Source organism: Dietzia sp. PP-33, from assembly GCF_033790845.1.
Lineage (GTDB): Bacteria > Actinomycetota > Actinomycetes > Mycobacteriales > Mycobacteriaceae > Dietzia.
On the sequence record NZ_JAMYEI010000007.1, the window covers coordinates 173015 to 230685 of the forward strand.

The 57671-nt window shown below is 70.5% G+C and carries 49 protein-coding genes and 2 riboswitches (1 of these 51 cut by a window edge); of the genes, 19 read left to right on the top strand and 30 right to left on the bottom strand.

All coding sequences use genetic code 11. The features are described from left to right. Positions 1–154: 154 nt before the first annotated feature. Entirely contained in the window at positions 155–1435 is a 1281-nt protein-coding gene (locus tag NJE57_RS13445; protein WP_319029065.1) for a DUF4921 family protein, read from the top strand. Positions 1436–1496: 61 nt separating this feature from the next. On the opposite strand, the gene NJE57_RS13450 is transcribed toward NJE57_RS13445, so the two are convergent. Then, positions 1497–2015: a hypothetical protein gene (locus NJE57_RS13450; RefSeq protein ID WP_319028959.1), complete on the bottom strand. Its 519-nt coding sequence runs from the start codon at positions 2013–2015 to the stop codon at positions 1497–1499. A gap of 108 nt (positions 2016–2123) precedes the next feature. Here NJE57_RS13450 and NJE57_RS13455 point away from each other — a divergent pair, with 108 nt between their 5' ends. Then, a complete protein-coding gene (locus NJE57_RS13455; RefSeq protein WP_319028960.1) occupies positions 2124–3287 on the top strand; it encodes a DUF4185 domain-containing protein in 1164 nt (387 codons plus the stop codon). Positions 3288–3294: 7 nt separating this feature from the next. On the opposite strand, the gene NJE57_RS13460 is transcribed toward NJE57_RS13455, so the two are convergent. After that, positions 3295–4794 carry an AAA family ATPase gene (locus tag NJE57_RS13460; RefSeq protein WP_319028961.1) on the bottom strand — a complete coding sequence of 500 codons (1500 nt, stop codon included), beginning with the start codon at positions 4792–4794 and terminating at the stop codon, positions 3295–3297. A gap of 226 nt (positions 4795–5020) precedes the next feature. On the opposite strand from NJE57_RS13460, the gene NJE57_RS13465 reads away from it, so the two are divergent. Continuing rightward, the gene (locus tag NJE57_RS13465; RefSeq protein ID WP_319028962.1) at positions 5021–5716 is read left to right on the top strand and encodes a hypothetical protein; all 696 of its coding nucleotides are present in this window, start codon (positions 5021–5023) and stop codon (positions 5714–5716) included. Positions 5717–5823: 107 nt separating this feature from the next. Beyond that, the gene (locus NJE57_RS13470; protein WP_319028963.1) at positions 5824–6945 is read left to right on the top strand and encodes a glycerate kinase; all 1122 of its coding nucleotides are present in this window, start codon (positions 5824–5826) and stop codon (positions 6943–6945) included. A gap of 31 nt (positions 6946–6976) precedes the next feature. Here NJE57_RS13470 and NJE57_RS13475 read toward each other — a convergent pair whose 3' ends face one another. Then, a complete protein-coding gene (locus NJE57_RS13475) occupies positions 6977–7807 on the bottom strand; it encodes an acyl-[acyl-carrier-protein] thioesterase (RefSeq protein WP_319028965.1) in 831 nt (276 codons plus the stop codon). A gap of 263 nt (positions 7808–8070) precedes the next feature. Between NJE57_RS13475 and NJE57_RS13480 the strand changes: the two genes are divergently transcribed. Beyond that, positions 8071–9636: an FMN-binding glutamate synthase family protein gene (locus NJE57_RS13480; RefSeq protein WP_319028967.1), complete on the top strand. Its 1566-nt coding sequence runs from the start codon at positions 8071–8073 to the stop codon at positions 9634–9636. Between the two features lie 55 nt (positions 9637–9691). Here the strand turns inward: NJE57_RS13480 and NJE57_RS13485 are convergent, their stop codons facing one another. The 3 genes from NJE57_RS13485 to NJE57_RS13495 form a co-directional block, all read right to left on the bottom strand. Further along, positions 9692–10321 carry a hypothetical protein gene (locus tag NJE57_RS13485; RefSeq protein ID WP_319028969.1) on the bottom strand — a complete coding sequence of 210 codons (630 nt, stop codon included), beginning with the start codon at positions 10319–10321 and terminating at the stop codon, positions 9692–9694. A gap of 78 nt (positions 10322–10399) precedes the next feature. After that, positions 10400–10963, bottom strand: coding sequence for a DUF779 domain-containing protein (locus NJE57_RS13490; RefSeq protein WP_319028971.1), 564 nt, complete (start codon positions 10961–10963; stop codon positions 10400–10402). A 32-nt stretch (positions 10964–10995) separates the two neighbouring features. After that, a complete protein-coding gene (locus tag NJE57_RS13495) occupies positions 10996–12519 on the bottom strand; it encodes an aldehyde dehydrogenase family protein (RefSeq protein WP_319028972.1) in 1524 nt (507 codons plus the stop codon). A 214-nt stretch (positions 12520–12733) separates the two neighbouring features. Here NJE57_RS13495 and mftM point away from each other — a divergent pair, with 214 nt between their 5' ends. Continuing rightward, positions 12734–13567, top strand: a complete 834-nt coding sequence (gene mftM, locus NJE57_RS13500) for a mycofactocin oligosaccharide methyltransferase MftM (RefSeq protein WP_319028973.1) — start codon at positions 12734–12736, stop codon at positions 13565–13567. 17 nt (positions 13568–13584) lie between these two features. Here mftM and NJE57_RS13505 read toward each other — a convergent pair whose 3' ends face one another. The 7 genes from NJE57_RS13505 to NJE57_RS13535 all read right to left on the bottom strand — a co-directional run bounded on the left by NJE57_RS13505 (position 13585) and on the right by NJE57_RS13535 (position 22251). Then, positions 13585–14256 (bottom strand): MadR family response regulator transcription factor, encoded by a 672-nt coding sequence (locus tag NJE57_RS13505; protein ID WP_319028975.1) that lies wholly within the window; start codon positions 14254–14256, stop codon positions 13585–13587. Continuing rightward, positions 14253–15620: a GAF domain-containing sensor histidine kinase gene (locus NJE57_RS13510; protein WP_319028976.1), complete on the bottom strand. Its 1368-nt coding sequence runs from the start codon at positions 15618–15620 to the stop codon at positions 14253–14255. The genes NJE57_RS13505 and NJE57_RS13510 overlap by 4 nt, the downstream gene beginning before the upstream one ends. Continuing rightward, positions 15617–16780 carry an iron-containing alcohol dehydrogenase gene (locus NJE57_RS13515; RefSeq protein WP_319028977.1) on the bottom strand — a complete coding sequence of 388 codons (1164 nt, stop codon included), beginning with the start codon at positions 16778–16780 and terminating at the stop codon, positions 15617–15619. Before NJE57_RS13515 ends, NJE57_RS13510 begins: the two co-directional genes overlap by 4 nt. Before the next feature lie 25 nt (positions 16781–16805). Continuing rightward, on the bottom strand, positions 16806–18338 hold the full coding sequence (locus NJE57_RS13520) for a VWA domain-containing protein (protein ID WP_319028978.1): 1533 nt from the start codon (positions 18336–18338) through the stop codon (positions 16806–16808). Continuing rightward, positions 18335–19411 carry a MadB family AAA-type ATPase gene (locus NJE57_RS13525; protein ID WP_319028979.1) on the bottom strand — a complete coding sequence of 359 codons (1077 nt, stop codon included), beginning with the start codon at positions 19409–19411 and terminating at the stop codon, positions 18335–18337. The genes NJE57_RS13520 and NJE57_RS13525 overlap by 4 nt, the downstream gene beginning before the upstream one ends. 119 nt (positions 19412–19530) lie before the next feature. After that, positions 19531–20802 carry an NDMA-dependent methanol dehydrogenase gene (mdo, locus tag NJE57_RS13530; RefSeq protein ID WP_319028980.1) on the bottom strand — a complete coding sequence of 424 codons (1272 nt, stop codon included), beginning with the start codon at positions 20800–20802 and terminating at the stop codon, positions 19531–19533. Positions 20803–21039: 237 nt separating this feature from the next. Beyond that, positions 21040–22251 (bottom strand): GAF domain-containing protein, encoded by a 1212-nt coding sequence (locus NJE57_RS13535; RefSeq protein WP_319028981.1) that lies wholly within the window; start codon positions 22249–22251, stop codon positions 21040–21042. A gap of 150 nt (positions 22252–22401) precedes the next feature. On the opposite strand from NJE57_RS13535, the gene NJE57_RS13540 reads away from it, so the two are divergent. The 6 genes from NJE57_RS13540 (at position 22402) to NJE57_RS13565 (ending at position 30688) form a co-directional block, all read left to right on the top strand. Continuing rightward, positions 22402–24192: a long-chain fatty acid--CoA ligase gene (locus NJE57_RS13540; RefSeq protein ID WP_319028982.1), complete on the top strand. Its 1791-nt coding sequence runs from the start codon at positions 22402–22404 to the stop codon at positions 24190–24192. 154 nt (positions 24193–24346) lie between these two features. Further along, positions 24347–25282 (top strand): cysteine synthase A, encoded by a 936-nt coding sequence (gene cysK / locus NJE57_RS13545; protein ID WP_319028983.1) that lies wholly within the window; start codon positions 24347–24349, stop codon positions 25280–25282. Next, positions 25282–25890 (top strand): serine O-acetyltransferase EpsC, encoded by a 609-nt coding sequence (gene epsC / locus NJE57_RS13550; protein ID WP_319028984.1) that lies wholly within the window; start codon positions 25282–25284, stop codon positions 25888–25890. The genes cysK and epsC overlap by 1 nt, the downstream gene beginning before the upstream one ends. Positions 25891–26060: 170 nt before the next feature. Continuing rightward, entirely contained in the window at positions 26061–27368 is a 1308-nt protein-coding gene (locus tag NJE57_RS13555; RefSeq protein WP_319028985.1) for a glycosyltransferase 87 family protein, read from the top strand. Positions 27369–27430: 62 nt separating this feature from the next. Then, complete coding sequence (gene fdhD / locus NJE57_RS13560) at positions 27431–28252, top strand: formate dehydrogenase accessory sulfurtransferase FdhD (RefSeq protein WP_319028986.1); 822 nt, start codon at positions 27431–27433, stop codon at positions 28250–28252. Between the two features lie 87 nt (positions 28253–28339). Next, positions 28340–30688 (top strand): FdhF/YdeP family oxidoreductase, encoded by a 2349-nt coding sequence (locus tag NJE57_RS13565; RefSeq protein WP_319028987.1) that lies wholly within the window; start codon positions 28340–28342, stop codon positions 30686–30688. 307 nt (positions 30689–30995) lie between these two features. On the opposite strand, the gene NJE57_RS13570 is transcribed toward NJE57_RS13565, so the two are convergent. Then, the gene (locus NJE57_RS13570) at positions 30996–32663 is read right to left on the bottom strand and encodes an MFS transporter (protein WP_319029067.1); all 1668 of its coding nucleotides are present in this window, start codon (positions 32661–32663) and stop codon (positions 30996–30998) included. A gap of 204 nt (positions 32664–32867) precedes the next feature. Here NJE57_RS13570 and NJE57_RS13575 point away from each other — a divergent pair, with 204 nt between their 5' ends. Further along, positions 32868–33530, top strand: coding sequence for a TetR/AcrR family transcriptional regulator (locus NJE57_RS13575; protein WP_319028989.1), 663 nt, complete (start codon positions 32868–32870; stop codon positions 33528–33530). After that, the gene (locus tag NJE57_RS13580; RefSeq protein WP_319028990.1) at positions 33527–35308 is read left to right on the top strand and encodes an NTP transferase domain-containing protein; all 1782 of its coding nucleotides are present in this window, start codon (positions 33527–33529) and stop codon (positions 35306–35308) included. Before NJE57_RS13575 ends, NJE57_RS13580 begins: the two co-directional genes overlap by 4 nt. Positions 35309–35334: 26 nt before the next feature. On the opposite strand, the gene NJE57_RS13585 is transcribed toward NJE57_RS13580, so the two are convergent. The 4 genes from NJE57_RS13585 to NJE57_RS13600 all read right to left on the bottom strand — a co-directional run bounded on the left by NJE57_RS13585 (position 35335) and on the right by NJE57_RS13600 (position 41840). Continuing rightward, positions 35335–35472, bottom strand: coding sequence for a hypothetical protein (locus NJE57_RS13585; protein WP_319028991.1), 138 nt, complete (start codon positions 35470–35472; stop codon positions 35335–35337). 79 nt (positions 35473–35551) lie between these two features. Then, positions 35552–36328, bottom strand: coding sequence for a precorrin-6A synthase (deacetylating) (gene cobF / locus NJE57_RS13590; RefSeq protein ID WP_319028992.1), 777 nt, complete (start codon positions 36326–36328; stop codon positions 35552–35554). Between the two features lie 91 nt (positions 36329–36419). Next, positions 36420–40253 (bottom strand): cobaltochelatase subunit CobN, encoded by a 3834-nt coding sequence (gene cobN / locus NJE57_RS13595; RefSeq protein WP_319028993.1) that lies wholly within the window; start codon positions 40251–40253, stop codon positions 36420–36422. Beyond that, positions 40244–40441, bottom strand: a riboswitch (cobalamin riboswitch). Its footprint overlaps the gene before it by 10 nt. A 64-nt stretch (positions 40442–40505) precedes the next feature. Then, a complete protein-coding gene (locus NJE57_RS13600) occupies positions 40506–41840 on the bottom strand; it encodes a M23 family metallopeptidase (protein ID WP_319028995.1) in 1335 nt (444 codons plus the stop codon). A gap of 81 nt (positions 41841–41921) precedes the next feature. Here NJE57_RS13600 and NJE57_RS13605 point away from each other — a divergent pair, with 81 nt between their 5' ends. The 4 genes from NJE57_RS13605 (at position 41922) to bluB (ending at position 45858) form a co-directional block, all read left to right on the top strand. Then, complete coding sequence (locus NJE57_RS13605; RefSeq protein ID WP_319028996.1) at positions 41922–42791, top strand: nitrite reductase; 870 nt, start codon at positions 41922–41924, stop codon at positions 42789–42791. Then, positions 42780–42906, top strand: a riboswitch (cobalamin riboswitch). (Overlaps the previous gene by 12 nt.) A gap of 53 nt (positions 42907–42959) precedes the next feature. Next, positions 42960–43625 carry a precorrin-8X methylmutase gene (locus NJE57_RS13610; protein ID WP_319028997.1) on the top strand — a complete coding sequence of 222 codons (666 nt, stop codon included), beginning with the start codon at positions 42960–42962 and terminating at the stop codon, positions 43623–43625. Beyond that, positions 43622–45169: a precorrin-2 C(20)-methyltransferase gene (locus NJE57_RS13615; protein ID WP_319028998.1), complete on the top strand. Its 1548-nt coding sequence runs from the start codon at positions 43622–43624 to the stop codon at positions 45167–45169. The genes NJE57_RS13610 and NJE57_RS13615 overlap by 4 nt, the downstream gene beginning before the upstream one ends. Beyond that, the gene (gene bluB / locus NJE57_RS13620) at positions 45166–45858 is read left to right on the top strand and encodes a 5,6-dimethylbenzimidazole synthase (protein WP_319028999.1); all 693 of its coding nucleotides are present in this window, start codon (positions 45166–45168) and stop codon (positions 45856–45858) included. Before NJE57_RS13615 ends, bluB begins: the two co-directional genes overlap by 4 nt. Before the next feature lie 9 nt (positions 45859–45867). Here bluB and NJE57_RS13625 read toward each other — a convergent pair whose 3' ends face one another. The 12 genes from NJE57_RS13625 to NJE57_RS13680 form a co-directional block, all read right to left on the bottom strand. Then, complete coding sequence (locus tag NJE57_RS13625; RefSeq protein WP_319029000.1) at positions 45868–46848, bottom strand: TIGR00341 family protein; 981 nt, start codon at positions 46846–46848, stop codon at positions 45868–45870. A 90-nt stretch (positions 46849–46938) separates the two neighbouring features. Continuing rightward, the gene (locus NJE57_RS13630) at positions 46939–47604 is read right to left on the bottom strand and encodes a TrkA family potassium uptake protein (RefSeq protein WP_319029001.1); all 666 of its coding nucleotides are present in this window, start codon (positions 47602–47604) and stop codon (positions 46939–46941) included. Then, positions 47597–48934 (bottom strand): TrkH family potassium uptake protein, encoded by a 1338-nt coding sequence (locus NJE57_RS13635; RefSeq protein ID WP_319029002.1) that lies wholly within the window; start codon positions 48932–48934, stop codon positions 47597–47599. Before NJE57_RS13635 ends, NJE57_RS13630 begins: the two co-directional genes overlap by 8 nt. Positions 48935–49099: 165 nt before the next feature. Then, on the bottom strand, positions 49100–49900 hold the full coding sequence (locus NJE57_RS13640) for a UbiA family prenyltransferase (protein ID WP_319029003.1): 801 nt from the start codon (positions 49898–49900) through the stop codon (positions 49100–49102). Between the two features lie 145 nt (positions 49901–50045). Next, positions 50046–50678, bottom strand: coding sequence for a Type 1 glutamine amidotransferase-like domain-containing protein (locus NJE57_RS13645; RefSeq protein ID WP_319029004.1), 633 nt, complete (start codon positions 50676–50678; stop codon positions 50046–50048). A gap of 21 nt (positions 50679–50699) precedes the next feature. After that, positions 50700–52385 carry an ABC transporter permease gene (locus NJE57_RS13650; protein ID WP_319029006.1) on the bottom strand — a complete coding sequence of 562 codons (1686 nt, stop codon included), beginning with the start codon at positions 52383–52385 and terminating at the stop codon, positions 50700–50702. Next, positions 52382–53314 carry an ABC transporter ATP-binding protein gene (locus NJE57_RS13655; protein WP_319029069.1) on the bottom strand — a complete coding sequence of 311 codons (933 nt, stop codon included), beginning with the start codon at positions 53312–53314 and terminating at the stop codon, positions 52382–52384. Before NJE57_RS13655 ends, NJE57_RS13650 begins: the two co-directional genes overlap by 4 nt. Before the next feature lie 5 nt (positions 53315–53319). Further along, positions 53320–54024: a TetR family transcriptional regulator gene (locus tag NJE57_RS13660; RefSeq protein ID WP_319029007.1), complete on the bottom strand. Its 705-nt coding sequence runs from the start codon at positions 54022–54024 to the stop codon at positions 53320–53322. Positions 54025–54126: 102 nt separating this feature from the next. Then, positions 54127–55014, bottom strand: a complete 888-nt coding sequence (locus tag NJE57_RS13665; RefSeq protein WP_319029008.1) for a DUF5996 family protein — start codon at positions 55012–55014, stop codon at positions 54127–54129. A gap of 44 nt (positions 55015–55058) precedes the next feature. After that, positions 55059–55568 carry a CGNR zinc finger domain-containing protein gene (locus NJE57_RS13670; RefSeq protein ID WP_319029010.1) on the bottom strand — a complete coding sequence of 170 codons (510 nt, stop codon included), beginning with the start codon at positions 55566–55568 and terminating at the stop codon, positions 55059–55061. A gap of 257 nt (positions 55569–55825) precedes the next feature. Further along, the gene (locus NJE57_RS13675; RefSeq protein ID WP_319029011.1) at positions 55826–56302 is read right to left on the bottom strand and encodes a BLUF domain-containing protein; all 477 of its coding nucleotides are present in this window, start codon (positions 56300–56302) and stop codon (positions 55826–55828) included. Continuing rightward, entirely contained in the window at positions 56286–56534 is a 249-nt protein-coding gene (locus tag NJE57_RS13680; protein WP_319029012.1) for a hypothetical protein, read from the bottom strand. Before NJE57_RS13680 ends, NJE57_RS13675 begins: the two co-directional genes overlap by 17 nt. 358 nt (positions 56535–56892) lie before the next feature. Here NJE57_RS13680 and NJE57_RS13685 point away from each other — a divergent pair, with 358 nt between their 5' ends. Further along, a protein-coding gene (locus NJE57_RS13685; RefSeq protein ID WP_319029013.1) for a 3' terminal RNA ribose 2'-O-methyltransferase Hen1 crosses the window boundary here: on the top strand, positions 56893–57671 show its 5' portion. It continues 646 nt past the right edge of the window; only the first 779 of its 1425 coding nucleotides appear in the window; the start codon lies at positions 56893–56895; its stop codon lies beyond the right edge, outside the window.

Sequence of the window (57671 nt, forward strand, 5' to 3'; positions counted from 1 at the left end):
GAAAACTCAGGATAGTGTTACTTCTGTCACAGTTCCACCGGTGAGGGCGAACCGCACACCTCGTCGTCGTCGTCCGTTCCCCCCGACCACCTAGTCTCGGCGGGTGACCACCACGCCCGGCGTCCCGCCGCCCCCGGCCGCGCCCCTGCGCCGGATGGCGGACGGGACCGTCAAACAGATGAACCCCTTCACCGGCACTCAGGTCTGGACGGTCCCCGGCCGCGGCAACCGACCGATCGACCATCCCCCCGGCGCGGTGGCCGCCGTGGACCCCGGCGAACCCGAGGCGCACTGTGCGTTCTGCGTGTCCCGCCTCCGTGAGACCACCCCCGAGAAGTCCCGCCTGGTGCGCGACGGCGACGCCTGGACGGTGGTGGACGAGGTGGCCCCGGACGACCTCGATCGCACGGTGCCCGAGTTCCGGCTGTTCGGGAACCTCTTCGAGATGGTCTCGCTGGACTACTGGAAGGCGGTCCACGGCTACCGGATCCCCGCCCGGGCGGCAGCGCACCAAAGCGCCTACCTGGCCGGCGAGGCCGGTGTCGAGCACGTCCGTGCGCTGGTCCGCGCCCGGATCGCCGCCGCGCAGGGCGATCCGGCGGGAGTCGACTCCATGTCCACCGACGAGCTGGCCGCCCGCTCCCAGAGTTTCTTCGGTGGATGCCACGACGTGGTGGTCGCACGCCGTCACCTCACCGACGGCGCGACCAGCACCGACCGGCACGCCTCCTCCGGCTCCCTCACCCCGGAGGAGCACGAACGGTTCATCTCCTTCACCGTGCGCGCCATGCGGGGGCTGTACGGCGACAACCCCCACGCCCGGTACGTGTCCGTGTTCCAGAACTGGCTGCGGCCCGCCGGGGCGTCGTTCGCGCACCTGCACAAGCAGCTCGTGGCGATCGACGAGATCCCGGTGAAGACCGGTCGGGAGCTGGCCGCCCTCGCCGGCGAACCGGGCCGGTACAACACTCTCGGTGTCGACCACGCGGCCGCGGAGGGGCTGGTGCTGGCGGCCAACGCCCACGCGGTGGCGGTGGTCGGGGTCGGGCACCGTTATCCCAGCCTGGTGGTCTACTCGCGCTCGGCGGCGAGCGAGCCGTGGCAGCACTCGCCGGACGAGCTCCGCGGGGTCTCCGATCTGCTGCACGCATGTCACGCGGCCACCGGTCCCCTGGTGCCGACCAACGAGGAATGGCACACCCGGCCCCCGGGGGTCGATGCGGCCATGCCGTGGCGGATCGTGCTCAAGTGGCGGATCTCGAATCCGGCCGGGTTCGAGGGCGCGACCGGCGTCTACGTCAACACGATCGACCCGTGGGCCCTGCGCGACCGGGTCGCGCCGCGGCTGGCCGAACTCCGCGCGGCGGGCCGGATCGCCGACATGGCGCTGGGGACGGAGTGCGACGACGTGCGCGGGTCACTGCGCTACAGGTGACGAAGAACGGTGACGACGACGAGGTGATCAGCCCCGTGCCGTGGGGCTGTGGGGCCGTGGGCTAGCTCGCGGGTGACGCCCGCCCCCGGGGAAGCGCTGCGGCGGTGGCCTCTCGGATACCCGGTACGGAGGCCGGGATCACGACGGGGCCGGAGAGCGACGGGTCCAGCAGCATCGCGGTGGGGGTCTCCTCCGAGCCCCTGTTGATACTGCGGCAGAGTTCGTAGGCGTCCTCGTCCCGCCAGATGTTCACCCAGTGGACCTCGAGGCCCTCGCGGGCGGCCCGCCTGCGCAGCGCAGCGGAATACGGACACCCGGGACGCCACAGCACCACCACGGCGTGCTCCAGGCAGGCCGTGCTCCGCACCGCCTGCAGTGGTTCGTGCCCGGTGAGGCGCAGCGGCGAGTTCCAGAGGGCCACGACGGTGGCCCCCACCAGGACGGCCACAGCCGACATCGCACCGTGTCCGAACCCGACGACGACCCAGGCGAGGGCGCACCCCAGCGCCATCACGGCCACGGGGCCGGTCCAGTGGCCGGGGACGATCTCTCGCCCCGCCCGGGCGAAGGGGTGAGTCACGCGGACGACCCTACGCCTCCCGGACTCCGCGCCGCCGGTGCATCAACTGAATTGTGATACGTCCACGAACAGGGTTCCCGCCTCCACCGTCGCGGTAGCGTCAGCACCATGACGGACTCGCCACCGCCGACCACGGCCCCGCCGAGAAGCACCCGCAAGATCCGCGACCTCACCGGTCCGGGGATCACCACCCGGTTCGGCATGGAGGGCACCGACCTCGGAATCGTCGCCCGCGCGCCGTCCGGGCGACTGCTCGCGGTGTTCGGGGACACCTTCGCCGGCGCGGGAATGGGCGCGCCCCACGTGGGTCGGCCGCACCCGGGTATCGCCGGGACCGCCCCCACCACGGACGAGCGCCCGGGGCCCGGCAACCCCGACTGGAGGTCCCCCGTGGGGCTGTTCTCCGACCGGGACGCCACCGGCGGAGGTCTGCGCTGGGTGGGCGCCGCCGGCCCGGGTCCGGAGGACTACGCGGGGCAACTCATCGACTACGTCCACGGCCGGGGGTGTTCCACCGTCCTCCCGAGCGACGTCCTGACCATCGACGACACGATGTACCTGCACGTCATGGTCAACGAGGGGCTCGGTACGGTCACCCGCACCGAGATCCACCGCTCGCGCGATGACGGCCGGACGTGGGAGCCGACCGGGGTCACGCTGTCCCCGCGGCTCGAGGGCGGGCACCGCCAGCTGTGGACCTGGGAGTCCGGCGGAGACGGTTTCGTGTACGCCATGTCCACCGGGTTCCAGCGGGACAAGGGGGTCATCCTCATGCGGATCCGCGAGGAGCACCTCGCCGATCCCGACCTCACCGGGTGGCAGACGTGGGGTTTCCGCGACAGCGCCTGGGACTGGGGCAACCCCACGACCATCGTGCTGCCCGGCCGCATCGGCGAGATGTACCTGCGGCGCTGCGAGGACTTCTGGACCCTGACCTACTTCAACGCCGAGCACTACCGGATCGACTGCCTCACCTTCCCGCACATCGGGGCCGACCTGGTGGACCGGTCGGTGACCGCCCACACCACGCTCCTGCCCGGGTGTGCCTGGGGCGACGAGTCCGACGGCTCCGATCCGACCTCCGGACCGGCGCGGGTCGCCCAGCTCTACTGCGGCTGTCCGATCCCGGGCTCCACGCCGGAGGAGTGGCACTTCGTGGTGAGCCAGTGGAACACCCACGATTCGGCCGCGGGACCCGCCGGCTGGCCGTACCGGTCCATGCAGTTCGTGGGTTCCATCCCCCGCCCACCCGGGGCGCCGGCACGGCGCTGACGGCGCGTCAGGCCCAGGGCAGCGGGCCGAGTTCGCGCCGCGCCCACCGCCGCACCGCGTCGTCGGACCGGGGATCAAGGTCGGTGGTGTCCACCTCGAGGGCATCCGGCCACGGCGCCAGATCGGCGAGCTGGTCGGCGAGGACCGCCGCCGTCGCCTCGGACGGGTCCGTACCGGCGCGCCCCCGCTGCTCGATCCGTCGCACCAGTTCCGCATGGAGGGCCGTGCACGAGATCTCCACCAGCTCGGCGTGCGCGTCGGCGGCCACGGTCTCCGCCTCCGCCCGGCGGCGCGGATCCAGCCAGGTGGCGTCGAGGACCACGCTCCGGCCGAGCGCGAGCAGCTCCTCGGCCCTCCCGAGCATCCGGGAGTAGACGGCGGAGACCGCCTCCGGCGAGTAGCGGTCCGGGAGCGAGCCGGACCGGAGGTCGTCCGACCGGAGCAACTCGGCCCCCGACGCCTCGGCCAACGGAACGGCGAGAGTGGACTTTCCCGACCCGGACACCCCGCCCACCAGGATCAACCGGACACGGGCGCGCAGAAGTGCGTCAACGGCCCTGTCCGCCAACTGCAGTGCGTGACGCGCGTCCGCCCCGCCCCCCGCCGACTGCGCGGCGCGGATCGCGGTGACCTTGGAGCGCACCAACGCGCGGTAGCCGATGTAGTGGTGGACCAGCGAGGGCGGGGCGTCATCTCCCGAGAAGTCCCGGTACGCCCCGAGGAAGGCCACGGCGAGGTCCCGTGCCCCGGAGCCGTCGAGATCCATTGCCAGGAAGCCGGCGTCGAGCATCGCGTCCCCGAACCGCAGTCGGTCGTCGAACTCGAGGCAGTCGATCACCCGGGGCCCGTCGTCCAGCAGGTAGACGTCGGCCGCCAACAGGTCCCCGTGGCCGTCGACCACCCGGCCGGCCGCGACGCGGGCCGCGAACAGCCGCTCCCTCCCGCGGAGGTACTCGCCGGCCAACCGTTCGAGGTCCTCGACGATCTCCGGGGCGTCCTCGCCCACGCAGAGGCGGCGCAGGTGGTCGAGGGAGACCTTCCAGAGGCCTGCGACCGACTCCGCGGTGCCCACCGAGTCGATGGCCCCGGTGCGCGGGCTGGCGGCGTGGAGGTGGTCGAGCTGCCGGGCCACCTCGCGCACGCCCACCTCGAGGTCCGGGGCATCGACCGGGTGGGTGCCCGAGCCACGCGAGAGCACCAACGACTCCAGACTCCTGGCCGAGGGCAGCCGACGCATCCGCACCACGTGATCGATCACCTCGCCGTCGGGACCACGGACCTCGAGGACGCCGTCGTACACGTCCGGCGCCAGGCGACTGTTGAGTTCGACCTCCCGCCGACTCTGTTCTGCCCTGGCCCGGACCGTGCTGTTGTCGAGGAACCCCAGATCGATGGGCTTGCGCACTTTGTGAGCTTCGTCACCACAGAGCACGATGAGAGCGCTGTGGGTCTCGACGACGGCCGGGCGTAGGTCATGCATCGGGGCGGCCCCCGAGTGGGTGTCCATATCGCCAGCCTAGGCAGGCACGACGCACTTCGCGGCCGACCCGCGGGGTTGGCGACACCAGCCCCCCTCGCGGTATGTGACCGGAGTGTTACATCAAGAAACTCCCAGGTACGGGCCCCCCTGACAGCATCTGGAATCGCTTGTAGGGTCGCCGACACACCTCGGTACGACACGAGGTTCCGCGATGAGAGACATCGGGGTCTATGTAGATCGGAGATGTTCATATATGACGAACTCGCACCGCAAGGCCACCAACAACACCACCGCCAAGATCGCCGCCGTCGGCGCGTTCGGAATCGGTGCCGCCATCGCGTTCCCCGGTCTCGCCGCCGCGCAGGAGGCTCCCACCAGCAGCCTCTCCGACCTCACGACGGAGACCGGCAGCCTCTCGGACCTCACCGCCGAGGACGGCAGCCTCTCTGACGTCACCGGCACCGACGGCAGCCTCGACGGCGCCCTCGGCACCGACCTGAACCTGGACCTGGGCAGCCTGGCCATCAACCTGAACCTCGACGCCGAGGCCTCCAACCCGGGCTCGGTCGAGTTCGGCAGCCTGGGCGTCTCGCCCAACACCGGCAGCGACATCGTCGACAGCGGCTCCGCCGGCGACACCGCCGACTCCGGCTCGCTGAGCACGGGCTCGCTGAGCGAGGGCTCCGCCGATGACGGCACCGAGACCGGTTCGGCCAGCGGTTCGCTGGGCGAGAGCGGCTCCGATGAGGGCACCGACACCGGCTCGGCCACGGGCTCCGCCGACGAGGGCACCGACACCGGCTCGGCCACCGGCTCCGCCGACGACGGCACCGCCACCGACACGGGCTCGCTCGACACCGATGCGCTGGCCGGCCTGAGCTCCGGCGCCATCGAGGGTGACGTGGACGCGGGCGTCGACGCCGGCGTGACCACCGGCTCGCTGGGCTGATACACGCCCCCCACCGGATGCGCCTTCCTTGCCCGGGGCCGTGACACTCCCCCGTCACGACCCCGGGCACGCGTGTGTCCGCGGACCCCATGGGGAATGATGCAGGGGTGACGATCGTCGTGGCCTGCGGGGCCTTCAAGGGCTCCCTCACCGCTATAGAGGCGTGCCATCACGCCGCCGAGGGTGCGCGCCGGGCGCACCCGGACACCGATGTGGTGGAACGCCCGGTGGCTGACGGGGGCGGCGGCAGCCTCGAGGTGATGGTCGCCGGTGGCGCCCGTCAGGTCCTCGTGACCGCCTCCGGCCCCACCGGGGAGACCGTCGAGACGTCCTTCGCCGCCATCGACCCCGACACCGCGTTCGTCGAGATGGCGGACGCCTGCGGGCTGCTGCGACTCCCCGACGGGCTGATGCGGCCCCTCCAGTCCTCCAGCCGAGGGGTGGGAGAGGTCATCCTGGCCGCGCTCCGCTCCGGCCGCGGGAACATCCACCTCGGCATCGGCGGCAGCGCGTCCACGGACGGCGGTACGGGGATGCTGTCCGCACTGGGCGCCCGTTTCCTGGACTCATCGGGCGCCGAGCTCCCCGACGGCGGCGGAGCACTGGTGAATCTCGACCGCGTCGATCTGGACGACCTCGACCCCGCCGTGCGCGCCTCCCGGATCCTCGTGGCCTGTGACGTCGACAACCCCCTGCTCGGCACGATGGGCGCCGCCCGCGTCTACGGACCGCAGAAGGGGGCGTCCCCCGAGCAGATCGAGGACCTCGAGGCGGGTCTGACCCGCCTGGTCGAGGTCCTGCGCGGCCAGGGGCTCGACGTGGACCCCGACGCACCGGGGTCCGGAGCGGCCGGGGGCGTCGGCTTCGCCGCACGCGAGCTGCTCGGAGCCTCTCTCGATCCGGGTTTCGAGGTGCTGGGCACCCTCACCGGCCTGGAGGACGTGGTCTCCGCCGCCGATCTGGTGGTGACCGGCGAGGGCCGGCTCGACGACCAGACCATGCACGGCAAGACCCCGATGGGCGTGGCCGCGCTGTGCCGGTCCCACGGGGTGCCCGTGGTGGCGGTGTGCGGCCGACTGGACCTGGAGGCCGACCGGGTGGCCGAGGCGGGTTTCGCGGCCGCCGCTGCGCTCACCGAGCGTGAACCGGACCTGGACAGGTCCATGGCCAACGCGGGCCCCCTGCTCGAGGACGTGGCCGCCGACGTCGTCTCGCGCATCCTGCCCTGACGGTCCCGGGCCCCCGCCTCCGCCGTCTCGACTACCCCGACCTCCGGGCGTCCGGCCACCTCGTGACGGTGGCAGCGGCCGCCACGTGGTCGTCCACGGACATCCACATCTGCAGTCGGTCTGCGGACCGCCTCCGTCGGACCGTCATCGTCGAACCCGGCGCCACGGGGCGGAAGTACTCGATCACGGCGCGGTGGCGGTGACGTAGCAGGTCGGGGTGGTGCAGGAGCTCGTCTTCCACGGCGTCGAAGTAGGCGGCGTTGTTGAGGTGCTGCAGCGGGTCGAAGTCCGTGCTGCGCAGGACGTGGGGCCGGTCTCCCGGCTGATCCAGGTCCGGGAGGTCGTCCGGCCGGGCCGTGGTCATGGCGGCCCAGCGCAGTCGGTGCGTGTCCGTGGTGGAGGCGAGGGTGGCGATACCGTCGTCACTGATGCGGGAGGGAACGCCGTGGGCGTTGACGTTGATCCAGAACGCCTCGGTCTCCACCAGCCCGTCAGGTCGCGCCTCGGAATCGGCGGGGCTTCTCCCGTGCTCCGCGGTCAACCGCACACGCATGTTGGCCCAGCGCGTGGACAACCCCGAGCACCAGCGCTGTTGGTGCACGGTGGCCGGCCAGGAGATCGGTTCGATCACGTCGATCACAGTCCGCCGCACGATCCAGTACGGGTCGGTCCGAGCATGGCCGGCGGCCTCCAGATCATCGCCCGCCGTGTCCTGGAGGTAGCGGGCGATGCTGTCCAGCCGCAGCCTGCGCTGGGGATCGACGTCGCCCGTCCGCACCGTGCGGGAGGTGGAGTAGCCCGATTCGGTCGACGGAGGCGGGGGCAGTGGCGGCAGATCGGGGCCCTGTTCCACGTCGCTCATCGGGGTGGCTCCTCTCGCTTGGCCGACACGTACGGCTCCGGGGGCCGGTGGCCCCCGCTTCCCGGTCTCCCGCGACAGTGGGGCCATACCGTGGGGCCTGACCGTGGGGCCACTGTAGACCGGCGATCCCGCCGTGTACGCGCGACACCGCTGCGCCCGGCCCGCGACGACCCTGGGCCCACCGGTGTGGCCTGACCGGCCCACGGACCCGCGAGGCGCCGGGTGGGCCATGATGGGGGCACCGACAGAAACTGGAGGTCGACATGCGCAAATGGCTCCTCGGCGCCCCCGCCGCCGCCCTGGCCGCCGTCGCGGCCGCGGACCTGCGGCAGACCAGATACCCGATCCTTCGGACGTTCCCCGTCCTGGGCCACGCGCGGATGGCGCTGACCGCGATCGGTCCGGAACTGCGCCAGTACATCGTGGCGAGCAACGACGAGGAGCGCCCGTTCACCCGGGACCAGCGGGACTGGATCTACGAGTCCGCCGAGGGACGGGCCACCACGTTCAGCTTCGGCACGGACAACGACGTGGAGTTCCTCCAGGGATACCCCGTGGTCAAGCAGCACACCTTCACCGGTGTCTCCGTCTCCGCGAACGCCCACTCGGGCGAGCAGCTGCCCCTGCCGCCGGCCAAGGTCCTGGGCGCCGCCCGCGGCCGGGCCCGCGCGTTCCGTCCGGAGTCCCTCGTCGCGATCTCCGGGATGAGCTACGGCGCACTGTCGGGCCCGGCGGTGGAGGCGCTCAACCGGGGTGCCGCGCTCGCCGGGGCGCTGCACAACACGGGGGAAGGGGGCCTGAGCTCCCACCACCAGAAGGGCAGCGACCTGATCTTCCAGATCGGCACCGCCTACTTCGGGGTCCGCGACGCCCAGGGCCGGTTCGACATCGACAAGCTCGTCGCCCTCACCGAGAACCACCCGATCCGGGCGATCGAGATCAAGCTCAGCCAGGGCGCCAAACCCGGGCTCGGCGGACTGTTGCCCGGGGCCAAGGTCACCGAGGAGATCGCGCAGATCCGCGGCATCCCCGCCGGGAGGGACTGCGCCAGCCCCTCGCGGCACACCGCGTTCGGCGACGTCGACTCCATGCTGGACCTGGTCGAGGAGATCGCCGATCGCACCGGACTGCCCGTGGGCATCAAGTCAGCGGTCGGCGAGATGGGGTTCTGGGAGGACCTGGCCGCCGCCATGGTCCCGCGGGAGCGCGGCGTCGACTTCATCACCATCGACGGCGGGGAGGGCGGGACCGGCGCCGCACCTCTGGTCTTCACCGACGCCGTCTCGTTGCCGTTCCGGCTGGGCTTCCCGCGGGTCTACCGGGTGTTCGCCGAGGCCGGGCTCACCGACGACGTGGTCTTCATCGGCTCCGGCAAACTGGGTATCCCCGAGAACGCGGTGGTCGCCTTCGCCCTGGGCGTGGACATGATCTCCGTGGCCCGCGAGGCCATGCTCTCGATCGGCTGCATCCAGGCTCAGAAGTGCCACACCGACCGCTGCCCGACCGGGGTCGCCACGCAGAACCCCTGGTTGATCCGCGGCGTCGATCCCACGGACAAGGCCGCGCGCTGCCACGGCTACCTGCGCTCGCTCAAGCGGGAGCTCATCAAGGTCTCGGGTGCCGTCGGTGTCCCCCACCCGTCTCTGATCGGCCCGCAGGACGTGGAGCTCGTCACGGGCACCCGCGAGTCGGCGACGCTGGCCGAGGTCTACGGCTACCACCACGACTGGGGCCTGCCCGGGGAGGCCGACGTCCGCCGGATCACCGAGATCATGGTCGCGGCCGGCCTCGCCGAGCACACCGCCGCCTCCATGCCGCCCGGCGTCTGATCCCCCGCAGGCGCCCTCGCCCCGTCCCCGCGTCCGCCCATCCGGGGCGCGGCGCCTACCCCGCCGCGCCGGCCCTGAGCAGACCCAGCTCGCGGTTGAGGTTGGCGTGCGCCTGCTTCTCCCACATGTCCCGGCCGGCGCGGGTCAGATACACCGACTTCCGCTCGAGCAGACCCTCCAGCGCGACGATCCGCCCGGCCACGAACCGCTCCCCCGGCACGTGCGCGAACTCGTGGCGCACGTCCGCGGCGTAGGTGTCGTAGGTCTCCGGGTCCGATCCCAGCACCGCGAGGTCGGCATCCGAGAGGACCGCTCCGTTGAGGTCCCCCACCTCGACCCGGTGCCCGCCCATGAGCCGGACCAGGCGCGCCACCTCCTCCACGGGGGCGGACGGATCGAGGACCCTCTCGCAGAACACCGCCGACCGCTCGTTGTTCTCCGACTCCGTGGGATCGAAGACCGCGGCGTGCAGCCACGCCGCCAGACGGACCTCGGTGGCGTCGAACGCCTCGCCGTCCGCCTCGAGCGCATCGACGGCCCTGAGCACCGCCCGCAGGTGCGTCTCGTTGTGGTATCGACGCTGCGGCTCGTTCCACCGTTCGAGCAGGTCGGACCGCAGTGCGGGGGTGAGGAACCCGACCTCGACGTCGATGGGGTCGACTGCTGCCGCTCGGTCCGTGTCCATGCGGGCGATGCTACCGCCGCACCCCGTCTCATCTGCGCGAATCACCAACTGCGGCACCAGGACCGGCCCCCGCCGCACCTACTCCTCGAGGTCCGCCCCCGTCCGCGGCGGGAACTGCTCGAGCGCCTCGAGTTCCTGCGGACCGAACGTCCGGGCGCGGGACAGGAACCGCGTGCCGGTGGGGTTCTCGAGACTGAACCCCGACCCTCTGCCCGGGACCGCGTCCACCACGAGCTGCGTGTGTTTCCAGGTCTCGAACTGTGAGCCCGAGATCCACACGCGCACCCGGGTCGACGACGACGAGGAGGGCGTGCGCTCCTCGTCGTCGTCACCCGGTGGTTCGGACCGGTCCGGTCCTGGCGGGTCGGCCGGGCTCAGATCCAGCTCCCCCACCAACACGTCGCGCTGTCCCACCCGGAACTCCCCGTCCGGGTAGCACATGGGCGCGGACCCGTCGCAGCACCCGCCGGACTGGTGGAACATCACCGGCCCGTGCCGGCCGACGAGCTCGCGGATCAGCCGCGCCGCGGGCTCGGTGGCCACGACACGTGGCGGGAGGTCGGCCGGGGCCCCCTCCGGCGGGACGGCCCGCGCCGCGATGGGCACGCTCCCGCCCGAGGGGAGCCCGCAGACGTCATCCATGACCGGTCCTTCCTCTACTGGTCCGCCGCGGCTCAGAAGAAGCCCTGGGGCTTGCCCGAGTAGCTCACCAGCAGGCACTTGGTCTGCTGGTAGTGGTCGAGCATCATGCGGTGGTTCTCGCGCCCGATGCCGGACTGCTTGTAGCCACCGAACGCCGCGTGGGCCGGGTACTGGTGATAGGTGTTGGTCCACACCCGGCCGGCCTGGATCGTGCGGCCGGCCCGGTAGGCGGTGGTGCCGTTGCGCGACCACACGCCGGCGCCGAGGCCGTACAGCGTGTCGTTGGCGATGGTCATGGCGTCGTCGAAGTCGGTGAACGAGCTCAAGGAGAGCACCGGCCCGAAGATCTCCTCCTGGAACAACCGCATCTTGTTATGGCCACGGAACACCGTCGGCTGCACGTAGAAGCCGCCCGCGAGATCGCCCTCGAGCTCCGCGCGCCCGCCACCGGTGAGGACGTCCGCGCCCTCCTGCTTGCCGATGTCGATGTAGGACAGGATCTTCTCCAGCTGGTCGCCCGAGGCCTGCGCACCCAGCATGGTGTCGGTGTCCAGCGGGTTGCCCTGGGTGATCTTGTTGGTGCGCTCGATCGCGAGCTCGGAGAACTCGTCGAACACCGACTTCTGCACCAGCGCGCGGGAGGGGCAGGTGCAGACCTCGCCCTGGTTGAGGCCGAACATCGCGAAGCCCTCGAGCGCGGCCTGCCGGAAGTCGTCGTCGGCGTCCATGACGTCCTCGAAGAAGATGTTGGGGCTCTTGCCACCCAACTCGAGGGTCACGGGGATGAGGTTCTCCGAGGCGTACTGCATGATCAGACGCCCGGTGGTGGTCTCGCCGGTGAAGGCGACCTTGCGGATCCGCGGGTTGGAGGCCAGGGGCTTGCCCGCCTCGGTACCGAAGCCGTTGACCACGTTGAGCACGCCGGGCGGGATGAGGTCGCCGATCACCGACATGAGGAACAGGATCGACGCCGGGGTCTGCTCGGCCGGCTTGAGTACCACGCAGTTGCCGGCGGCCAGTGCCGGGGCGAGCTTCCACACCGCCATGAGGACCGGGAAGTTCCACGGGATGATCTGGCCGACGACGCCCAGTGGCTCGTGGAAGTGGTAGGCGACCGTGTCCTCGTCGATCTGCGAGATCCCGCCCTCCTGTGCACGGATGCACCCGGCGAAGTAACGGAAGTGGTCGATCGCCAGCGGGATGTCGGCCGCCAGGCACTCGCGGATCGGCTTGCCGTTGTCCCACGACTCGGCAAGGGCGATGGCCTCGAGGTTCTCCTCCATGCGGTCGGCGATCCGGAGCAGGACCAGCGAGCGCTCCGCGGCGGAGGTGGCGTTCCAGGCCGGTGCGGCGGCCCACGCGGCGTCCAGGGCCGCCTCGATGTCCCCGGACGTGCCGCGGCCGACCTCGCAGAAGACCTGACCGGTGATCGGGGTGACGTTCTCGAAGTACTCGCCCTTGACGGGTGCCACCCACTCGCCGCCGATGTAGTGCTCGTAGCGGCTCTCGTAGGACATCACCGAACCATCGGCGCCGGGCTGTGCGAAAACGGGCATCGTGCCCCTCCTTCTCATCCGCGCGACCCCCGTGGTCGTCGCTGTGATGTAGAACACTAAGTGCGGCAGGGTTGCAGCAACGTTGCACGCCGGGAAGCGCCGACACGTCTCGGGCGTGGACTGCCCGACCGGACAGGGCCATACCCGTTCGACCTGCCAGAAGTCACCGGATCCGGTCGCCGTGGCCGGTTCGGTCGCTCTACCGTCAGCCCCCATGAAGACCACCGCGACACCCGGGGCGACCCGAGAGATCTCCGCGATCCGGGGCGGACCGGGCCGACGCTTCGGGGCGTTCACCGTCGTGGCCGACGCCTGTCGGGTACGGATCGGGCACGACCTCGACCACGACGAGGTGAGCGAGGCGGTGATCCCGTCGTTGTCCCGCGACCTGCTCGACACCGGGGTCCTCCACACCGTCGACGAGTTCCACGGGGCCGTGACCGCGCTCGTGACCTCCCGGGGCGGGAGCTGGCAGGAGTGCTGGTCCGACTACTACCGGTCCTCGATCGCAGCACTGGCCGACGGCCACTGCCCGTTCTCCCCGGTCCACGACCGGGCGGTGGCGGAGTTGGTCGGCGACTCGGCGCTGGAGGTCGGGTGTTGCTTCGGGTTCCTGTCCCTGCGGCTCGCCCGCGAGGGTGCCAGAACCATCGCCGTGGACCTCGACCCCGCCGTCCTCGGGTTGCTCCGGACCTGCGCACCCGTCGGCGCCACCCTGCCCACCCCCGTCTGCCTCGACGCGCGGACGACCCCCTTGGCCACGGAGGTCGCGGACACCGTCTACCTCGTCCACGTCCTCGAACACCTCGACGAGGACGGCGGCTGGGACATGATCCGCGACGCGCTCCGTCTGGCGCGGCGACGCCTGGTGATCGCCGTCCCCTTCGAGGCTGTCGCGGTGGCACAGTACGGCCATGTCCGGACCTTCGACCTCCCCACGTTGACGGCACTCGCCGACCGGATCGAGACGGTCGGCCACCGCCGGTCGGCCGGCATCCGGACGAGGGTCGACGAACACCACGGGGGATGGCTCGTGGTGGACAGATGAGGGCGGGTCGGTGATGGTCAGAGCAACCCCTGCCGACTGGCCACGTACACCGCCTCGGCACGCCGTGAGACCTTGAGCTTGCGCAGGATGTTGCTGATGTGGAACTTGGCAGTGGTGGCCGAGATGAACAGGGCCTGACCGATCTCCTTGTTCGACATCCCCTCCGCCAGCAGCGTCAGGACCTCGATCTCCCGGGCCGACAGGGCCTCGGACGTCGAGCCCCCGCCCTTGAGAGCGTCGAGCACCATCGACGCGGTCCGGGTGTCGAAGGCGCTCTGCCCCGCCGACACCGACCGGACGGCGGTCACCAGCTCGGTGACGTCCACGTTCTTGACCACGTACCCACGTGCTCCGGCCCGGACCGCACGCACGACTATCGCCTTGTCGAGGAAGGTCGTGAGCACCAGCGGGGCGACGTCGGGGAACAGGTCCCGGACCGCTGCGCAGACCCGCAGCCCGTCGAGTTCGGAGCCGCTCCCGAGTTTGAGGTCGATCACCGCGACGTCCGGGCGGGTCGAGGTGATGACCTCCAGCGCCGCGTCCGCGGTCGACGCCTCACCCACCACTTCGATATCGGGTTCCCGCTGCAGCATCAGCCGCAGTCCTTCGCGGAGGACGGCGTGATCGTCCACCAGAACCGTGCGGATCGTCGCCGGCGGGGTCATGGGGCCGGTCGCCGCCGGGGTCATCGGGCCGGCCGCCGGTCCGCGCCGTCGACGCGGGGCGCCACCACCGTGATCGCCACCCCGCCCAGCTCGGACTCCGCGATGCGCAGCACGCCCCCCACCAGTTCCGCCCTCTCCCTCATGTTGACCAGCCCGTGGCGCTCGTCGGGGGACCCGGTCCGGGCTCCCTCGAGCAGGTAGCGCAGGTCCTCCGGCCGGCCCTCGCCGTCGTCCTCCACGGTCAGGCCCACGGCCTCGTCACTGAAGTCCAGGGTCACCGCCACACCGTCCCCCCGCGAGTGCCTGGCGGCGTTCGAGAGCGCCTCACCGGCGATCCGGAGCAACTCGTGCTCGATCTCGTGGGTCGTGGGGAACTCGCTGCCGAGGACCCTGACCTCGGTGGACATGCTCGACGGGACGTGGAGACGGCAGAGATCCTCGATCAGCCGACTCAGACGCCCGTCCCCGTCGTCGATCGTGCGGAGGGCGTAGATCACCGACCGCAACTGTTCGACCGCCTGGTCGGTCAGGTGGACCGCCTTCTCGAGCAGCGGCCGCTGCTGCTCGGCCTGTCCCACCGCGTCGAGTCCGAGTTGGAGATGCATCCCCGCGCCGAGGACGAGCTGGGACACGCTGTCGTGGAGTTCCCGGGCCATCCGCGACCGTTCCACGTCGAGGATCCGCTGGCGATGCGCGGCGTCGAGTTCCCGGTGGGCGATCTCGAGTTCGGAGTTCCGCCGGGACAGCTCCACCACATGTCCCCGGGCCTCCTCGTACGCCTCCTCAGCGCGCGCGAGCAGCGTCTCCTTGTCCCGGAACAATACGGAGTTGTGCAGGGCCACGGCCGCCTGCGCGGCGAGGATCCGCAGGACCACGGTGTCGATGTCGTCGGCCGGCCTCCCGGGATGGCGCCAGGACGCCAAACCGCCGATCACCCCGCCGTGCAGGATCAGCGGCACGGTCACCGCGTCGGGACCACCGGCCTCGGCGACCTCGGCGGAGCGGCCGCCCCGGAGCACCGCGAGGAGGACGTTGACCACCCCCTTGGGCAGACCGTCCGGCACCGGCGCGAGATCCCGGCCCTCGAATGCGACGAACCGCCCCTCGGGGTCCACGAGGACGTGCCGTGGTTCGACGGACGGGAGCTGACCGTCCCGGAGGGCCACCAGCGCCCACTGGGCGTCGAGCTGGTCGTACGCGACCCTGAGGACGGACAGCATCAACTCCTCGGGTCCCTCGGCGGTCCGCACCAGCGCCCCGGAGACGCGATCGAGTGCGTGCATGGACCGTCGCAGTCGCGATTCGGCCGCGCGGTACTGGTCGAAGAAGCTCCTCTTGACCGACCGCAGGCCGAGGAGGGAGTCCAGGTCCGTGGGCCCCTCGGTCATGACGCCTCCCGATAGAGTCGTTCGACGTCCTCGAGGGTGACGGGACGCGGATTCGTGGCCATGCAGAGATCGTCGAGCGCGTGCGCGGCCAACGTGGGGATGTCCTCGCCCCGGACTCCCAGAAGCGACAGTCCCGACGGGATCCCGACCGACCCGGAGAGGTCCCGGAAGCGGTCCGCGACCCGGTCCGTCACCCGGCCGCCCCGGGAACCGACGGTGACGCCGGCCGCGCGAGCCAGGTCCGCCATGCGGTCCGGAGGCATCACCACCCCGTTGTGTCGGACGACATGGGACAGCAGGACCCCGTTGATCTGGCCGTGTGACGAGTCGTACCGCCCGCCCACCGGGTGGCTCATCGCGTGGACCGCGCCGAGGACCGCGTTGCTGAACGCCATCCCCGCCTCGAGCGACGCCAGCGCCATGTCCTCCAACTGCACGTGACTGTGTCTCTCGCCGGCCGCGAGCCTGTCGAGCGACCGCGCGCACAGCGTCACCGCCCGGAGAGCGTGGGAGTCCGTCAGCGGGCCCGCCGCGCGCGAGAAGTACGCCTCCACCCCGTGCGAGAGCACGTCGATCGCGGTCGCCGCCCCCACGTCCGCGGGGACGGTCGCATGGGTGCTCGGGTCGATGACGGTCACGTCCGGCACCAGCGACCGACTCACGATGGTCACCTTCGTCCTGCGATCCGAGTCGTTGACCACGCAGAACTGGGAGACGTCGGCCCCACTGCCGGCCGTCGTCGGCACGGCCACCACCGGGGGCAGCGGCAGCCGGACCCGGTCGACCCCCTCGTACTCGAGGACGTGCCCGCCGTTGGAGACGACGAGCGCGACCCCTTTGGCGGCGTCGATCACCGAACCCCCGCCCACCGCCACGATCACGTCGCACCCCGAGGAGTGATAGGTCTGGGCGCCCTCGAGGATCTGGGACGCGCGCGGGTTGGGGCGGACATCGGACCACACGACCGGCTCGGCACCCTGAGCCCTCAGCGCCTCGACGACCGTGCCCGGCCACGGGGTGAGTTCGAGCCACGGGTCGGTGACGACGAGGGGGCGACGTGCGCCCAACCCCATGGCGGCGGTCGCGGCCTCGGGCAGGGCTCCGAAGCCGAAGAGGATCTCCGGCGCGTGGAACTTCGCCACCCGGCCTTCCGACGACATGACCACACGATAGGCCCGGGGCATCTCAGGCGAGCGAGCTTCCCAGCAGACCTGCCCGTTCGGACAGTTCCGCGGGGTCGCGCGCGGTCACCACCCCGTCCAGATATCGCGCGTACGTACCCAGTCCGCACGTGGGCCGGTTCCAGTACCTCCGGGCCTCCGGGGTGATCCACGCCATCCGGTGGGCCCGCCTGCTGATACGGCCCACCAGGTCCTCCCGCGGATCGAGACCGTTGCTCCGCCCGTCGCCCACGACGAGGACCGAGGTCCGGGCGTCGATCAGGTCGCCGTGGCGGTCGAGCAGCTCGGCGAACATCCGGCCGTAGTCACTGCTCGCCTCGAGATCCAGTCCGGGTGCGGACAGGACGGTCGCCAACGCGTTCTCACCGGACGACGACAGGAGGTGGTCCGTCACGTCGACGGGTCGGTCGACAAAGGCGACGACCGAACACCGGTTGACCTTCTGGTGCAGGCTCTGGGCCAGCCGCAGCACGAAACCGGTGACGGGCCGGACCGAGAGCGAGACGTCCACCAGGATCAGCAGCTTGAGCGGCCCGGGGACACGCGTCCGGTTCATGATGGTGAACGCCTCGCCGTCCGTCGCCCACGCCCGACGCAACGTGGAGCGAGAATCGAGCAGTCCGCGGGCGAACGGTCGCGATCGTCGGCGGGGGGCGCCACGGATGCGGCGCATCACCTCGTGTGACGCGCGCTCGAGGTCGGCGCTGTCGGTCGACTCCCGGTCACCCTGGACCTCGTCGTCGTCGACCCGCCCCTCGGTGATGTCCTCCGGGAGGCTCTTCAGGAACGCGACGACCGCGTCGACGAACATCCCCGCCTGCTCGCCTGTCAGATCTCCGCCGTCGTCACCGTGCCCCGCGTACACCTGACGGGCGTCGTAGCCGTCGAGGGTCCGCAGGACGTCGAGCGCGTCCGACCATTCCAACGACTCCTCACCGGAGACCGAGATCGCGGAGGACCCCATCTCGCCCACCTGGTCCGACGACGCGCGGTCCACCTCGATCTCGTAGGTGACCGAGGACTGCCAACGCTCCGCCCCCTCCTGGACCGCGAACTCCTCCTCCCCGGTCGCGGTCGAGAAGTCGGAGTCGTCGTAGTGCATGTCCTCGTTCCGCCGGGTCGTCTCGTCGCCCTCGACCAGGTCCCCGATCTCGGCCGGGTCCAGGTCCGACGGGGTGAAGGGCGAGGACTCATCGGCCTCCAGTTCCAGTTCGTCGGGCAGTCCCCCCACCCGCGGGTCGCCCCCCTCGGCCCCGCCGGCGTCCTCGGTCCGGGTCGTCAGCACGCCCAGGAAGAAGCGGTCGAACACCGCGTCGAACCCCCGGTTCTCCCGCTGGTACTTGACCGTCACCGCACGGAGCGCCGCCCGCAGGGCCTCGGGTCGGGACGTCCCGACCATCGCGAGGACGGTCCGCAGCTCCACCACCTCGGCCGGGGAGACCGCCACCTCGCGCTCCCTGAGGAGTCGGCCGAACGCGACGGAGACGATGTCGAGGACGTCCGAGGGCGAGAGGCCGGACGCCGTCCCGGTCGTCATCGTCGTCCGGTCCCGCGGCCCGCCCCGCTGCGGGCCCGACCTGCCCCGAACGCGGCGGAGGTCGACGCCCCGGTCGCATCGGCGGCCGCCCGCATATCCCGCCCGTGCCCCGTCGACTCCTCTCCGGGGACGCCCCCACCGCTGAGCACGCCGCGGGCGACATCGTCGTCGGACCGGTACTTCAGGAGAGCGGCGGACAGAACCCAGCCGAGCTCCGGACCGTCCCCCTCCCACACCGATGCGGCGCGGGCCGCGTCCACCACCTCGGAGATCGACGGAGGTTTGCGCAGCGGCATCTCGCGCAGTCGCCGTGCCTTCTCCACCACATCGGCCGCCACGGTCTCCGGAACCTCCGGCGCGCGGGAACGGACGATCTCCGTCTCCCGTGCGGCGTCCGGGAAGTCCACGTGGAAGTGCAGGCAGCGGCGCTTGAGGGCACTCGACAGTTCCCGGGTGTCGTTCGAGGTGAGGATCACCCAGGGCGTGGTGCGTGCGCGGTAGGTGCCGAGCTCCGGGATCGTCACCTGTTTCTCCGCGAGCACCTCGAGCAGCATCGCCTCGAGCGACTCCTCCGTCCGGTCGATCTCGTCGATGAGCAGGACCACCGGGTCCTCGGACATGATCGCCTCGAGCAACGGCCGGGTGACCAGGAAGTCCTCACCGTGGATCCCCACCTCCATCTCCGCCAGCGCGGCAGAGGCGGCGGCGAGATCCTCGTGCACCTGCAGCTCCACCGTGATCCGATCCCGGAGCATCTGGACGTGGAGCAACTGCTTTGCGTAATCCCACTCGTACAGTGCCCGGGCGTCATCGAGTCCCTCGTAGCACTGCAGCCGGACCAGCCGACGACCGAACGCGGAGGCCAGCGACTTGGCCAATTCGGTCTTTCCCACACCGGCCGGCCCCTCCAGAAGCAGCGGCCTGTCCAGGACCGTCGCCAGGTGCACGACCGTCGCGAGTTCCCGGTCGATGATGTACCCCGTCCCGCGGAGGGCCTCCTCCAGGATGTCGACGTCGATCACCGCGTCCGCGGGACTCACGTCGTCGGCGTCGGGATCCTCGATGACGTCCATGTTCGGGCCCTTTCCGTGCTCGGGAGATGGTGGTGTCCCCGGGGTGGGCGGAACGGATCCGCTCGCCCGCCCCCGGGGAGGACCTGGTGGGGTTCCTGCGACCGGTCAGTACGAGCCGGTCAGTACGAGCCGGTCATAGCGTGTTCGACCATCGGGATCAGTGACTCGACCGTGGACTCACGCGGGTTACCCGGGGTGCACGCGTCCCCCATCATGTGTTCGGCGATCCTGCGGATGTTCTCCGCCGACGTGTCGATCCTGTCGCCCTTGCCCTTGTACTTGCCCGTATCCATCTGGTTCTTCTCGTACAGCCCGGGCGTGATCTGACTGAAGTTGTCGGGGATGCCCACATCCTTGGACAACCGGATGGCGGCCTCCACCGCCGCGTCGGCGGCCTGGACGGTCGTCATGTTGCGGGTGTCCACACCCATCTGTGGTGCGAGTTCGGCGTACCGCTGGTACCGGGACGGCAGGTTGTACTCCCACACCCGGGGCAGGGCGATCGCGTTGTTCAGACCGTGGTGCGTGTCGTAGTACGCACTGATCGCGTGGGACATCGAGTGGATCATTCCCAGGCCGCCCGAGTTGAACGCCTGGGTCGCGATGTACTGCGCGTTCATCATCCCGGTCCGCGCCTCGAGGTTGCGGGGGTCGTACACGGCCGTCGTGAGGTTGTCCGCCACGAGTTTGGTCGCGTACAACGCGTTGCCCAGCGACGGGGCGAAGTCGAGCCGCGACACGTACGGCTCCGAACAGTGTGCGAGGACGTCGAAGCCACAGTAGGCGGTGAAGTGCTGGGGGCAGGAGTAGTAGAGGAGCGGGTCGTCCATCGCCAACGAGACCAGGCTGGCGTCGTCGAACGCGACCCACTTGTGCGGGTGGTCCATGTCCGAGGTGTCGGTGATCACGTAGGCCCACGAGGTCTCCGCGCCGGTTCCCGCCGTGGTGGACACCGCGATGTGCGGCGGGTTCTCGAAGTTGGTCGACTTGGAGAAGCCCTGGAACTCGTTGATGTCGCGGCCGTCGTGGGCGATCACCACGCGTGCGCCCTTGGCTGCGTCGTGGCTGGAGCCGCCGCCCACCGAGATGATGCCGTCGCACTTCTCCGAGCTGTAGAGAGCCGCGGCGTCCATGACGTTGTAGTCCTTGGGGTTGGACTCGACCTTGTCGAAGACCACGACGTCGAGTCCCTGGTATTCGATCTTGCCCTTGAGCTCCTCGATGATCCCCGACCCGCGCAGCCCGGTGGTCATGATGAGGACCCGGGTCATCCCCAGCTTCTTGGCCTCCACGCCGAGGATGTCGTGCGCTCCGACACCCAACAGAGCCTTGGGGAGAGGGTGGAACTCCTTGATCGGCATGTCCCAGATCTGATTCAGTTCTATCGCCATCGTGCGCCTCCTGCTCGAGCGACCCCCACCATCGGCGGGGCGGTGAATGTGACACCGATCACTCTTGCCCGGTGACCGTCCCAACCGGAACAGCTACTGCAGGGTTCTGCCCACCCGGCGCACCCGGACAGCCCGGATGGCACCGCCGCACCTACCCGATCGGACGGGACCGGCCCGGTTCGTCGACGGCGACGGCGACAGCGACAGCGACAGCGACAGCGCCGATCTCCGCGCCCCTCATGCCCCGAAGCGCTGATCGAGGACACGACACCGCGCCTCGGCCGCCGCGACCGTGGAGGCGTCCGCGTACCGGGACCGGGCCAGGCTCCGCCACGCGGCGAGGTCCTCCCGCCCCGCGCCGGCGACCCAGGCCCTGAGGACCGGGAGCCGATCAGCGGACAGGACCGCGGCCCGCACCATCGAGTGGAGCTCGAGCCGCAGGTCGGCCACCCCGGGAGCGTCCGAGGCCGGCAGAATCGGTCCAGAGTAGGAGGCGACCGCCTTCATCACGTCCCCGGAATCGAGTGCGTCCGTGACCTCTCGGACGTCGGTGACCAGAGCGCCCGGGGCAAGACGGTAGGGCCTCGAGGCCACCACGTCCGGCCCGAACACCCGCCGGAGGCGGGAGACCTCGGCGCGGACGCTGACCTCGTCGAGCCTGTCGTCGGCGAGCAGTTCCGCGAGCGCCCCTCCCGTCAACCCCTCCGGATTCGCGTCGAGCAGTACACAGATCTCGGCATGCCTGCCGGTCAGGGCACGTCCCGCGCCACCCGGGCCGTCCCCGTCGAGGACGCCGGCCCCCGCACCGAGCACCCGCAGCCTGACACGCCCTCCGAGAGGGTGGTCGACCCCGCCTCGCCGGGGGACGAGGAGGCCGGCGGCCGTGCGCAGCTCGCCCTCGGCGAGCATCACCGTCGCCCGGATCAGCGCGAGCATCTGGTCCGAGGTGGCGCTGCTCGGGCCGGTGACGTCGATGAGCCCGATCAGTTCACCCGTCGCGGGGTCGTGGACCGGTGCCGCCGCGCAACTCCATTCGTGGGCCATCTCGAGATAGTGCTCGGATCCGCGGACCCGCACCTCGGTGTCGTGCCTCAGCGCGAGCCCCGGCGCGTTGGCCCCGACCGCCTCGTCCGTCCAGACCGCGCCGGGGATGAACGCCATGGACTCCGCACGGGACCTGACCCCGCGGTCACCGATCACCCGCAACAGCCGTCCCCGCTCGTCCGCGACGGCGACGATGTGCCCGCTGGAGACCACACCCGGGACGAGGACGGACTCGACCACCGGGAGGACCGACGCCATCCGGTGCTGCGCCACGTGGCGGGAGAGGTCCGGGCCCTCCAGTTCGACAGACGGCGCGACCACCGTGGGGTCGATCCCCCGGTGCCTGCTGCGCTCCCACGACTCGGCCACCAGCGGGCTCGCCGCGGGTCCCGTACCCCCGAACATGACGACAGTGTAACCCGTATCACAGTAACGAGGATCACGAACCTGACGCGCCCCTCATAAACGGATCTAAATAGACCGTGCTGGACATAGACGCCTGAGGACCCTCTACACTTGCCAGTGATACAGGCCACACATGACCTAAGGATCGCAATGACGACCGAGTTCGCCACCCCTCCGGTAACCAAGCCCTTCCCTGTCGAGAACCTCGGCCGGCTCGTGTTCAAGAACGCGGAGGAGGCCCCGAACGACGTCGCGGTACTGCGGCTCGTGGGATCCGACTGGAAAGAGGTCACCTGCGCCCAGTACCTGGAGGAGGTCAAGGGCGTCGCCAAGGGCCTCATCGCCCGGGGCGTCAAGCCCGGTGACCGCCTGGCCATCATGAGCCACACCCGCTACGAGTGGTCGCTCATCGCGTGGGCCTCCTGGGCTGTCGGCGCCGTCACGGTGCCGATCTACGAGACCTCCTCGTCCGGCCAGTGCGACTGGATCCTCACCGACTCCGGCGCGACCTTCGCCGTGGTCGAGAACCTCGAACTCCGCGAGGTGCTGACGTCCGGCACCGAGTGGAACGGCGACATCATGGTCATCGACAACGACCTGGTCGCCCAGCTCACCGCCGCGGGTGCGGACGTCACCGACGAGCAGGTCGAGCAGGCCTCGTTGGCGACGGGCCACGAGGACAGGTGCGCCATCATCTACACCTCCGGCACGACGGGCAACCCCAAGGGCTGCGAGATCCTGCACGGCGGGTTCGCCGGCGTCGTGCAGGCGGTCGAGGAGCAGCTCAAGGACGCGTTCGTCCCCAACAGCCGCACCCTGATCTTCCTGCCGCTGGCCCACGTGCTGGCCCGCATCCTCGAGGTGGCCTGCTTCTACAAGCGCGTCGCCGTGGCCCACGAGCCCGACACGACCAAGGTCGTGGAGCGCCTGTCCGAGATCCACCCGACCTTCCTCGTGTCGGTCCCGCGCGTGCTCGAGAAGGTCTACAACTCCGCCGCGGGCAAGGCCGAGGCCGCCGGCGGCGCCAAGGCCAAGATCTTCAAGGCCGCGGTGCAGACCGCGATCGACTACTCCAAGGCCATCGAGGACGGCGGGAAGCCGTCCACGGGCCTGGCTCTCAAGCAGAAGCTGTTCGCCAAGCTCGTCTACTCGAAGCTGCACGAGGCCCTGGGCGGCGAGTGCAAGCGCATCATCTCGGGCGGCGGCCCGCTGGGCGACCGCCTCGGCCACTTCTACCGTGGCGCCGGCTTCGACCTCCTCGAGGGTTACGGTCTCACCGAGTCCTCGGGCGTCCTGACCGTCAACCCGATCGGCCAGGCCAAGATCGGCACCGTCGGTCGACCGATCCCGGGCGTGACCATCCAGATCGCAGACGACGGCGAGATCCTGGCCAAGGCCAAGACCCTGTTCAAGGGCTACTGGCAGAACCCGCAGGCCAACGAGGACGCCTGGACCGGCGAGTGGTACCACACCGGCGACATCGGCGAGCTCGACTCCGACGGCTACCTGACGATCACCGGCCGCAAGAAGGACCTCATCGTCACCGCGGGCGGCAAGAACGTCTCCCCGTCGCAGATCGAGGACCTGCTCTCGTCCGATCCGCTGATCAGCCAGGCCGTCGTCGTGGGCGACAACCGCGACTACATCGCGGCCCTGGTCACCATCGACTCGGAGACCTTCCCGGCGTGGCGGGACAAGCACGGCAAGACCGGCGAGGTGTCCGACCTGCTCCAGGACGGCGATCTCGTCGGCGCGATCCAGGACGCAGTGGACCAGGCCAACAAGTCGGTCTCCCGCGCGGAGTCCATCCGCAAGTTCAAGATCCTCGCGGGGGAGTTCACCGTCGAGAGCGGCGAGCTCACCCCGACGCTCAAGCTCAAGCGCAACGTCGTGCACGAGCGCTTCGGTAGCGAGATCGAGTCGCTCTACACCCAGAACTGACGCGTCGACCCGGAGCGCCCGGACCCCTCGGGGGCCGGGCGCTCCGTCCTGTGCCGGCCCCCGCCAAATCACGCGGGCGCGGTCCGGGCGGGGTCCGGATCACGTACACTGGCCGATAGACAGATCGGTTCATTCTTCAGAACGGAACTCACAAATGGCGAAGATCTACTCCGACATCACCGAGACCATCGGCCACACCCCGCTGGTCCGGCTCAACTCCCTGACCGACGGCCTCCAGGCCACCGTGCTGGCCAAGCTGGAGTCCGCCAACCCGGCCGCCAGCGTCAAGGACCGCATCGGTGCCGCGATCATCGACGACGCCGTCGCCTCCGGCGCCCTCAAGCCCGGTGGCACCATCGTCGAGGGCACGTCCGGCAACACCGGCATCGCGCTGGCCATGGTCGCCTCCGCGCGCGGTTTCAAGTCCGTCCTCGTCATGCCCGACACGATGTCGGTCGAGCGCCGCGCGGTCATGCGCGCCTACGGAGCCGAGCTCATCCTCACCCCGGGTTCCGAGGGCATGAAGGGCGCCGTGGCCAAGGCCGAGGAGGTCGCCTCCACCCGCGAGAACGCGGTCCTCGCCCGGCAGTTCGCCAACCCCGCCAACCCGGACGTCCACCGCCGTACCAGCGGACCCGAGGTCTGGGAGGACACCGACGGCGAGGTCGACATCTTCATCGCCGGCATCGGCACCGGCGGCACCATCACCGGCGCCGGCGGCTACCTCCGCGAGCAGAAGTCGGACATCCAGATCGTGGCCGTCGAGCCCAAGGACTCGCCGCTGCTCACCGAGGGCAAGGCCGGACCGCACAAGATCCAGGGGCTCGGCGCCAACTTCGTCCCCGAGATCCTCGATCGGGACATCTACGACGAGGTCATCGACGTCACCCTCGACGACTCGCTGCGGATCGCCAAGCGTCTCGGCACCGAGGAGGGCATCCTCGCCGGCATCTCCTCCGGCGCCAACGTCTGGGCCGCGCTCGAGGTGGCCAAGCGCCCCGAGAACGCCGGCAAGACCATCGTCGTGATCGTCTGCGACTACGGCGAGCGCTACGTCTCCACGATGCTCTTCGAGGACTACCGCGACTGATGTCACGTTCCTCCGGACGCCCGGCGGGGTTCCTGCGCACACTGCGTGAGGACCTCGCCGCGGCGCGCGACCACGACCCCGCCGCCCGGGGCGACGTCGAGAACGCCGTCGTCTACTCCGGCCTGCACGCGATCTGGATCCACCGCCTGGCCCACCGCATGTGGCTCGCCGGTGGTGCCTGGCGCACCGCGGCGCGCATCCTCAGCCAGTCGGGGCGCTTCCTCACGGGGATCGAGATCCATCCCGGCGCCACCATCGGTCGGCGGTTCTTCATCGACCACGGGATGGGCGTGGTGATCGGCGAGACCGCGGAGATCGGCGACGACTGCATGCTCTACCACGGCGTCACCCTGGGCGGAGTCTCGCTCAAGCACGTCAAGCGTCACCCCACCCTGGGTGACCGGGTGACGGTGGGAGCAGGCGCGAAGATCCTCGGGCCGGTGGAGATCGGTTCCGACTCCTCCGTCGGCGCCAACGCGGTGGTGGTCAAGAGCGCACCCGCGGACTCCATCGTGGTGGGCATCCCCGGTGTGGCCAAGCCCGCCAGGTCCACCAAGGAGGAGTTGCGCGACGCGCAGTTCTACATCGATCCGGCCATCTACATCTGATCACGCGCGATCCGTCGTCAAGAGCGTTCCGAGCGCGTCGCCCGAGTGGCGGTGTCCGGGACGCTCTTCTCGTCGAAGGACGACAGGTGAGGGCGCAGGGTGAGAGGCCGGTGAGGGACGGAGTGAGGGACGAGGGCCGAACGGGCGAGGGAAGGGTCTAGGCTCCCCCCGTGCGCACGCTCCCCCGCACCGCCCTCCTTCGAGTCCTTCTGGCGCTACTGGCTCTGGCATCGATGGGCATGGTGCTCTGCGCACCAGACGCGCGGACTCCATGGTGGGGAATCACCGGGAACTTCCTCGACGTCAACGTGTACCGCTGGGGCGGACACGCCGTGCTGTCCTCAATTCCGCTCTACGAGGGCCTGCTCACCGGCGACGATTCGGGACGCTTCTACCCGGAGATGCCGTTCACCTACCCGCCGTTCTCCGCCCTGTTGTTCACCCCGTTGAACCTGGTCCGCCCACGGTTGATGGAGGCGTTGTGGCTGGCGCTCACCCTGGTGTTGATCTACCTGGCTGTGCGTATGTGTTTCCGGGCACTGGATTACCGGCCCGATCGGGTCACCGTGCAGGTCTCGGTCTGTCTGGCTCTCATCACCCTCTCGATGGAGCCCGTCCGCTCCACGGTGTGGCTCGGGCAGGTCAACGTCCTCCTGCTCGTCCTGGTCCTCGGCGACCACCTGGCCTGGAGGTCCGGTCGACGGTGGGCCGGCATCGGGGCCGGGCTGGCCGCCGGAATCAAACTCACCCCTGCCTTCCTCTGGGGGCACTGGGTGCTCACCGGACGCTGGCGACTCGCGGTGGTCTCCGTCGTGGCGTTCCTGGGTACCGTGGCCATCGGGCTCGTGGTGATCCCCGGCGACGCGATCCGCTACTGGTCGGGGACCCTCTTCGATTCCCAGCGAATAGGCCGCGACTCGATGCTCGCCAACCAGTCGCTCCGCGGAGCCATGGCCCGACTCGCCGGGGTCGAGATGGCACCCACCTGGGCGTGGCTCGTGGGCGCGGCGGTGGTGGCAGCCGGCGGGCTGGGCGTCAGCGCCCTCGCCCACCGAGCAGGACACCAACTGCTCGGGCTGACACTCGCCGGGATGACCATGACCATGGTCTCCCCGTTCTCGTGGGGTCACCACTGGGTATGGTTCGTCCCGCTGCTCGTCCTGACGGTCCACTACGCCGCCGCCGGAACCCGCCGGTCGCTCTGGTTGGTGCCACCACTGCTCTGGTCGGCCACAGCCAACTGGGTCCAGAGCTTCCCGGACGTGAACTTCCCGGACGACCGGTGGGTGGCCATGGGCCTGTTCATGCTCGGCGGAGACATCCCGCCCGTGATCCACGGCGTGATGACCAACATCTATCCGCTCGTTTGGCTCGTGGTGACGGTGGCGACCGCCGTGGTCGTCACCCGGGGTCGCCGGGCGCGTGCTCGCAGGCCGCGTGCTCATGGGGAGCATGCTCGCGGGGCGTCACCCGATTAGCGGACAGCTGACGCCGGATGGGCGAGTGTGGTTTCACCGGGTTCATGGCTAACCTCGACACCATGGGACGACGGACCAGTCGTCACCCCGCGCGGAGGATCATCGCCGGTAGTGACGCCAGACGTGAAGTGGCGACCCTCGCGGTGGAGGAGCCGCTGGAGATCCGCCTGGGTGGTCGCCCGTTCGTGGTGACCATGCGCACGCCCGGTGACGACATGGACCTGGCGGCCGGCCACCTGGTCTCCGAGGGCGCGATCTGGAACCGCGAGCACCTCCCCGAGATCTGCTACTGCACCACGGTCAGCGGCCGCGCCGAGCAGGACTACAACACCCTCACCGTGACGCTCTCGCCAGACGTCCCGGAACCGCAGTCCGCGCGCGCCGGCGTCATGAGCAGCGCCTGCGGGGTGTGCGGGGTGAGCTCCGTCGACGACGTCCGCCGTGCCACCCATTTCCCCGCCGAGTCCGCCGAACCCATGATCGACGCGGAGATCCTGCTGTCCCTGCCCGAGCGGCTCCGTGACGGCCAGGTCGTCTTCGGCAGGACCGGCGGCGTGCACGCCGCCGGTCTGTTCTCCCCCGATGGCGAGCTGCTGTGCCTGCGCGAGGACGTGGGTCGACACAACGCGGTGGACAAGGTGGTGGGCTGGGCCCTGCGCGACGGTCGGCTCCCCCTGCGCGAGACGATCCTGCAGGTCTCCGGCCGGGCCTCCTTCGAACTCGTGCAGAAGGCCTCGATGGCGGGGATCCCGTTGCTCTCGGCGGTCAGTGCGCCGTCGTCGTTGGCCGTCGATCTGGCGTCGGAGACCGGCGTGACGCTCGTGGGCTTCAGCCGCGGCGACCGTGCGACCGTCTACACCCATCCCGGGCGACTGCGCGACTGACCACGCGGTCTCCGCGTCGGGGTGCGCCGGGGTGGGCGGGTACCGACTGCGGCTGCGGGGTCGTGTGTTCCGGCGCACAATGGGCCCATGAGTCTGTTCCCCCGCATCCGTCGGTCCGCGCCCGTCGCCGACATCGATGAGACCCGGATCCGGATCGGCGAACCCGAGACCAGCGCGGCAGGGCTCAAGGCCGTGTCGGTGGCGGTCGAGCGGGGGATCTCGCAGGCCGGGGTGGCCCGCACGGTCCGGGCGATGGCCAGCCTCAACCACCGCGGCGGTACGGACTGCCCCGGCTGCGCCTGGCCCGAGTCCATCACCGGGCCGCGCAAGCCGGCGGAGTTCTGCGAGAACGGCGCGAAGGCCGTGGCGGAGGAGGCCACCACCCGGACGGTGACCCCCGAGTGGTGGGCCGCCCACCCGATCCGCGAACTGCGGGACAAGACCGAGTACTGGCTGGGCAACCAGGGCCGGATCACCGAGCCGGTGGTGCTCAGGCCCGGTGACGAGCACTACTCGCCGATCAGCTGGCGTGAGGCGTTCGCGCTCATGGCCGAACACGTGGGCGCCACCTCGCCCGACCGCTGCGTGTTCTACACCTCGGGCCGCACGGCCAACGAGACCGCCTTCATGTACCAGCTGCTCGCGCGGTCGATCGGCACCAACAACCTGCCCGACTGCTCCAACATGTGCCACGAGTCCTCCGGATCGGCCATGACGCCCACGATCGGCATCGGCAAGGGGACGGTCTCGCTCGAGGACTTCGATCATGCGGACGTCATCCTCGTCGTCGGGCAGAATCCCGGCACCAACCACCCACGGATGCTCTCCACCCTCACCGACGCCCGGCGACGCGGGGCGCACGTGGTGGCGGTCAACCCGTTGCCCGAGGCCGGCCTGCTGAACTTCGCCGACCCCCAGTCCCCCACCGGGATCGCCAAGAGCCTCGTCGACGGCGGGGGCGAGACCGTCGCGGACGACTTCCTGCAGATCAAGGTGGGCGGCGACCTCGCACTGTTCCAGGCACTGGGCCACCTGCTGCTGCGCGCGGAGGAGGCGGCGCCGGGAACCGTGGTGGACCGCGAATTCGTGGACACGTGCACCGAGGGGTTCCGGGACTACGCCGCCGCGCGTGCCGACCTGGACTGGGAGACCACCGAGCGGGCCACTGGTCTGCGCCGCGACCAGATCGAACGCCTGGCAACGCTGCTGGTGCACTCGCGGGGCACGATCATCTGCTGGGCGCTGGGACTCACACAGCAGCCCCATTCGGTGGACACCCTGCGCGAGATCGTCAACGTTCTGCTGCTGCAGGGCAACTTCGGCAAACCCGGCGCCGGCGCCTGCCCGGTCCGTGGGCACTCCAACGTGCAGGGCGACCGGACCATGGGGATCTGGGAGAAGCCGGGCGCGATCTTGTTGGACGGGCTCGACGACGAGTTCGGCATCACCTCGCCGCGTGAGCACGGCTACGACTCGACGGAGACGCTCGAGGCGTTCGAGCGCGGCGACGTGGACGTGTTCGTCTCCATGGGCGGCAACTTCGCCAAGGCGTGCTCGGACACCGACGTGCTGGAGCGGGGGATGCAGCGCACCGGGCTCACCGTGCACGTGTCGACCAAGCCCAACCGCTCCCACGTGGTGCACGGGCAGACCTCCCTGATCCTGCCGACGCTCGGACGCACGGACCGCGATGACCGCCATCCCGGAGGTGCACAGTTCGTCTCGGTGGAGGACTCGATGTCGGTGATCCGGTCCTCGACCGGGCGGCTCGAACCGGTGTCGGAGCAGCTGCTCAGTGAACCGCAGATCGTCGCCGGCATGGCCGAGGCGATCCTGGGGCACCACCACCAGGTGGACTGGCGCGCGATGGCCGAGGACTACGACGTGATCCGCGACCACATCGCCCGCGTGATCCCCGGGTTCACCGACTACAACCGTCGGGTGCGTCAGCGGTCCGGGTTCGTGCTGCCCAACCCCCCGCGCGACTCCCGGTCGTTCGCCACCCCGTCCGGGCGCGCGCACTTCACGGTGTCCCCGCTGGAGTGGTTGGAGGCGCCGGCCGGCCATCTGATCCTGCAGACCGTGCGCTCGCACGACCAGTACAACACCACCTTCTACGGTCTGGACGACCGCTACCGGGGCATCTCGGAGGGGCGTCGGGTGATCCTCGTGAACCCGGATGACCTGCGCGACCTGGGCCTCGCAGAGCGCCAACTGGTCGACGTGGTGAGCGTGTTCACCGGCTCGGACGGCGTGACCAGCGAGCGTCGGGCGGACGAGTTCCGTCTGGTGTCCTACCCGACGGCCCGCGGCTGCTGCGCGGCCTACTTCCCCGAGGCCAACAATCTGGTGCACCGGCAGAACGTGGCGCGGGAGTCCAACACGCCGGGTTTCAAGGCGGTGACCGTCCGGTTCGAGCCGCGAAGCGAGCGCTAGCGAGCGTAGCGGCGAGCAACCGGCTCACGGGCGGAGTCCGGTTCGAGCAGCGTCCGTCGGCCCCGAGGAGCTCGCCGAGCGCCAGCGAGGCAAGCACCGCAGCGGGACGCGCATAGACACCGAGCGCCAGCGAGCGTAGCGGCGAGCAACCGGCGCACCTCTCAACGGGCATCCGCGCGTGCGCCTGCCGTCCGCCTCTGTCCCTGAACTCACGCGTGAACCGCTGCGCACGCGTGAGTTCAGGGCCGGGAGCGGATTTCAACGGGACGGGCAGGCGCGGGAGCGGATGCCGTTGCGGCGGCGGGGGTTACCTCTGCGCGGGACCCATTTCGGCAGGATGCGCCCCGAGATCGTCGATATCCGACGCGTCGGCACCGGCGGCAGGATCGGTACCCGCACCGGCGGGTGCGGCACCGGTAGCGTCGCCCGCGGCATCCGCAGCGGCATCGCCCGCGGCATCGGCAGGCGCCGCGTCCCCCTGCGGGACGTAGCCCCGACCCGGCGCGACGAACAGCAGCAGCACCGTCGCCCCCGCCGCGACCATGCCCAGTGCGAACAACGCGTCCGAGATGCCGGCGGCGAAGATCCCGGCGGCGGCGTCGACGACCCCCTGCGCGGCGGGCCCGGCTGCGGAGCCGAACTCCACCGCGCCCGCGAAGGAGCTCTCCACCGCCTGCCGCCCGGCCTCGGGCACGGCGGGCAGGACGTCCACGATCCCGGTGGCGTAGCGGCCGGCCAGGATGCTGCCGGACAGAGCGATGCCGATCGCGGCGCCGACCTCGCGCATCGCGTCGTTGACCGCGGCGGCGACACCCTGCTCGTCGGCGGAGATGTCGGAGACGATCGCCGAGGTGGCCGGGGCGGTCGACAGGCCCAGGCCCACGCTGGCCACGATCATCGGCCACAGGATGTCCCAGTAGGTCGAGTCCACGCCCAGGCGGGAGAGCAGGACCATCCCGGCCGCGATCGACGCCAGCCCCACCACGCAGACCGCCCGTAGACCGACCACCGCGGTGATCCGGGGGGAGAGCAGCGAGAAGACCATCACCGGGACCACCATCGGCGCCAGTGCCAGGGAGGCCGAGATGGCGTCATAGCCCTTGACCAGCTGCAGGTACTGCACGATCAGCAGGAAGAACCCGAAGATCGTGAGGAACTGCATACCCACGGCGACGGAGCCGGTGGTGAAGCCCCGGCGGCGGAAGTACCGCACGTCGAGTAGCGGGTCGGCGGCCCGGAGCTCGACCAGGACGAAGCCGATCAGGCTCACGACCGCCACGACGAGGGCGACGACGACGAGGGGTTCACCGAAGCTCGTGTGCGCGCCCTCGATGAGCCCAAAGACGACGCCTCCGACCGCCAACGCCGAGAACACGGCCCCCAGCACGTCCGGCCGGCCGTGCCGGGAGGCCACGGATTCGCCGATCGTGAACGCGGCCAGGAGCACCAGCAGACCGATGGCGGAGTAGACCACGAAGATCGACTTCCAGGACCACACCTCCAGCATGAGCCCCGAGCTGAGCAGGCCCACGATCCCGCCGATCCCCGCGAACCCGGCCCACATGCCCACGGCGGAGCCGCGCCGTTCCGGCGGGAAACTGGCGGTGAGCAGGGAGAGCGTGGAGGGCATGACGAACGCCGCGCCCACCCCGGCCACGGCCCGCAGGATGATCACCCACAGTGGCGAGTCCAGCCAGAGCGGCAGTGCCGAGGCCACCGTGAACAACGCCAGGCCCACGATGAGCGTGGCGCGCCGACCGAAGCGGTCGCCCAGGGCGCCGGCGATGAGCACGAGCGCGGCCAGCGCGAGGGTGTAGGAGTCGACGATCCAGGTGAGCTCGGCCTGCGTGGCGCCGATGCCCACGGCGATGTCCGGCAGCGAGGTGTACAGGGCGGACATCGTGGCCACGACCAGCGATACCGCCACGATGTTGACGAACAGCAGCCAGCGGCGCCGTCCGGCGGTCAGTTCCATCACGTGGGCTCCCTGGGTTTGAAGAATGGCGGGTTTGAGGAATGGCGGGTTTGAGGAATGGCGGGTTCGAGGATTGGCGGGGTCGGTGAGTCGCGGGGTCGGAGGTGGCGGTGGACGGTGGAACGCGGTCCCCGAGAGAAACGATACCGCCGGTATCGCTCGGGTGCCCACACCGTATCCCACCGAGGGCGTCACAATGGACCAATGCAGTCACCGACCGATCCCCGCCGGGCACGTTCGCGGGGCAAACTCCTGGACGCCGCGGTGACGCTTCTCCTGTCCGGTGGCGCGGCCGCGGTGACGGTGGACGCGGTCACCCGCCTGTCGGGCGTCGCGCGGACCACGCTGTACCGCAACTTCCCCTCCACGGACTCCCTCATCGCCGCGGCGTTCCGGCGCCTGCTGCCGACGCCCGAGCCGCCGCCGGCCGACGCCCCGGTGCGCGAGCAACTCCTGCACCTGAGCACGTCCATGGCGCGCCTGATCCAGGACGCTCCCCTGCAGCAGTCGATGCTGGGGTGGCTGGCGATGGGCCGCGGCGCGAGCGATGACGACGAGGTGGGTCAACTGCGCCGCGGCGTGGTGGCCTCCTACACCGAGCCCCTGCACGCGGTGTTGACCGCGGCGGAGTCCGACGGCACGCTGATCCCCGGCGACCGCGACCTGGCGGTGTCCCAGCTCGCGGGGCCGGTGGTGCTCGCCCGGATGATCGGACTGCGCCCGCACACGACCGCGGACATCGAGCGGCTCGTCGACGACTTCCTGCGCGGTCGACTGGCGCACACCGCCGCCGGTGACGCCGCCGGTGACACCCACGATGACGCCGCCGGCGACTCAGCCGGGGACGCGACCGGAGACCACCGGTGACCGTCGGTGACCGACCCGCGGGACGCGATATCGCCGGGATCGGGGCCATCGTCCTGGCCGGCGGCCGCGCGAGCCGGCTCGGGGGAGCTGACAAGGCGCGGATCGAGGTCGCCGGCCGGCCGATGCTCGAGTCCGTGGCCCGCGCCGCCGCGTCGGTCGCGGACCGGGTCGTCACGGTGGGCCCGGGGGGTGACGTCCGCGAGGATCCGCCCTTCTCGGGCCCGGTCGCCGGGATCGCCGCGGGACTGGCGGCGCTTCCGGAGCGAGCGGACCTCGTCGTCGTCGTGGCCTGTGACCTGCCCGACCTCGACGCCGACACCCTCCGCTCCCTCGTCGCCTCCCTGTGCGGGCCGGCCGCACTCGCCGTGGACGCCGCCGGTCGGGATCAGTACCTCCTCGCCGCGTGGGACCGTCGCGCCCTCGCCGCGCGCCTGTCCGCCCTCGAGCGATCCGGCGGCCTGGCCGGCCGATCGGTGCGGTCGTTGTACGACGACGACGAGATCACCCGCGTGAGCGTGGGCGACCCCGCCCGGGACGTGGACACGTGGGCGGACCTGGCCGCTCGCGGACCCGTCGCGTTCGCCCACGTCGCCGCGGTGCTGAGATCTGGGCTCACCCCGCTGCCGCCGACCGGTCGCGCACCGCTCGACGCGATGGGAGCGGTACTGGCCGCCGCGCTCGTCACGGTCGATCCGATGCCCCGGGAGCCGGTGTCCGCGATGGACGGGTACGCCCTGTCCGGACCGGGCCCGTGGCGATTGACCGAACCCGCACGCCGCGCCGGGGACGGCTCCCCGGTGATCCTGCCCCCGGGGGCCGCCGCGCCCATCGCCACCGGGGCGCCGGCACCGACCGGCACCGACCGCGTGCTCCGGCACGAACTGGTGGAGGTGTCCCCCGACGGCTCCGGCCCGCCGGTCGTCGGCGCACTTCCGGCGGCGGCCGGCGTGGATGACCTCCGCCCCGTCGGCGAGGACTGGCCCGCCGGGCACGAGCTGGCCCCGGCCGGGACCACACTCGACGCCGCTCTGGCCTCGGCGGGGCTGTCCGCGGGACTGTCGGCGGTGTCAGTTCGGGGGCCGGTGCGCGCGGTGATCGTCACGACGGGCGACGAGGTCCTGCCCGCCGACTCCCCCTCCCCGCTGCCACCGGGGCGCATCCGGGACACCGTGGGCCCGCTGCTGGGGCCCGTGCTCACGCGGGCGGGATTCGTCACGGGCCCGGGCGGCCCCGCAGCGCACTGCCCGGACACCGCCGACGCGGTGGACGCGCTGGTCAGCGGCGCCCCCGACGCGGTGGCGCGGGCCGGCAGCGGGGACGTCCTCGTCCTGGTGGGCGCGACCGGCCGGGGGGTGGCCGACCACCTCCGGCCCGCGCTCCGGCACGCGGGGGCCAGGATCGTGCTGGACGGGGTTCGCGTGCGGCCCGGGGGCTCGCAGATCGTCGCCGTGCTGCCCGACGGCCGGGTGCTGGTGGGGCTGCCGGGCAACCCGCTCGCCGCGATCAGCGCGGCCGCCACCACCGGGCGCGCGCTGGTCGACGCCCTCACCGGCCGCGAGCGTCCACCGGTCCTGACCCGGGTGGCCGGACTCGACGGACTCGCCGCCCCGACCCGTGCGCGGGTGCTGCCGGCCCGCCCCGACGGGTCCGGCGGGTGGACGCTCACGGGCCGGGTCCGGACCGCGCACCTCGCCGACCTCGCCGGCGCTCCCGTGCTCGCCGTGGTGCCGGAGGGCGCCGGTCCCCACGACCCGGTGGAGCTCGTCGACTGGGTGTGACCGGGCCTACCGGACGCCCGGTGTGGTCAGCGCTTGCGGTTGCGGAACTTGTCCGCGAGCTCGCGGGCCTTGCGCTTGTTCTCCGGCTTCGACGCCTCACGCTTGGCCACATCGACAGCCTTGAGTGCGATCCCGCTCTTCAGTGCGTTCTTCAGGAAACCCATCGTGTACCTCCATGTCTCGGGGGAGCGCCAGTGTATGCACGGTCCCCGCCGGCCGCGACCGACCGCCGGATCCGCGGCATCACGGTGCCCTGCGCAGCAGGTAGACGTCCATCACCCAGCCGTGCTCGGCGCGCAGCCGCTCGCGGTGGGCTCGCAACCCGGGCAGGACGTCACCGACCTTGCCCGACACCAGACACTCCCCCGCGTCCCCGAGGTTGCCGCCCCACCAGATGTGCCAGTCGGCGAGATCGTCCAGCGGCAGGTCCGCGTTGAGCATCACCACCACGTTGTCCGCGCCGGCGGCCACGACCTCCGCCAGCCGGCGACCGGTGGTCACCGTGACCGTCCCGCCGATCTCGTGCAGGACCAGCCTGTGGCGCGCGGCCAGCACCTGCAGCGCGGAGATGCCGGGGACCACCTCCACCCGGAAGTCGAGGCGTCCGCGGGCGAGGATCCGGTCGACGATCCGCAGGGTGGAGTCGTAGAAGGCCGGGTCGCCCCACACCGGGATCGCCACGTCGCCGGGACGGTCCGTCAGGGTGCGCTCCCAGGCCAGCGAGCGGGCCTCGTGCCAGTCCCGGACCACGCCGCGGTACCCGACCCGGGAGGAGGTCGACGACGACGAGCGGTCCCGTTCCGGGTCGGTGACCCCCACCAGCTCGACGCCCGGCGCGTGCCGGGCGAGCAACTGCCGGCGGAGGTCGACCAACGGGTCGGCGGGTCCCTTCACGGCGGCGATCGCGTAGTCGGACGCCCGCAGGGCCTCGATTCCCTCGACGGTGATCTGGTCGAGCCCGCCCGAGCCGATGCCGACCACCCGCACCCGGCGGCAGGGCCGCTCCCGCGCCTCTGCCATCCGCGCGCAAGTACTGCACCCACACGCGATATCTCGTGTGCGGATGCAGTGGTCGCGCGCGTCTGGGCTGCTCGGGTCGAGAGGAGTTCGGTCAGTCGCCATGCGTGTCCTCGAGGTCGCCCTCGACGTCCAGGTAGACCTGCCGCATCCGGTCCATGATCTCGGCGTCCGGCTCGGCCCACAGCCCACGGTCGGCGGCCTCGGAGAGCCGCTCGATCATCCCGCGCAGGGCCCACGGGTTGGAGCGGCGCAGGAACTCCTGGTTGGTCTGGTCCAGGACGTATTCCCTGGCCAGCGTGTCGTACATCCAGTCGTGCACGACGCCGGCGGTGGCGTCGAAGCCGAAGAGGTAGTCCACCGTCGCCGCCAGCTCGAACGCCCCCTTGTAGCCGTGCCGCTGCATGGCCGCGATCCACCGGGGATTGACCACGCGCGCCCGGAACACCCGGACCGTCTCCTCCGCCAGCGATCGCGTGCGGATCGCGTCCGGCGTGGTGGAGTCCCCCACGTAGGCGCGGGGCTCGGTGCCCGTGAGCGCGCGCACGGTCGCGATCATCCCGCCGTGGTACTGGAAGTAGTCGTCCGAGTCGGCGATGTCGTGCTCGCGGGTGTCGATGTTCTTGGCCGCCACCGCGATGCGCCGGTAGTTGGTCCGCATGTCGTCCGCGGCCGGGACGCCGTCAAGGTCGCGGCCGTAGGCGAAGCCGCCCCAGCGGGTGTAGACCTCGGCCAGGTCGCGGTCGTCCCGCCAGTTGCCGGCCTCGATCGTCTGCAGGATGCCCGCGCCGTACGACCCCGGAGCGGAGCCGAAGATGCGGGTGGTCGCGCGGCGGTGGTCCGAGTGCTCGGCCAGGTCCGCGCGGGTGTGGGCGGCGACGTGGTTCAGATCGTCCGGCTCGTCGAGCTCGGCCACCATGCCGACGGCGTCGTCGAGCATGGTGATGACGTGCGGGAAGGCGTCCCGGAAGAAGCCCGAGATGCGGACCGTCACGTCGATGCGCGGGCGACCGAGCTCGACCGCCGGGATCACCTCGAGGCCGTTCACCCGGCGGGACGCCTCGTCCCACTCCGGCCGGACGCCGAGCAGGGCCAGGACCTCGGCCACGTCGTCGCCGGAGGTCCGCATGGCGGAGGTCCCCCAGATCGACAGGCCCACCGAGCTCGGGTACTCGCCGGTCTCCGCGACGTGCCGGTCGAGCAGGGAGTCGGCCATCGACTGCCCGGTCTCCCAGGCCAGCCGGGACGGGATGGCGCGTGGATCGACGGTGTAGAAGTTCCGTCCAGTCGGCAGGACGTTGACCAGCCCGCGCAGCGGGGATCCGGACGGCCCGGCCGGGATGAAGCCGCCGTCGAGGGCGTGCATGACCGAGCCCAGCTCGTCGACGGTGGCTGCCAGGCGCGGCACCACCTCGCGGGCGGCGAACTCCAGGACGCGGCCCACCTCGTCGTCGTCGTGGTCTCCCAGCCCCGCGGCGGCCAGGACCTGCGGCACCGCCGCGAGGTCCCACCCGCGGGAGTCCATGTCCTCGACCAGCGACCGGGCCAGCGCCTCCACGCGGTCGACCTCCGGGGTCGGGGCGTCCTCCGCCAGCCCGAGCGCGCGGCGCAGACCGGGGACCGCGCCGAACTCGCCGCCCCACACCTGCGAGGCCCGCAGGATCGCCAACACCAGGTTCACCCGCGCCTCGCCGGCCGGCGCCTGGCCCAGCACGTGCAGGCCGTCGCGGATCTGGACGTCCTTGATCTCGCACAGCCAGCCGTCGACGTGCAGCAGGAAGTCGTCGAACTCCTCGTCCCCGGGCTGCTGCTCCAGGCCCAGGTCCTCGTGCATGTGCGCGGACCGCATGAGGGTCCAGATCTGCGCGCGGATGGCCGGCAGCTTGGCCGGGTCCATCGAGGCGATGTTGCCGTACTCGTCCAGCAGCTGCTCCAGGCGGGCGACGTCTCCGTAGGACTCCGCCCGGGCCATCGGCGGCACCAGGTGGTCGACGATCGTGGCGTGGGCGCGGCGCTTGGCCTGCGCGCCCTCACCGGGGTCGTTGACGAGGAACGGGTAGATCAGCGGCAGGTCGGCGATCGCGGCGTCGGTCGCACACGCCGCCGACAGCGCGGCGTTCTTGCCCGGGAGCCACTCGAGCGAGCCGTGTTTGCCCAGGTGGACCAGCGCGTGCGCGCCGAAACCGTGCGCCAGCCACCGGTAGGCGGCCAGGTAGTGGTGAGACGGGGCCAGCTCAGGATCGTGATAGATCGCCACCGGGTTCTCCCCGAACCCGCGCGGCGGCTGGATCAATAGGACGACATTGCCCGCCTGGATGGTGGCCAGGACGATCTCACCGGCGTCGTTGACGAACAGCCGGCCGGGAGCCGGGCCCCACGCCTCGATCATCTCCGCGCGCAGCGACTCGGGCAGGTCCGCCGTCCACCTCAGGTAGTCGTCGGTGCTGATCCGCACGTGGCTGTCGGTGAGCTGGGCGTCAGTCAGCCACTCCTCGTCCTGCCCACCTGCGGCGATCAGCGCGTGGATCAGCGCGTCTCCGGCGGCGGTGTCATCAGGCAGCTCCTCGGTGCGCTCGAGGAAGCGTGCGATGGGCCCGTCGGCCGGCCCCAGGTCGTACCCCTCGTCGCGCATCCGTCGCATCAACCGGATGGTCGAGACCGGGGTGTCGAGCCCGACCGCGTTGCCGATCCGGGAGTGCTTGGTCGGGTACGCCGAGAGCACCAGGGCGATCCGGCGGTCGGCAGCGGGCACGTGGCGCAGGCGTGCGTGCGAGACCGCGATCCCCGCCACGCGGGCGCAGCGTTCGGGATCGGCGACGTACCGGGGCAGCCCGTCGGCGTCGATCTCCTTGAAGGAGAACGGCACGGTGATGATCCGGCCGTCGAACTCCGGGATGGCGATCTGGTTGGCCGAGTCCAGCGGGTTGACGCCGTCGTCGGAGGCCTCCCAGTCCTCCCGGCTCCACGTCAGGCACAGGCCCTGCAGGACCGGGATGTCGAGCGCGGCGATGCGTTCGACGTCCCAGGTCTCGTCCTCGCCACCCGCGCTCACCGCTCCGGGCGTGGTGCCGCCGGCGGCCAGGACGGTGACGACCAGTGCGTCGAGCGAACCGAGCGCCTCGAACAACTCGTCGGGGGCCGAGCGCAGGGACCCGGCGAACACCGGCACGCCCACGGCCTGCCCGGTGGCGTCGATCGCGTCCGCGAGCGCGTGCGCGAACTCGGAGTTCCCGCTGACCTCGTGGGCCCGGTAGTAGAGCACCCCGACGCGGGGGACGCCCCGCGACTGGTCCACCCGGGGGCCACCCCGCGACTGGTCGATTCCGCTCACGTTCTCCCAGGTCGCGTTCCGGGAATCGCGTCGTTCGTGACCACTCGCCGGGTAGTCGGCGACCGGACGCGGCGGCATCCCCCACACCGGGACGCTCTCCGGGGGTTCGAAGCCGGCTCCGGTGAGCAGCACCGTGTCCGAGAGGAAGGCGTGGAGCTGGGCGAGATTCCGCTCCCCGCCCTCCGCGAGGTAGCGGTGTGCCTCGGCCGCGATGCCGATCGGCACCGTGGACAGTTCCATCAGGTCGGCGTCCGGGGCCTGCTCGCCGCCGAGGACCACCACCGGCCGCCCCGAGGCCAGGACCGCGGCGAATCCGGGCTCCCACGACCGCCGCGAGCCGAGGATCCGCACCACCACCAGGTCGGCGCCGGCGAGCAGACCGGGCAGCTCCGCCTCCACGTCGATCCGAGACGGGTTGCCGAGCGTCCACCTCGCCCGCGAGGCACGCGCCGAGAGCAGGTCCGTGTCGGAGGTGGACAGCAGGGTGATGCGTGGTGCCTGGTGTGGTGCCGTGTCATTCGATGGTGCCGAGGCGTCGTCAGGGGACGCCGAACGCCGGTCATGGCGCATGTTCTTCTCCAAACCCTCGTGGAACATGTCGCCGTGGCCGGTCTCCTGGCTTTCGCATCGACGCCGTGCGACCGACCTTCCCGGATCCTGGAGGATCCAGTGGTCTCCGCCCCACTCGGGGACGGACGAGGGTCGCATGGCTCCGCGACTACAGTGGCGAGGGCCGCGCCGGCTTTTCCTCCGGCTTCCCGAGCACCACGGCACCGGCGAGCCTATCCGGCCCCGGTCCCCCACGGGTGCCCGGCCGTCGGAGCGGAGTGGTCGGCGTCGCTCGTCCGGCTAGGGGAAGGCCACGACCGCCAGGTTGAGCGGCATCTGGTCGGTCCGCGCCTCCCGCTGCTGCGGACCCTCCGGCAGGAAGGTGCCGGCCAGATAGTCGTCTGCATCGGCTATCCGCTGCGGTGGGACCTGCCCCTGGTAGTCGAAACTCCTGAATTCGTAGGGCAACGCATCCGCCTCGAGCAGGCTCGGCCCGTCCATCAGTTGGAAATGCAGGTGCGACGCGTTGGCGTTGCCGGTGTTCCCGAGCTCGCCGATCACCTGCCCCTCGGTCACCGTGTCGCCCGGTTCGACAGTGATCGACCCCGCGATCAGGTGTGCGTACATCGCGTAGACCCCGCCGCCGAGATCGAGCACGACGTGGTTGCCGTCCACGTTCTCGACGGTCAGCTCCGCCGCCAACTCGGGGTCGCTGGCGGGCAGGACACCCGGTGCATTGGCCTCCATACCGTCGAGGACAGAGACCACCGTGGCGTCGGCGACGGCGAGGATCTCGGCCCCGTAGTCGACATAGCTCTCGTTGCGGGTCCTGTCCCCGGAGTAGAACTCGCCGCTGTCGTTGGTGCGCTTGAAGTCGATGGCGAAGCGCTGACTGTTGTTCAGCTTCCCGTTGAGCGACATCACCGAACTGCGATGCGGGAAACCCGGCTCGCAACACCCGTTGAGGGCGACCCAGTTGTCGCCGCGTAGCGGTGGCGAGACGACCGGCACGGTCTGCGTGGAGAAGGCGACCGGCGTGGCCAGGTAGTCGATGGGCCCCGGCTCGCCGAAGGCCGGCGAGGCGGCACCGGTCCCGTAGACGTGGTGCAACACCGCTTCGGGGGCCTGGTCGAGGGAGTCCAGCGCGAAGTCGATGAACACCACGCGGCTCTCCTGGGGTGGGATCTCGGCGCTGTCGATGACCCCGGCCGGGAGGCCACGCAGGCGGTTGCAGTCACCGAAATCGCACTCCGGGTCGATCAGGGCCGAACCGGAGAAGCTGGCGATGATCTTCGTGGGATCGGTGCCGTCGACCACATCGATCTTGTCCAGGCTCGCCGGGACCCCGGTGGCGTTGGTCAGCTGCAGGTCGTAGGCGACGTGATACCTGCCGTCCGTTCCCCGGAACGGCAGCGGCGGATTCCCGATCGGAGTGATCGTGAGGGCGGTGAACGCGTCCGGCACGGTCACCCCGGCGACCGACCCGGCCGGCGGTGGCGCGGTGGTGCCGGCCGGCGGTGACGTCGAGGTGGTGCCGGCCGCCTGGGTGACGGAGTCCGACGAACACCCGGCCGCGACCAGAGCGACCGCGGCTACGAGGGAGGCGACGAGGGCGGGTACGCGGTGCGACGTCACGGCAGGACTCCGATTCTTCAAGAATTGTTTAGGAAACTACCACTCCCGGGCCGCGTCGAACAGGGTGTCAGACTGTGTCCCGTGAGCGTTTCCAAACCGGCCTCCCGCACCCGGACCGACATGTGTCCCGGAGTGCTGCGCCCGTGGCCCGCCGACGACGGCGCCCTGGTCCGGCTGCGCGTCCCTGGCGGCCGCGTGTCACCGGAATCCCTCGCCGCGCTGCACGGGGTCGCGGCGCGATACGGCGACGACGACGTGCACGTCACGACCCGCGCGAACCTGCAACTGCGGGCCCTGCCGACCGGGCGGGACGGGAGGCTCGCGGACGAGGTCGTGGGAGCCATCGTCGCGACCGGCCTGCTTCCCGCGCCCACGCACGAGCTCGTCCGCAACGTCCTCGTCTCCCCACTCACCGGACTGGTCGGCGGCCGCACGGACCTGCGCCCGCTGACCGACCGGCTCGACGCGGGCCTCCGGACGGATCCGGCGCTGGCCGGGTTGTCCGGCCGGTTCCTGTTCGTCCTGGACGACGGCCGCGGTGATCTCGTGACCCGCGACGGCGACCTGGGGCTGACGGTGCTCGATGGCGACTCCGCGCAGCTCCGTGTGGGCGGGAGCTGGTCCGCAGTGGTGCCCGTCGACGAGGCCGCCGATCGCCTGCTCGGCCTGGCGCGCGACTTCGCCCGCGCCCGCGGCACCGGTCCCGACGCCCCCTGGCACGTGCGGGAGCTCCCGGTGCCGCTCGCCGCCCCCCGCCCGGGCGACGGTCGCCTCCCCACCCCGGCCCCTGCGCTGTCGTATGGCCCGGTCCCCGGCTCCTCGGGGCGGATCGAGCACGTCGAGGCCCCGGACGGAGTTCTCGATCGTGCGTTGATCGATCGCCTCACCGGCGGGGACGTCACCGAGCTCGTGGTCACCCCGTGGCGCGGCGTGCTCACCGTGCGCACGTAGACTTCCGGCTGTCCCACGGCGAGGAACCCGGTGCGAATCCGGGGCGGTTCCGCCACTGTGAGGCCCGGTCGACGGGTCGCCAAGCCAGATACTGGCCGCGGGATCGGCGCGCTGCCTGACGCGTCGACTGTGACTTCTGACCGGGGCGAGAACCCCGAGGAGGACTCGATGCCTGCTGTCCACCGGCCCCCGCGCCGCTACGACTACGTCGACGACGGGCCGGCGATCTACCTCGACTCCTTCGCCACCATCCGGCGGGAGACCGATCTCTCGCGCGTCCCACCGGATGCCGAGCGCCTCGCCGTCCGGATGGTGCACGGCACCGGCCAGACCGATCTGGTGAACGACCTGCAGGTGCACCCCGGACTGGTGGGGGCCTCGCGGGCCGCGCTCGAGGCCGGATCGCCGATCCTGTGTGACGCCCACATGGTCGCCTCCGGCATCACCCGGGCCAGACTCCCCCGGGACAACGACGTGGTGTGCCTGCTGACCGATCCCCCCGTGCCCGAACTCGCGCGGCGGATGGGAACCACCCGCTCGGCCGCCGCCCTCTCACTGTGGGGCGACCGACTCGACGGCGCCGTGGTGGCGATCGGCAACGCCCCCACCGCCCTGTTCCACCTGCTGGAGATGCTGCTGGACGGCGCCCCCCGCCCGGCGGCGATCGTCGGGTGCCCGGTCGGCTTCATCGGTGCCGCCGAGTCCAAGGCGGCCCTGGCCTCCTTCGCGGACGACCACGGCATCGACATCCCGTTCGCCACCGTCCACGGCCGACGCGGCGGGTCCGCGATGACGGTCTCCGCGGTCAACGCCCTCGCGCAGGTGGCCGAGTGAGCACCGGTCCGGCGGGCGCGACCGGCGACGCGGGCCGGCTGTACGGCGTCGGCGTGGGACCCGGTGACCCCGAGCTGATCACCCTCAAGGCGGCCCGGCTCATCGGCGCCGCCGACGTGGTGGCCTACCACGCCGGCCGCGGGAAGGACTCCAACGCCAGGCGGATCGCCGCCGACCTCATCCCCGCCGGTGCGATCGAGGAGGTCCTGGAATACCCCGTGACCACGGGCCTCACCGACCACCCCGGCGGGTACGCGGGAGCGATCGCGGATTTCTACGAGCTCAGCGCCCAGCGGCTGGCAGAGCACCTCGCGGCCGGCCGGGACGTGGTCCTGCTCGCCGAGGGGGACCCGCTGTTCTACGGCTCCTTCATGTACATGCACGACAAGCTCGCAGGTCGGTTCGTCACCGAGATCGTGCCCGGCATACCGGCGTTCGCGGCCGCGACCGCCGCCGCCGCCACACCTCTGGTCCGCCAGACCGATGTGCTCACCGTCCTGCCCGGAACGCTGCCGGAGCCCGAACTGGCCCGCCGTCTCGCGGACACCGACGGGGCGATCATCATGAAGCTCGGACGCAACTTCCCGGCGGTGCGCCGCGCGCTGGAGGCTGCCGGTCGGCTCGACGGCGCGGTGTACGTCGAGCGTGCCTCGACGGCCGCCGAGGTGCACCACCCGGTGCGGGACGTCGATCCCGAGTCGGTGCCGTACTTCTCGCTCATCGTCGTCCCCGGCGATTCCCGGCAGCTCGATCCGTTCGGGCGACGCCCCTCGCCGCTGGGCGAGGGGGCCGTGCGCGACGTCGCCCCGGACGGGGAGCTGCACGTGGTGGGGCTGGGTCCCGGCCCGGACGACTGGCAGACCGCAGAGGCACAGCGGGTGTTGGCCGAGGTCGACCACGTGGTCGGCTACGCGCCCTATGTCGACCGGGTGCCCCAGCGCGCGGGTCTGACCCGGCACTGCTCCGGCAACACCGTCGAGGTGGACCGGGCCAGGCTCGCCCTGGACCTCGCCCGATCCGGTGAACGCGTGGCGGTGGTCTCCGGAGGGGACGCGGGCGTGTTCGGCATGGCCGCCGCGGTCTTCGAGGCCGCCGAGGACCCGCTGTACTCCCGGGTCGACGTGCGGGTCTCGCCCGGGGTGTCCGCCGTTCAGGCAGTCGCCGCGCGGGCCGGGGCCCCCATCGGCGCTGATTTCGCCGTGATGAGCCTGTCCGACCGGCTCAAGCCCTGGGAGGTCATCTCCCGGCGGTTGGACGCGATCGCCGCGGCGGACCTGGTCCTGGCGGTCTACAACCCCGCCTCGCGCTCGCGCACGCGCCAGGTCGCCGACGCCCGCGACGTCCTTCTGCGGCACCGCGACCCGGCCACCCCGGTCGTGATCGGCCGCGACGTGGGCCGGGCCGAGGAATCGCTGACCGTCACGACCCTCGCCGAGCTCGACTGCGACTCGGTGGACATGAAATGCCTGCTCATCGTGGGCGCGTCCGGCACCCGGGTCACCGAGTCCGGACGGGTGTGGAGCCCCCGGTTCGTGCGGTCATGACCCCGGATCCCCTGTGTGACGACGACGGCGACGAAGGCGGCGGCAGAGGCGGCGGCAGAGGCGGCGGCGGCGGCGGAGTGGGTGCTCCCGACCGGGATGCGCTGTGGCGGATCCTCGCCACGCGCCGCGACCACCGTCACTTCCACCCCACCCCTGTCCCGCGCGAGACCATCGAGCGGCTCCTCGAGGTCTTCACCGTGGCCCCGAGCGTGGGGCTGAGTCAGCCCTGGCACGTCACCGTGATCGAGGACCGCGGCGTGCGCGAGGCCGTCCACGCGGGTTTCCGGGCCGTCCGCGCGGCCGAGGCCCGGCGCTTCGACGGCGAGCGCCGCGCACTCTACGACTCGCTGCGTCTCGAGGGCATCCTCCAGGCGCCGGTCGGTCTGGTGGTCAGCCACGTCCCGCCCTCCGGCCCTGTACTGGGCACCACCAGCGTCCCCGCGGCCACCGAGTACAGCGTGATCGCCGCGATCACCCTGCTATGGCTGGCCGTGACGGCCGAGGGACTGGGCATGGGCTGGGTGAGCCTCGTGGACCCCGACCACCTCTCCGGCAGCGTGCCGCTCCCGGACGGCGCCCGGCCCCTGGCTTACCTGTGCCTCGGCTACCCCGCCCTCACGCTGGACGAACCGCTGTTGCAGACCGTGGGGTGGGGGCGCCGCTCACCGCTGTCGGTCGACTGGGTGTGACCTCGGGGCTCATCCGCCCTCGCTCTCGATGCGCCGACCGACAGTGTGGTCCACCACCACCGAAGGTCCCCAGGGCACGATCCGGTCGACTTCTCTCTGCAGCGCATCGAGCTCGGGGACGTCGCCAGGGGCGAGCACGTCCACTGTCACCACGTCAGGACGGACGGTCACGTTCTGCACCTCCGCGGATTCGGAGTCGACCAGCCACCGCCCCGCTGCGTCATGGATCTGTCCGGCCCACACGCTCGAGAGTGAGTTGGTCGACATGGGGACCAACACGACGACGAAAAGCAATGCCAGTACGAGGTACGCTCTGCGGCGCTGGCTCGCCTCTGCGGACTCAGCGGCTTCACGCGAGTAGCCCGAGACCATGAGGACGACCGTGCACGCGACGACGAGAGCGAGCACGTTCGAGGCGAACAACACGGTGGCACCCAGGGCCAGGGAGGGTGCATCGGACCCGAGACACACACCGATCACCGCCAGAGGGGGGACCAGCGAAATGGCGATCGCCACCCCCGGGAGGACGTCCCCGACATCTCGCCGGACTATCGCCACAGCCCCCGCGAAGCCTGTGGCGATCGCGGCGTAGAGGTCCACCAGGGTGGGCGAAGTCCGACCCGACACCTGCGAGTTGGAAAGCACGTGTGTCGGGTTGGGCAGAACCTGGGCCGCGACAAACCCGAGAGCCACCACGGCTACGACACTGAGCAGCACGAGCAACATGCTGCGCCCCACAGCCCCGGCCCGCCCGGTGACGATGCCGTACCCGATTCCCAGGATGGGCGTCGACAGTGGCGCAATGATCATCGCGCCGATCACGGTCGCGGTGGAATCGCCCGCCACGCCGGCCACCGCTATCACCCCGGACAGCACCAACATGAGCCAGAACGCGGAACGCTTGGCGGCTGAATCTCCGGTGTCCAGATCCAGTTTGTCAGCCAGTTCATCCAGCGATCGACGCTGACTATCCGGAATTAGAGCCGTCATGACACCCCTCCTCGACGAGCCGCTGACCAGCGGCGGCTCCCGTGTCCCCTGGTTCCCGACGACTCGGATGCTGCGCTATCCCGCCAGCGTCTAGGACAACTCCGCGAAGCGTTCGGTGTCGCGGGTCTTGCCCGAGACGATCACGGTGTCGCCAGGTGCGAGCATCGTGTCCGCGGTCGCGTAGGTGAAGCCCTCGCCCGGACGCTTGATGGCCACTACGGTCACGCCGTAGTCGGTGCGGATCGTCGTCTCTCCGAGCGTGCGGCCGACCGCGAAGGCGGGCACGGTCGTCTTGACCATCGCGAATCCGTCGTCGAACTCGATGTAGTCCATCATGCGTCCACGGACCAGATGGGCGACCCGCTTTCCCATGTCGTGCTCGGGCCGGACCACGTGATGGACGCCGATCTGGGTCAGGATCTTGGCGTGGGAGTTGCTGGTGGCCTTGGCCCAGATGTTCGGCACCCCGAGATTGATCAGTACCGACGCGGTGAGCAGGCTCGCCTCGAGATCGGACCCCATCCCCACCACCGCCCGGTCGAACTGGTGGACGGACAGCTGCCGCAGGGACTCCTCGTCCGTGGTGTCGGCCACCACCGTGTGGGTCAATCGGTGGGAGACCTTCTGCACCACCGCGTCGCTGGAGTCCACCCCCAGCACTTCCGCTCCCTGTGCCATCAGTTCCAGTGCCAGGGACTTGCCGAACCGGCCCAGCCCCAGCACCACAACAGCATCGGACGTTCGTCGCCTAGCCAATGAGGGGCCTTTCTGCGGGAAGGTCGTATCGTCGACCGCGCTGCCGCGCGGCCAGCGCACTGACCATCGTGATCGGGCCGATCCGGCCCAGGTACATCAGCAGTACCAGTATCCACTGCCCCCAGTGGGGGAGATCGGCGGTGATGCCCGTGGAGAGCCCGACGGTGGCGAACGCCGAGGTGACCTCGAACAAGAGCTCGTTGAGCCCGAACGGGGTGCCGGCGAGCAGCACGATCGTCGAGGTCATGACGAGGCCGATGCCGATCAGGGCCACCGCCAACGCCTGGCGCTGCACCCGGCTGTCGACGCGACGATCGGCGATGGTCACCGACCGCTCCCCCCTCACCTCGGCGATGATGATGAACAGCAAGAGGGCGAAGGTGGTCACCTTGATCCCGCCGGCGGTGCCCCCGCTTCCGCCCCCGATGAACATCAGCACATCGGTGACCAACAACGTCGCGTCGTCCAATAGTGCGTAGTCGACGCTGTTGAACCCCGCCGTCCGGGGCATCACTCCCTGGAACGCGGCCACCAGGACCTTCTGCGCCGCACTGTAGGTCTGTAGGGTCCGGGCCCACTCCAGAGCGAGGACGGCGAGGAAGCCGACGACGAGCAACACGGCCGTGACCCAGAGGGTCAGTCGCGTGTGCAGACTCCAGCCCCGCCGTAGCCGGCTCTCCGGCGCCGCCCGCCTCAGGCGTCGCCCGACCTCGAAGAGGACCGGGAAGCCCAGACCACCCAGGATCACCGCCACCATCAGCGGCACGCAGATCCACGGGTCGGTGGCGAATCCGATGATGTTGTCGCTGTACAGGGCGAACCCGGCGTTGTTGAACGCCGATACCGAGTGGAACACCCCGAGCCACAACGCCCTCGCCACGGGCTCGTCATAGCCCACGGCGAAGCGGAGGGCCAGGGCCGCCGCCGTGACCACCTCGATCAGGAGGCTCAGACGGATCACGCCGATGACGACGTCGCGGACGTCGCCGAGTTCGGACGCACGTGCCTCGGCCGCGGTGTTCATCCGTGCCTTGAGCCCGATCTGGTCGGCGAGCACCAGGCCCACCATCGAGGCCATGGTCATGATCCCCAGCCCCCCGATCTGGATCAGAGCGAGGATGACCACCTGCCCGAACCCGGACCAGTGCACGGGGGTGTCGACCACGATCAACCCGGTCAGACACATCGCCGAGGTCGAGGTGAACAGCGCCTCGGTCACGCTCGTGCCACCACCGGGCTCGACCGCCCCCGGAAGCAGTAGCAGTGCCGTGCCCACCACGATCGCGGCAGCGAAACTCAACGCCACGACCCGGACCGGGCTGAGAGTCACCCACCCCGCCCACCGTCGTGCACCAAACGGCGACAGCCGCCCGTCATCAGTCACGAGGAACGACTGTAGACCCGTCGCCCTCGTCCACCGCACGAAAGCCCTCGGTCCAGCTGGAGGTCACCCGAGTGCCCATCGACCGCACCCGCGAAAAGTACTGACCCGGCATCACCCGATCAGCAGCATCACGACGTTGACTCCTGCGATGGCGATCGCCGCATAGAACGGGCCCTTTCCCGTGGTGCGGGTCGCCGCCACCGCCAGCACGAGCACCGCGGCCAACAGGATCCACTGACCGGCCGTCGGTGGAGTGCGCCTGCCGAAGACAGAGACCACCGATGCGGCGACGAGTGTCAGCGCGGCCACAGACGGCACCAGCGAAGGTGGCAGTCGATGAGGCAATCCTCTGACTCCGGTCACCGCGTCGTCGGCGAGGTCGGGCATGGCATTGAGCAGGTGCGCTGCAAAGCCGAGCAGAGCGCCGACGGCGACCATCCACAGCGGCGGTAGAGCAGCCGGTTCCCGGGACAGGGACACCACGGCGGGCAAGGAGCCGAAGGCGAGCGAATACGGAAGCCAGGACAACACGGTGGACTTGAGCGCGAAGTTGTAGGCCAGAGCTGCGCCGACCCCCGACGTGAGATGGAGAAGGCCGGCGCCGAGTCCGCACAACAGCGACGCGAGAACACAGACCACACCTGCGGCGCCGATCGCCGAGCGCACCACCCCGACCGAGATCTGTCCGGTCGCGAGCGGTTTGTCGCTGCGGCCGACCCGACGATCACGCTCGCGATCGCAGAGATCATTGGTCCAACCCACGACGAGCTGACCACTCAGGACAGCGGCGAAGAGCACCACCGCCGTGTACGTGCTCACTCCCATACTCGCCGCGAGCAACAGGGTGAGCACTGTGACCGCAAGCGCCGGTGCGGGGTGGGCAGTCCGTACGAGTGGGAGGACTAGGGACATCGCCGCGTCTCGATTCCGCTGCCGGCGAGCCAGTTCATGGGTTCAGCGAACCTCGTTCCGGTAGAGCGTTCATCCTGCCTGGCGAGGTCCTCGATGGTCCAGGCCCGACCCGACTCGACCCGACCCGTCGCGTCGCGGCCGCGATTCAGGGTGAGCTGACCAGGCGCGGTATCGCACCGTCGACGAGCAGCGCCTGATCGTCATGGACAAACGTGAGTGGATAATCGCTCCCGTAGGTGTCCTTGAGCCGTGCGATGAGCGCGGGTGGGTAGGGCGGCAAGGCGCCATCCGCGTGGGGGATCACGACGGTGTCGACCAGTCCGAGTCCGCCGTAGTCGGTGAGCTCAGGCGCGGCGGAGGGGTCGTCCATGAGGCTGACCGGCTCGATGCTGGGGCCGGTGATGACCGATCCGGCGCTCGAACCGATGTAGGGCAGTCCCGCGCGCACCCGCTCGACGAGGATCGCATCCACACCGACGCGGCGCAGCGCCGCCAACAGCACGAAAGTGTTACCACCTGCGACGTAGAGGACGTCGACCCGGTCGAGCACGTCGGCGAACGCGCCCGCGTCGTCGAACTCGGCCGCGGTGATGTCGGTCAGCACGTAGCCCAGTTCCGAGAGCTGCGCGCGTTCAGCGGCCGCGAACGCGGCACCCGCGTAGGGACTGGCAGCGTCGTTCAGATACCCGATGCGCACCGCGGGCGCGGGCCGGTTGACGTGCTGGGCGACGAAGTCCGGCACGGCGCCGACGCCGAGGGACAGCAGGAGCAGATTCATGGCGCCACTCTACGAAGGGGGTCAGACTTGTCGACGCCGGAACCCGGCCAGTCCCACGGCCACGAGGATCCCCGCCAGGACTGTGACGACGAGGAACGGCACCACGGCGAACTCCTCCACCGGGAGCGCCGCGAGATGGTGCAGCGGAGAGAGCGACCGGAGCCAGTCGGGAAGGTCCAGCAGGTCGGCGAAGTTGGTCACCAGGAACATCAGCGCGACCACCGCCCAGCCGACGGGGGCCGTCAACCGCGGCACCCAGCCGTACAGCAGGGCGCAGATTCCCAGCACCATCAGGACCGCGGGAACGGCTCCGAGGTGCGCGGCGATCACTTCGCCGACGAGCGAGACGTCTCCGGTGACGCCGGCGGCGGCGAGCGCGGTGAGGACCCCGGTGACCAGGAGGATGAGCACCGCGCCCGCGGCCACGACGGCCAGGTGGGCGCCCGCCCACGAGACGCGGCTGACGGGGGTCGCCAACACGAGGTCGGCGCGGCCCCGCCCCTCCTCGTCCCAGAGTGACTGCAGCGCGTAGACCACATACGCGGCGGTGAGGACGGCGACGAACGACCCGAGGAACGCCACGTAGCCGCCCACCAGACCCTGGGCGCCGAACATGTCCTGCATCGCCTGCGGCATGTCCTGGCTCGCGCTGAGCATGGCGTCGGTGAACGCGCCGTTGACGGCGCCCAGGACGACGATGGCCGCGCCCCAGCCGAGCAGGGCGCCGCGCTGGAGCCGGGCGGCCAGGCCCACCGGGTGCCCGAGGAACCGGCCGGCGTGCGCGGGGCCGGGGCGGGGGGCGAGGAGGCTCGCGCCGAAGTCGCGGCGCGACTGGAGGACGTAGGCGGCGGAGGACCCGACGACGGCGACGACGACGAGGGGGAGCAGCGGCCACCAGCGGTCGTACACATAGGGGGCCGTCTGGGCAGCCCACCCGAGGGGCGAGGCCCAGGACAGCGCGGACCCGCCGACGGCCGCCATGTCGCCGAGCGCCCGGAGGATGAAGGACACCCCCAGCACCAGCCCGGCCATCCCCGCAGCCGCCCGTGAGTAGGCGCTGAGCTGGGCGGTCACCGCCGAGATCCCTGCGAACGTCATCCCGGTGAGCGCGGTACCCAGTCCGATGAGCAGGGAGCCGAGCGGGGCGAAACCAGTGGCGACCGCCAGACCGGCGACCACCACGCACGCGAGGGCGTTGGTGATCGCGGCGACGATCAGCGTGGCGGTGAGGGCGGAATGCCGGCCGGTGACGCTCGCGCGGATCAGCTCGGCGCGGCCGGTCTGCTCCTCGACGCGGGTGTGCCTGGTGACCAGCATGATGTTCATCAGTGCGGCGAGCAGGAACAGGTACGGCGCGTAGCCGGCGGCGAAGAACCGCTCGAAGGTGGGGGCGTCCATGCCTAGGGCCGGGCCGGTGAACATCCGCCCGACCGGCTGGGTGAACAGGGGCACGACCGCGGCCAGGTCCTCCTCGGTCGGCGCAAGCTGCGGGAGGGCGGCGCCGATGTAGACCACGAACAGTCCGAGGCCGCCGACCCAGGCCGGGAGCTTGATCCTGTCCCGTCGCAGGAAGAACCGCACCAGGGTGCCGGTGCCGGCCAGCGCGGAACCGGGCCCAGCGCCGTGCTCGTGCTCGCGACGGGCGGTGGGCGTGGCGGTCATCGCACTGCCGGTCATCGCACCGCCGGTCATCGCACTGCCGGTCATCGTTCTGCCCTCTGCCCCTCGGGCTCGGCCTCGGTCTCACCAGCGGCGCCGTAGTGGCGCATGAGCAGTTGTTCGAGGGTCGGGGGATGGGCGACCAGCGAACGGACGCCCAGTGGGGCGAGTGCCCGGACGGCCTCGTCGACACTGTCCCCGTCGACCTGAAAGCGGACCTCGTCGTCGTCGTCGACCTCCACATCGTGGACACCCGGGACCCGACGCAGGTCGTCCGACGGACGGTCGGTACGGGCGACCATCGTGGTGCGGGTCATGTGACGAAGTTCCTCCAGGCTCCCGGTCTCGACGGTGCGACCCTGCCGCACGATGGAGATGCGGTCCGCGAGTGCTTCGACCTGCGCGAGGATGTGACTGGAGAGCAGGACGGTGCGGCCGGCGGCCTTGACCTCACCGATCGCGTCCTGGAACACGACCTCCATGAGGGGGTCGAGGCCCGCGGTGGGCTCGTCGAGCAGGAGAAGTTCCACGTCGGAGGTCAGGGCGGAGATGAGCGCCACCTTCTGCCGATTGCCCTTGGAGTAGGTGCGGGCCTTCTTGGTGGGGTCCAGGTCGAAGCGCTCGCACAGCTCATCGCGACGGCGCCTGTCGAGTGGGCCGCGTAGCCGGGCGAGAAGGTCGATCACCTCGCCGCCGGTGAGAGTGGGCCACAGTTCCACGTCCCCGGGCACGTACGCGAGACGGCGGTGGAGCTCGACGGCGTCGGTCCACGGGTCGCCGTCGAGCAGTCGCACGGCGCCTCCATCGGCCCGGAGAAGGCCGAGCAGGACGCGCATGGTGGTGGATTTTCCGGCGCCGTTGGGGCCGAGGAAGCCGTGCACCTCACCCCGGGCCACCTCGAGGTCCAGGCCATCGAGGGCACGCGTGGTGCCGAAGGTCTTGACCAGCCCTCGCGCGGAGATCACGAGGTCGTTCATGGTGCTCACTTCTCCTTCTCGGGATCGTCAGGGGTGTCGAAGGCGTCCGTGAAGCGGTCGAGGGTGCCGGGTTCGAACAGGCCCTGGCTGAACAGCTCCACGACCGGGAGCACGTAGGGGGCGAGGTTCTCCGGCGGGGCCTCGGTGTCGAGGAAGTCCACGCCGAGCAGTCGGTTCATGTGCTCGTGCAGGACCAGTGATCCCAGCGACCAGAGCGTCAGCACGACGACCCGTTCGCGCGAATGGGCGCTGGGCTTGATGAGACCGGCCTCGACGGCGGCCCCGGTGTAAGCCTCGGCGTCGGCGACCATCTCGTCGATGAGGTGCGCGATGTGGTCGCCGCCCTCCGAGAGGGTGCGGGCCAGGTAGCGCAGCAGCGGACGACTGTCCTCGATCTGCCGCAGCGACTGGAGCGGATCCAGCTGCGGGCCCGGGCCCATCGCGGACTCCTTGCCCTGCCGCACCAGCCGCACCACGTGCTCGTCGCAGGCCCGGTGCAGTCGGTCCTTGCTCCCGAAGTGGTGGAGGATCAGCGCCTGCGACACCCCCGCCTCGGCGGCGATGGTCTTGAGACTCGTTCCCTTGACGCCGTTTTCGCCGAACCGGGAGATGGCGGCGTCCAGGATGCGGTCGGCTCCGCTGCGATCGGCTCTACTTCGATCGGCTCTGCTTCGATCGGCTCTGCTGCGGGCCGGGTCGTCGTCGGGCACGGCGGCCGCCTCTCGTTGCTGACTGAGTATTCAGTCAGCATAGGCCTGACTGAATGGTCAGTCAACGACCGTTGCGCCGACCGCCGTGAGAGCAGCCGGCGACTAGACCCAGCCCGCCGTCTCCGCCGCCGCGCGATGGGTCTGTTCGAGGAATCTCAGCACCATGGCGTCGGGGTCCGGCACCTGTCGCACCAGGTGGTACGGCAGCACATACTCCCCCAGCGCGCTGTCCCAGTGCGCGGGCGCCTCGACCGCCGGGTGGGTGTCGTACCCCTCGGGGTGGGGATAGGCGTACGCGTAGAAGATGCCCTCCTCCGCACCACCCGGCCAGTACCCCGCGCTCGACACCTCGTCGCTGTAGGCCTCGTGCATCACCCGGTCCGGGCAGTTCGGGACGCCACCGGGGTGCTCGGGGGCGGAGCGTCCGGAGAACCGGGTGACGGCCAGATCGAACGCACCCCAGAAGAAGTGGACGGGCGAGGACTTTCCACGGAACCCACCACGGAACGCCGACAGGACGCCGTGCGCGCTGACCAGCGACCTCCAGAAACGGGCCACGGCGTCAGCGTCGTACGACGTGTGTGTGGTGTCCTCGGCGAAAGGGATCACCTCCGGCAACTCGACCGGGGTCCCGACGATCGGCACGTCGAACCCCAGATCACCAAGGTGGCCGGTGTACTCGGCGTAGAAGTCGGCGACGGTCCGCGGTTCGAGCGCCATCCGACGGGTGCTGCCGTCGGTGACGAGGAGCAGGAGTTCGTGGCTGATGAAGTCGAAGCGAATCTCGAGCCCGCGGCCCCCGGCGACCATCAGGGATGTGGTGAGCCCTCGCGCGTCCACGTACAGCGGGACGCCCCACCAGTGGTTGATGTCGGGCCCGAGGGCCATGCGCGTCTTACCGACGATCTGGGTCCACAGCTGAACCGTGTCCCGGGTGTCGATCCATGAATTCAGGGGCAGGGCCGGCCAGGGCTCGTCTCGCGTCTCCATCGCCACATGATCCCCGATCTCGGGGCCGGACGACACCCCCTGCGTCACCCGCGTCGACGGCCGGGGGTCCGGTGCCGTCGAACAGCGTCGTGGTTGCCGCATCGGGCGCTGCAATAGCGCCGCCCACCGTTCCGGCTGGTATCGACAAATACCTCGGGACATCCCTCCCGCAGGCAGGCACCCAGGCGCCCACCCTCGGATTCGACGGTGAAGATCGCCAGACCACCGGCAGTTATCGCCTTGACACGGTCCACCACGTCGTCACCGTCAGCGGCGAAGTGCAGGTGGGGCTTGTGACCGTCATGCGTGCTCAGGGACGGCCTCGACGTTGCCGACTCCAACAGCAGGTTGATCGCGTCGCATCTACTGTCCACGTCCATGGCCGAGAACGGCGCCCTCAACTGCAACGCCCACTCATGGAGCCGCGCAGACATCGAACCGGCGAGTTGGGGCCTACGAACGCGGTGATCGCGGAGCACGGCCACAGCGGTGTCGGTGTCCCATCCTCGGGCGGCGAGGGAGGCCAGTTCCGCTGCGAGCGTCGGGCCGACCATATTGCCATGGTTGAACTGCACTGACCCATTGCACCACAGTCAGCGCATGACGAGAACAGCCAGTTCACCCACTGCTTGTGACCACGACGCCCCGGTGCCACCACCCGCTGATCCGGACGCGCACCAGCACGCTTGGCTGCCGGGCTCCTCGCACCGCACCAGCGAGGGCACCGTGGTCTACGAGTCCTGCCACTGCGGGGCGCATCGCGTCCTGCGTGGCGGCGTGCTCGTCGCCCGGGTGCAGTCGGACGCGAGACTCAGGTCGAGGTCGAGCGATCCTTCACCTTGAACCAGATCGAGAAGTCCTCGGCTGCCCGGCGTACGACGTCGTAGTTCGACCCGCCGGTGAGATCGTTGAAACTGTCCCGTACGCCGTCGACGCCGGTCGACCGGGTCTCCTTGGGGATTCCGAAACCCATCTTCCAGTCGGCGAAACTGCGTTCGGCTGCGGATTCCGTCAGCAGGACCCGGACACGATTATGCCGGTCATCGGCTGCGATGCGCGTCATCAAATCGTCTATCGCAGACGGAGGACCTTCGAGAAACTGGACGAAGCAGTTGTTCCTGAAGAGAAGGACGCCGGTGATCCCGGCTGCACGATTTCGCTCTCGGGAGGTGAACAGAATGGACTCCAGATCGCCCGGCATCATCTTCCGCACCGGCACGCTCGTATACACGAGATACTTCAGTCCGGGAGCCCCTGGCGACGTGTGGGGATCAGTATCCAGCGACATTCGATTCTCCGTCGCTCGCGTCGGATGAATACAGACCATTCAGGCTGAATATCGCCTCTTCCAGCGTGCTGGACTGGCCTTGCGGTCTCGACATCCTGTCGTAGCAGGTAAAACTGCCGTCAGGGTTCTGGTCGATATAACCCACGAAATTGCCGCGGAAGTTGCCGACAAAGAAACTGTCTTCCACCTGGGACCATCGAATTTCCTGGTCCCCATCGATTGCCGAATTCACACCCAACCCTTTTCTCCTACACAAAGTGCATCACCAATTGCATTACAAGCCGAAGAACGCAGCCCGAGCCACGTCACCAAGAGACGCTGCCACCGCTCGCGGCCACACCGGGGACGGGCACGCGTCGACGTTTCACCCGACCCCAAAGAACTCTTCTTGCCTAAAAACTCACATTCCTCTGAAGCTATCCGCCATAGCGGCACACGCGCCCATCATGATGCGCCCCGGGGGGCCGCGCCACCGATAGCACTGACCGCGTCCGGGACACGGGCGCCTGCGCCGCCCGGCCGAGGACGCGATCGGACCTCACCCGGACCACAGTGCCGCCCCGGCGACCTGGCTGGGGCAGACTGACCGCATGTTACTGACGATCACTGCCCGTCGTTCGGAGGCGCTCGCCACGCCAGGTGATCTGGGTTTCCTGCTGCACAAGCATCCCGACAAGGTGCAGTCATTCGGCGTATATGCAGGTACGGCGCACGTGTTCTACCCCGAGGTCAGCGCGGAGGCGTGTACTTCCGCGGTGCTTCTGGAAGTGGACCCGGTGGCGCTGGTGCGGGGACGCTCCGGGCGCGGTGACGCCTTCGCGCTGGGGCACTACGTCAACGATCGCCCGTACGTGGCGTCGTCGCTGCTGGCGGTGGCGATGGGCAAGGTGTTCCGGTCGGCACTCAATGGACAGTGTGTCGGCTACGAGCAGCTGGTCGAGACTCCCCTGGATCTGACGATCTCGCTACCGGCGGTGCCCGGTGAGCCCGGCCTGGTGCGACGGTTGTTCGCGCCGCTGGGATGGGACGTCCAGGCCGAGCCGATCGCGTTCGACGCCACCAGGCCCCAGTGGGGCGCGGCGCCGCTGGCGACTCTGACGCTGACAGGGTCGGTGCGGCTGGCGGATGCTCTCAGCCAGCTGTACGTCCTACTCCCCGTCCTCGACGACGCCAAGCACTACTGGGTGGGCCAGGACGAGGTCGACAAGCTGATGCGCGCCGGGGCGGGATGGTTGCCCTCCCACCCCGAGCGCGACCTGATCGCGCATCGCTCCCTTGCCGGCCAGCGCGATCTCCGCGAGAGTGCCCTGTCCCGGCTCGCCGAAGTGGACGACCGCCTCCGGGAGAACGTTCGTGACGACGCGGCTGG

Bases quoted from the DNA above. Each gene is read 5' to 3' on its own strand.
- NJE57_RS13445 (WP_319029065.1), top strand. From the start codon at position 155: ATGGCGGACGGGACCGTCAAACAGATGAACCCCTTCACCGGCACTCAG.
- NJE57_RS13455 (WP_319028960.1), top strand. From the start codon at position 2,124: ATGACGGACTCGCCACCGCCGACCACGGCCCCGCCGAGAAGCACCCGC.
- NJE57_RS13460 (WP_319028961.1), bottom strand. From the start codon at position 4,794: ATGGACACCCACTCGGGGGCCGCCCCGATGCATGACCTACGCCCGGCC.
- NJE57_RS13465 (WP_319028962.1), top strand. From the start codon at position 5,021: ATGACGAACTCGCACCGCAAGGCCACCAACAACACCACCGCCAAGATC.
- NJE57_RS13475 (WP_319028965.1), bottom strand. From the start codon at position 7,807: ATGAGCGACGTGGAACAGGGCCCCGATCTGCCGCCACTGCCCCCGCCT.
- NJE57_RS13480 (WP_319028967.1), top strand. From the start codon at position 8,071: ATGCGCAAATGGCTCCTCGGCGCCCCCGCCGCCGCCCTGGCCGCCGTC.
- NJE57_RS13485 (WP_319028969.1), bottom strand. From the start codon at position 10,321: ATGGACACGGACCGAGCGGCAGCAGTCGACCCCATCGACGTCGAGGTC.
- NJE57_RS13490 (WP_319028971.1), bottom strand. From the start codon at position 10,963: ATGGATGACGTCTGCGGGCTCCCCTCGGGCGGGAGCGTGCCCATCGCG.
- NJE57_RS13495 (WP_319028972.1), bottom strand. From the start codon at position 12,519: ATGCCCGTTTTCGCACAGCCCGGCGCCGATGGTTCGGTGATGTCCTAC.
- mftM (WP_319028973.1), top strand. From the start codon at position 12,734: ATGAAGACCACCGCGACACCCGGGGCGACCCGAGAGATCTCCGCGATC.
- NJE57_RS13505 (WP_319028975.1), bottom strand. From the start codon at position 14,256: ATGACCCCGGCGGCGACCGGCCCCATGACCCCGCCGGCGACGATCCGC.
- NJE57_RS13510 (WP_319028976.1), bottom strand. From the start codon at position 15,620: ATGACCGAGGGGCCCACGGACCTGGACTCCCTCCTCGGCCTGCGGTCG.
- NJE57_RS13515 (WP_319028977.1), bottom strand. From the start codon at position 16,780: ATGTCGTCGGAAGGCCGGGTGGCGAAGTTCCACGCGCCGGAGATCCTC.
- NJE57_RS13520 (WP_319028978.1), bottom strand. From the start codon at position 18,338: ATGACGACCGGGACGGCGTCCGGCCTCTCGCCCTCGGACGTCCTCGAC.
- NJE57_RS13525 (WP_319028979.1), bottom strand. From the start codon at position 19,411: ATGGACGTCATCGAGGATCCCGACGCCGACGACGTGAGTCCCGCGGAC.
- mdo (WP_319028980.1), bottom strand. From the start codon at position 20,802: ATGGCGATAGAACTGAATCAGATCTGGGACATGCCGATCAAGGAGTTC.
- NJE57_RS13535 (WP_319028981.1), bottom strand. From the start codon at position 22,251: ATGTTCGGGGGTACGGGACCCGCGGCGAGCCCGCTGGTGGCCGAGTCG.
- NJE57_RS13540 (WP_319028982.1), top strand. From the start codon at position 22,402: ATGACGACCGAGTTCGCCACCCCTCCGGTAACCAAGCCCTTCCCTGTC.
- cysK (WP_319028983.1), top strand. From the start codon at position 24,347: ATGGCGAAGATCTACTCCGACATCACCGAGACCATCGGCCACACCCCG.
- epsC (WP_319028984.1), top strand. From the start codon at position 25,282: ATGTCACGTTCCTCCGGACGCCCGGCGGGGTTCCTGCGCACACTGCGT.
- fdhD (WP_319028986.1), top strand. From the start codon at position 27,431: ATGGGACGACGGACCAGTCGTCACCCCGCGCGGAGGATCATCGCCGGT.
- NJE57_RS13565 (WP_319028987.1), top strand. From the start codon at position 28,340: ATGAGTCTGTTCCCCCGCATCCGTCGGTCCGCGCCCGTCGCCGACATC.
- NJE57_RS13570 (WP_319029067.1), bottom strand. From the start codon at position 32,663: ATGGAACTGACCGCCGGACGGCGCCGCTGGCTGCTGTTCGTCAACATC.
- NJE57_RS13575 (WP_319028989.1), top strand. From the start codon at position 32,868: ATGCAGTCACCGACCGATCCCCGCCGGGCACGTTCGCGGGGCAAACTC.
- NJE57_RS13585 (WP_319028991.1), bottom strand. From the start codon at position 35,472: ATGGGTTTCCTGAAGAACGCACTGAAGAGCGGGATCGCACTCAAGGCT.
- cobF (WP_319028992.1), bottom strand. From the start codon at position 36,328: ATGGCAGAGGCGCGGGAGCGGCCCTGCCGCCGGGTGCGGGTGGTCGGC.
- cobN (WP_319028993.1), bottom strand. From the start codon at position 40,253: ATGTTCCACGAGGGTTTGGAGAAGAACATGCGCCATGACCGGCGTTCG.
- NJE57_RS13610 (WP_319028997.1), top strand. From the start codon at position 42,960: ATGCCTGCTGTCCACCGGCCCCCGCGCCGCTACGACTACGTCGACGAC.
- bluB (WP_319028999.1), top strand. From the start codon at position 45,166: ATGACCCCGGATCCCCTGTGTGACGACGACGGCGACGAAGGCGGCGGC.
- NJE57_RS13625 (WP_319029000.1), bottom strand. From the start codon at position 46,848: ATGACGGCTCTAATTCCGGATAGTCAGCGTCGATCGCTGGATGAACTG.
- NJE57_RS13640 (WP_319029003.1), bottom strand. From the start codon at position 49,900: ATGTCCCTAGTCCTCCCACTCGTACGGACTGCCCACCCCGCACCGGCG.
- NJE57_RS13645 (WP_319029004.1), bottom strand. From the start codon at position 50,678: ATGAATCTGCTCCTGCTGTCCCTCGGCGTCGGCGCCGTGCCGGACTTC.
- NJE57_RS13650 (WP_319029006.1), bottom strand. From the start codon at position 52,385: ATGACCGGCAGTGCGATGACCGGCGGTGCGATGACCGGCAGTGCGATG.
- NJE57_RS13655 (WP_319029069.1), bottom strand. From the start codon at position 53,314: ATGAACGACCTCGTGATCTCCGCGCGAGGGCTGGTCAAGACCTTCGGC.
- NJE57_RS13665 (WP_319029008.1), bottom strand. From the start codon at position 55,014: ATGGAGACGCGAGACGAGCCCTGGCCGGCCCTGCCCCTGAATTCATGG.
- NJE57_RS13670 (WP_319029010.1), bottom strand. From the start codon at position 55,568: ATGGTCGGCCCGACGCTCGCAGCGGAACTGGCCTCCCTCGCCGCCCGA.
- NJE57_RS13675 (WP_319029011.1), bottom strand. From the start codon at position 56,302: ATGTCGCTGGATACTGATCCCCACACGTCGCCAGGGGCTCCCGGACTG.